Origin of the sequence: Solwaraspora sp. WMMA2065 (assembly GCF_030345075.1) — a bacterium.
GTDB lineage: Bacteria > Actinomycetota > Actinomycetes > Mycobacteriales > Micromonosporaceae > Micromonospora_E.
On record NZ_CP128361.1, the window covers coordinates 5,113,738 to 5,171,408 of the forward strand.

Here is a 57,671-nt window from a genome sequence, read left to right on the forward strand (position 1 = left end):
TACCAGCACCCCGCCGCGCGACCCGCCGGTGCCCGAACAGTGGATGCCACCCGGCACCGGCCTCATCGTCGAGCAGGAGGTGGCCACCCTCGCCTACCGGGACGGCTACTACCACTGCACGATCCGGCGGGCCCTCTACAACGCCGGCACCGAACCGGTCACCCGCTACCTGGTCCGGGTCGCCGTCGACCGGTACCCCGACGATCCGGACCGGTCCAACCGGCACCACCGGGAACACCCGCTCACCTTCGTCGAGCTGGACCTGCACGCCTTCTGCGGCACCCCCGGGCACCAGGAGCCGATGCAGTGGCGCAAGAAGCACGACCGGGACGCCTTCAAAGAGGTCTGGCTGCTCTTCGAGAACTCCGACGGCCGGTTCCCGCTGTACCCGGGGCAGCGCACCAGCATCGAGTACACCTACCGGGTCGGCCAGGAGAAGTGGGGACAGTGGTTCCAACGTGCCGTCCGGCTGCCCACCCGGCAGCTCACCGTACGACTGGATTTCCCGGAAGCGCTCGACCCCCAGGTCTGGGGGGTCGAGACGTCCCTGTCTGCGGAGGACGCCCCGCTGCGAACGCCGGTGCGCCGGCAGCGGGTGAACGGCCGGTCGGTGCTGGAGTGGTCGACCGACGCGCCGCTGCTCAACGCCCGGTACCGGCTGGAGTGGCGGTTCCGGTCCGTGCCGCCGACCCACACGGGCGGTCAGGCCGGGTCACCGGCCGGGACCGAGACGCGGCCGGAGCAGCGGGCCAGCGAACGGATGCGGGCCATCGGGATCGTGCAGCGCGGCGCCGAAATGCTCCGACAGCAGGTGCAGCCGTTCGAACTACCGGCCGACGAGGCGGTGGCGTTGGACACCGTCGCCCGGCTGCGGGCCATGCTGGCCCGACTCGACGAGCTGCACCCGTTCGGCAAGGGGGTGGGCCTGGCCGCGCCGCAGATCGGGTTGCCCTGGGCGGCGGCCCTGGTCCGGCCCCCGGAGCCGGGAGCCGAGCCGCTGACGCTGCTCAACCCGCGGGTTGTCGACGTTGCGGTGGAGACCGATGACCAGTACGAGGGCTGCCTGTCCTACTTCGACGTGCGTGGGCTGGTGCCGCGTCCGCTGCGGATCGACGTCGAACACTCCCGGTTCGACGGTGGCCGGGTGATCACGTCCTTCGACCGGGCGATGGCCCGGCTGGTCGCGCACGAGATCGACCACCTGGAGGGCCGGCTGTACGTCGATCGGATGGCACCGGGGACCAGCCTGGTGCCGGTCGAGGAGTACCGGGACAGCGGCCGGCCCTGGGTGTACTGACCGGGCAAAGCGATCACACCTCGCCGAAGCTGTCGTAGTGGATGTGCTCGGCCGGGACGTCGAGCTCGGCGAGCCGACGCAGACTGGACCGGACCATGCCGGCCGACCCGGCGACGAAGAAGTCGTGCTCGTACCACGGGCCGTAGCGGGCCAGCACGTCGGCGACCTCGCCGTGCTCCCCGGTCCAGCCCGGGTCGTCCGAGCAGCAGGGCACCACGTTCAGCCAGGGGTAGGCGGCGCAGAGCTGGCTCAGCTCGGCCAGGTCGTACAGGTCGTCGCGGGTCCGCCCGCCCAGGTAGACGTGCACCCAGCGGCTGCGGTTGTACCGGGTCAGCTCGTCGATCAGGGCCTTGACCGGGGCGAAACCGACCCCGCCGGCCAGGCAGACGATGTCGCGCGGCGAGTCCCGGTCCAGCACCATGGAGCCCATCGGGGCGGCCACCCGCAGCAGATCGCCGGGGCGGACCCGGCGGACCAGCGCGCTGGACACCCAGCCGGCAGCGGCCGCCCGGACATGGAACTCCAGAGTGTTGTCCGCCCGGGGCGCGTTCGCGATCGAGTAGCTGCGCCACAGCCTTGGCTGGTAGCGCGGCACCTCGACGCTGACGTACTGCCCCGGCTGGTACTCCAGTCGGTGCTGCAGCGGCCGGCAGGTCAGCACGGCGACGTCGGTGCCCCGGCGTTCGTGGTCGAGCACCTCGGCGTGCCAGAATGCCGGGTTCGGGTCGCTTTCGGCGCCGATGACCAGGTTGGTGATGAGCAGTTCCAGTGCGGCACCCCAGGCCTCGTCGTACTCGACGCTCCACCGGTCACCGGCGACGGTGCGCAGCGCCTCCAACAGCATGCCGCCGAACGCGGCGTAGTCCGCAGCTTGCACCTGGAACTTGCGGTGGGCCCGCCCGAGTGACTGCAGGTAGTCGGTGAACTGCTCCGGGTCGTCGATCGAGCCGACGGCAGAGACGATAGCCTCGATCAGGCAGCGCCGCTGGGTGTCCATCTGCACCGGGAAGAGCTGGCGAAGATCCGGCCGGTCCAGGAACAGTCGGGCGTAGAAGTAGCCCGCCACCTGGTCGCGCTCCTCCTCGACGAGCACCCAGCTCTCCTTCAACAGTTGCGCGAGATCGCTCATCGAGGCCTTCCCGTCACCGTGCCGCCACTGACTCCGTATCACTGAGTTCCAGGGTGAGCACTCTTCGTAGCGAGTCGACGTACCCGATGTGCGACATTGCCGTGCCGTACCCGCTCGGGCACAGTGGTCCGGTGACGGTCGACCTCGCCGGTACGCCACCACCGGCCAGCAGCAACCCGGACGCCCACCCGGCGGCCCCGCTGCCACCGCGCCTGCTGCGCGCCGAGGTGCTCCTGGTCCTGGGCGTGTCGCTCGGCCAGTCCGCCATCTACGCCCTGGTCACCATCACCGCGCGACTCACCGCCGACCGGCCGCTGGGGCAGCAGACCGCCACCATGAACGCCTCCCAGTCGGCCCGCCCCTGGCTGGACCTGACCTACCAACTGCTCGGGATCTTCTTCGCCCTCGTGCCGGTCCTGCTGGCGGTCCACCTGCTCAGCCGGGACCGGGCCGACGCCCGCGCCCGGCTCGGGCTCGACGCCCGGTCACCGCTGCGCGACCTGGCCTGGGGAGCCGCCCTGGCCGCCGCGATCGGGCTGCCCGGACTCGGGCTGTTCTGGATCGCCGCGCTGCTCGGGCTCAACGCCAGCCTGGTCCCGGCCGCGCTACCGCAACTGTGGTGGACGGTCCCGGTGCTGATCCTTGCCGCCGCGCAGAACGCCATCCTGGAAGAGGTGATCGTGGTCGGCTACCTGATGACCCGGCTACGGCAACTCGGCTGGCGGATCGGCGCGGTCATCGCCACCAGCTGCCTGCTGCGCGGCACCTACCACCTCTACCAGGGCTTCGGAGCGTTCCTCGGCAACGTGATCATGGGTGTGGTGCTGTCGCTGTTCTTCCTGCGTACCCGCCGGGTGATGCCGTTGATCATCGCGCACACCCTGCTGGACGTCTTCGCGTTCGTCGGCTACGCGCTGCTGCCCCGTGACTGGTTCAGCTGGCTGTGACCGGCGCAGCCGGCGTGACCGGCCGATAGCGCGCGCTGGCCCGCGCGGCCAGCCGCTCCAGCAGCAGCGTGTCACCCGACCAGGCGACCAGCGCCCGCCCACCGGGCAGCAACCGGGCCGGCAACCGCAGCAGCGCCCAACCGCCGCCGGTCAACCGGCTCACCGCCTCGGTGAACCGCTGCGCACCGCCGAGCAGCCGCAACGCCGGATCCTCGGCGTCGTCGGTCGTCGGCCGGCCCGCCGCGTCCAGCGCGGCGTGGGCCGCCGCGACGTCCGGCTGCATGCCGGTCAGGGCCAGCAGCTCCGCAGCCCGGTCCCGGTCGGTCGGATCATGCCGGTACGCGGCCGCCACGTGCAGCGTGACAGCAGCCTGCGTCCAGCCGAGGGTCACCAGCTCCAGGGCCGGGCCGAGCAGCCCGCCGGCGGTGGCGACCGCCGCGCCGGCCCCGGCGAGCCGGGTGAACCGGCGCGCCGCCAGCCGGGCCAGGGCATCGTCGCTGGCCGCCGGGTAGTCGTCGCGTAGCCGGGCCGCCCAGTCCCGCGCCGCCGGCCCGATCCGTTCCACCGCGGCCAGGGCGAGCAGTTCCGGCGCGTACGCCGGACGCGCCAACAGCTGTCGCAGCGTACCGCCGGGGACCGGACCTGGCGGGGGAGTGCCGGCCGGATCCGGCGCCGGCGCGGCTTTCTTCGCGGTGGTCTTCTTCGTCGGCGCGGTCTTCTTGGCGGCGGTCTTTCTTGGCGTGGTCTTCCTCGCCGCAGGCTTCTCCGCCGCCGTGGGCTCCGCTGCCGGAGTCGCCTTTTTCGCGGCGGCTTTCTTCGCGGCGGTCTTCTTCGCCGGCGTGGCCTTCTTGGCGGGGCTCTCGGCGCTGCCGGCTGCGCTCGACGGTGGCTGGAACAACACGGGAGCGATGGCGGCGGGCGGCGTGACGCCGGCCGTCGGTGTCCTGGCCCGTGGGGCGCGGGACCGCCTCGGCTCAGCGTCGGGCGATTGCTCCTCCATGCTCAGGCAGCCTAGCCCGAACCCGCCCGCAACACCCGCCTCGCCGGTTCCAGTGACCCCGGCTGACGGGGTTTGTGCCGGTAACGCCCGGGTACCCGGGCCCGGTGGCCAGATATGCCGCGGACATCACCGCGCTGGCGCGACCGCTGGTCGACGCCGACGACCTCGACCCGCTGATCGAACGGGCCGCCGACGCGCGGGTGGTGATGCTCGGCGAGGCGAGCCACGGTACACACGAGTTCTACGGCTGGCGGGCGGCCGTCACCCGCCGACTGGTCACCGAGCACGGCTTCTCCTTCATCGCCGTCGAAGGGGACTGGCCGGACTGCGACCGGGTCGACCGCAGCGTCCGGGGCCGGCTCGACGCCCCCCGCGACCCGCGCGACGCGCTGACCACCTTCGAACGTTGGCCCACCTGGATGTGGGCCAACGACGAGGTGGTCGACTTCTGCCGCTGGCTGCGCCGGCACAACGACTCGGTCAGCGAATCCGCCCGGGTCGGCTTCCACGGGCTCGACGTCTACTCGCTGTGGGAGTCGCTCCGCGAGATCCTCGTCTACCTGCGGGAACATCGACCGGACCAGGTGCCGGCGGCGCTCGACGCGTACCGCTGCTTCGAACCGTACGGCGAGGACCCGCAGGAGTACGCGACCGCCCTGCGGCTGGTGCCCGCCGGCTGCGAGGCGGAGGTGATCGACCTGCTGGTCCGGCTGCGGCGCGACGCCGCCGCCGACGGGGCAGGCAGCTTCGGTGCCTGGCAGAACGCCGAGGTGGTGGCCGGGGGCGAACGCTACTACCGGGCACTGGTGTCCGGTGGCCGGCTGGCCTGGAACGTCCGGGACCGGCACATGGACGACACCCTCGCCCGGCTGCTCGACCGGTACGGTCCGGACGCCCGCGCGGTGGTGTGGGCGCACAACACGCACGTCGGCGACGCCCGGGCCACCGACATGGCCGAGCTCGGCGAGGTCAACATCGGGCAGCTGGCACGTGAGCGGTACGGCCGGGACCGGGTGGTCCTGGTCGGCTTCGGCACCTACCGGGGAACGGTGGTGGCCGGTGACACCTGGGGCGCACCGATGCGGCTGATGCCCGTACCGCCGGCCCGGCCGGGGTCGCTGGAAGCGATCCTTTCCGTCGCGGCCCCGGCCGAGTCGCTGTTCGTCTTCCCCACCGACGGCAGACCGGATCTGCTCACCGACGAGCTGGACCACCGGGCGATCGGGGTGGTCTACCAGCCGAACATGGAACGGCGCGGCAACTACGTGCCGACCGTGCTCGGCGACCGCTACGACGCGTTCCTCTGGTTCGACCGCAGCCGAGGGGTGCGCCCGCTGCGGACCCCGCATGTCGAGCTGCGTGAACCGGAGACCTTCCCGTCCGGCGTCTGAGCGTCACCCGGCACGCAGCCCGTCCAGCATCACTCGGTCCGCAGCCCGTCGGCGCGCATCAGCCGCCACAGCGCCGGCAGGCCGGCGGCGGCGACCAGCAGCACGACACCGGCACCCGCCGCGCTGGCCCCGGCCACCGTCCACCAGCTGACCACGAGGTCGCGGCCGACCATGCCGAGCAGCACCGCACCGAGCCCGACCCCGGCGGCCACCGCCAGGACCAGCCCGAGCAGCACGGGCACCAGATGCTGCCAGACGACCGCCCAGCCGAGCGCCCGCCGGGGTGCGCCGAACGCGTCCAGCATGGCCAGCAGCCGGCGCCGTTCGCGCAGCTGTTCCAGCATGGTGACCAGCATGCTGGCGGCGATCAGCAGCAGCGTGACGACGATGCCGACGACGAGTCCACGACGGACGCTGGTGAACCGCCGCGCCTCGGTCGTCGCGGACAGGGTGGACAGCAGGTCCATCGGTCCGGCGGTGGCGAGCAGGTTGCGGACGTGCTCGACCGCGTCCGGCTGGCCGGGGTCGATCTGCAGGTACGCCGTTGTCGGCAGCCGGCCGACCGCGTCGACGTCGATCGCGGCCGGCGTGGCGAAGATCCCGAACCGACCGATCCCGTACGGATCGACGCGCGACTGCGCCGGTCGGGCGTCGACGGGAATCGTCCACTCGTACCCACCGGGCGCGACCTGCACCCGCTCGCCAGCCCGGATCTGCTCGACCGGTGTCTCCACCAGCCGACCCTGCTCGTCGACGGTCACGGATCGCAGGTGTTCGGGAGGCGGTGCGACCCGGAAGACGGCACCGTCGGCACAGTCGGTCGCGACGATCAGCTCGGCGAGCCCCCGGCAGTCGGCGATGACCAGCTCATCGGTGCGGTGTGCGACGCCGCCGGCACTCTCGCCGTCGCCGGAGCCGGCGAACACCGAGGTGGACCGGTATCCGGCGACCGAGTCGACCCCCGGCACCGCGCGCAGCCGGGTCAACAGCGCGTCGCCGGTCGACCGGTCCGGTACGCCGAGATGGGCGAGGTGGCTGGCCCGGTCCGGGTCGGCACCGGTCTGTCGGACGAAGTCGTCGTCGACGCCGGTGAACAGCGCCTGCAACGCGATCGTGCCGGCCACCGCGACCGCGACCCCGCACACCTGCCGGGCGTTGCCGCCGCCATCGACCTGCAGCCGGCGGATCGCCAACTGCCAGGCGACCGGCCCGCCGCGCATCCGCCGTACGGCGGCCTCGACCAGCCACGGCAGCAGCGTCACCACGCCGACCAGCAGCAGCACCGCGCCGACCGACCTGCACCGGGAGGTACGTCAATGAACAGTCCCTTGCTCTCCGGCCGAGGAGTCGTCCGCTCGTACGGCGCCACCCCGGCGCTACGTGGCGTCAGCCTCGACGTCGCCGAAGGCGAGATCGTCGCCGTCACCGGGCCCAGCGGGTGCGGCAAGTCCACCCTGCTGCACTGCCTCGCCGGCATCCTGCGCCCGGACGCCGGTGAGATCCACTACCGCGACCAGCGCATCGACCTGCTCTCCGAGTCGGCCCGCGCCGTGCTGCGGCGTACCGAACTCGGGGTGCTGTTCCAGTTCGGTCAGCTCGTCCCCGAGCTGACCGCAGCGGAGAACGCCGCGCTTCCGCTGCTGCTCGCCGGCACGGGGCGGCGAGCAGCACGGACCGCGGCGCTCACCTGGCTGGACCGGCTCGGCGTCGCTGACCAGGCCGACACCGTGCCCGGCGAGATGTCCGGCGGCCAGCAGCAGCGGTGCGCGCTGGCCCGCGCGATGATCACTGAACCTCGGGTGCTGTTCGCCGACGAACCCACCGGCGCGTTGGACAGCCTCACCGGCGAGCAGGTCCTCGGCCAGCTGGTCCGGCTCGCCCGCGAGCAACGGACCTCCGTCGTGCTCGTCACCCACGACCCCCGGGTCGCCGGGTACGCCGACCGGGAGATCATGCTGCGCGACGGCGAGATCGACCCGGCCGGGCTCGGCCCAGTCGTCGCCCGGACGGCCCGGTCGTGATCCGTCCGGCCACCCTGCTGCGGCTCGGCCTCGTCGGCACCCGCACCGACACGGTACGGATCGTCCTCACCGCCGCCGCGCTGCTCACCACCGTCACCTTCCTGGCCGCCGCCACGGTCATCGCCGTGCCGACCGTCCCGGACGGAAGATCCAACCGGTCCCCGCAGTACGGCCCGGCGCTGATCGCCGAGGCGGAGCTGCGGACCGGAGTCACCATCGCCCTGTTCCTCCTGGCGATCCCGGTCCTCGCCCTCGCCGGGCAGTGCGCCCGACTCGGTGCGCCCGCCCGTGACCAGCGGCTCGCCGCCATCCGGCTGGCCGGCGGCACCCCCGGCCAGGTCCGGGCGCTGGCCGCCACCGAAACCGGGCTGGCCGGTGCGCTCGGCTCCGTCACCGGGCTGGCCGTGTACCTGGCCGGCCGGCGACTGCTGCACCGCCCGGACGAGCACGGCCTGCTGCCACTGCCCACCGACGTACTGCCCCCGGTCTGGTCGCTGATCCTGATCGTGGCCGGCATCCCGCTGCTCGCAACCGCAGTCGCCGCCGCCCTGCTGCGTACGGTCGTCGTGTCCCCGCTCGGCGTACAGCGCCGGCGCAGGCAAGGGCGGCCCGGGTGGTGGCCCGGCCTGCTCATCCTCGGCGGCCTGGTGGTGACCTTCCTGTTCCGGCCGCTCGTCGACTGGGCTGCCGGCCGGGAAGCCCCACTGTGGGGCGTCGCGGCCATCGCGTTCACCGGGGCGCTGACCATCGCGATCGGCGTCGCCACCGGTACGGGCTGGATCTCGTACGCATGCGGGCGGATCCTGCGGCGAGTGGGCCCGCCGCCCCGCGACCCTGCTCGCCGCCCGACGGCTGACCGCCGACCCGTGGCACGGCGCACGGACCTTCGCCGGGCTGCTGGTCTGCGTCCTGTTCGGCGCCGGCACCGCCGGGTTCAGCGCCTACATGGCGGCCGAGTTCGGCAGCTGGGACCGGGTCCGCCGGATCCTCGCCGAACAGAGCGGCCAGCCGTACAGTCCGAGTGACAACAGTTTCTACTTCAACGCGGTCACCCTGGTGCACATCGCGGTCCTGGTAGGCCTGGCGATCGCAGCCGCCGGTCTGGCCGTCGCAGTCGTCGAAGGCATCGTGGAGCGCCGCCGTGCCAACGCGGCACTCGTCGCCACCGGCGTACCACGCGGGGTGCTGGCCCGCTCGGTCCTGGTCCAGACCCTCACCCCGCTGCTACCGGCGACCCTGGTGGCGCTGACCGCCGGCACGATGATGGCCAGGGCGCTCGGAACGGAGGTCTCCTCCGGCCCGCGTACGACCACGTTCTGCGATCCGGCGGATGCCTGTCGCACCCCCGAGGACTGGACGGAGTACGGCCGGACGATCGAACACCCGGGCATCACCGTGCCGGTGCAGGTACCCCTCGACGACTTGGCGCTGCTCGGCGTCGGTGCGATGGTGGCCGCCCTGGCCACGGTCGGCGTCGGACTGCTGTTCCTGCGCGGCGCCACCGACCTGACGGAACTCCGGCAGACCTGATCGGCTACCGGCAGATGACCTGGCCCGGTCAGGGCCGGCCGACCGGGCCGAGCAGTGCCGACTCCATCGACGTCGGATGCAGCATCACCCACTGCAGCCGGCCCTGACTGACCAGGCCGACCATCTCCGGATGGATCCGGGTCAACCAGCTCTGCGCCTCGGTGAACCCTAACGCCGACGCCACCAGTGCCGCTTCGGCGGCGGTCAACCGCTGCAGCACCACCAGGTCACTGCGGACCAGCGGATCGAGATCCCAACTGCCGACGTCGTTGCGGACCACCATCGTCGTTCGCCACGGCGCCCCCACCTCCGGCGTACCGCCCATCGCCGGGCCGACGTCCACCGCCAGCAGCTGGGGATGCGCCGGTGACGGCGGTGGTGGCGGCTGGGCACCGGGCGGCAGAAACGACGCCGACTCCCGACCCAGACCGCACTGGTGCAGAATCCCCTGCCAGTCCGGCTCGCGGGCGGTCTGGATGAACAGGTGCGCGCCGAGCGCCATCGCCCGCAGCGTGAGCAGCTGCGCGCAGCGCAGCCCGCCGACCAGCAGCAACCGGGTCGGTTCCGGGCGGAACAGCCGCACCGCGACCGGCCCGCCCTGCCGGTTGCGCCCGACGACCATGCCGTCGCCGCCGGCCCGCAACCGTACGTCGCCGAGTGCCTCCGGACCGGTGGTGTGCAGGCCGGTCGGCGGGATGATCGACAACGGACCCGTCACGGCAGGAACCCCCCGAGCGGCAGGGTGGCGGCCAGCCCACGGACATGCTCACCGTCGATCCGCTCGGTCAGCCCGCCGCGTTCGCGTACCGCCTCGGTCAGGGCCTGGTCGCCGACGGCCAGCGTCGTCACATCGGCGGCGGTGAGCCGGACCGCGGCCGACACCGTCACGTCCCCGGCGGCCGCCTCGGTCGGATGCCCCGGCTCCCGGGCGACGGCGACCGACACCACCGTGTCGACCATCGGCAGCTGCCGCAACACGTCGTCCAGCTGCCACGGCAGCTCCGGCCAGCGCAGCAGCCGGCGGCAGACCTGCGGGACCTCACCGCTCCACCACGCCTGCCAGGTCTCCTCGCCGGCGACCCGGTTGCTGGCGGTGCCATAGACGTTGCCGCTGTCCAGCCGGCTGGGCAGCTGCGCCAGGTAGCCGACAGCGGTCAGCAGATCGTCGCCGCCCAGCAGCCGGGCCGGCACCCGGTCCTGCTTCAGCTGGCGCTGGACCCGCCGGACCGACGACACCAGCGCCGGTGCCAGCTCCCGATCGGTGTAGCTGTCCGGCGTACGCATCACCTGGAGCACCAGCCAGGCCCGCCGACGGGCCGGCACGTCACCGCCGGTCAGTTCGCGGTAGGAGCGCTCCACCAGCCCTCGGCCGGTGTGCGCGCGCGGTGCCGCCGCGACCTGAACGAGCAACTGCACCGAGATCGGCGGGGCAGCCGGATCCGCCGCCGGCAGCAGCGCCGCCGGGGACGGCAGACTCAGCGCGGAGCCGACGAACAGCGAGCCGTCGGCAGGGTCGAGCTCTACGACGGCGCAGACGCCACCCCGGTGACTGATCGTCGCCATCGTCCGGCCGCTGACCGTGACATCGTCCACTATCGCGGTCGGCTCCACGAACCGCAGCAGGCCCGCCGCCCGGTTGCCGCCACCGGCCGGCAACCGCCGGGGCCGCAGCCGGTACCGCAACCACACCGCCAGCCACTGGTAGAGCCACCGCCCGCGCAGTCGGACCACCGTCGGTGCCAGCAGCACGGCCAGCGCCGCCGCCGTCACCAGCGCCACGACCGGCCCCCGCTGGTACGCGGCGAGCAAAACCGTCGCCGCCAGCTGCCAGTAGATCAGCTGCCCGATGGCGAACGGGCCGGTGCCGGGGCGGACCCGCCGGGGCCGGATCCGGCTGCCCGACGTCGCTGCCGGGGTCGACGCCGCAGCTGCCGACCCGGCGATGCCGGGGATCATGTCCGAGGTCGGCTGGCCCGATCCTGATCCGGCCGGCGGCACCGGCACGGCGGCCCGCGCCGCCGCCGCCGAGCGGCCCGCGACCTGCCCGGTCGACAGTCCGGCAGCGTGGACCATCGGCAGCTCCGAGGTGGGGGCCGAGCCGGCCACACCCAGCGTCGGTGGTGCGGCTGCAGGTGGCGGTGCCGCTGCGGGCATCGGCGCGGCGTCGCGCTGTCGGGGCGGTGCCCACTGCTGCCAGCCGGCCGGTGCGCCCGACGACTGGTCGGCGGGAGGGCCGGGGTCGGTCGTCATCGCTCAGCGTCCGGTCGCCGTACGGACGTCGGCCTCGGTCACCGAACGCAGCTCGTCCAGGCTGGGCCGCTGGCCGGACTGGCGCAGCCGCTGCGCCTGCGCCTTGCGTACCCCCTCGAAGAGCTTGCGCGCCTCGCGGGCGTTGCCGAAGCTCTCGTCCCGCCGCACCGCCGAGAAGTGTCCGAGCAGGACCTCCGGCACCGCGGCGGCGAGCAGGTACTCGTCGTTCGCCGCCATCCGCTCGACGATCACCACCAACTGCTCCGGGGTGTAGTTGCCGAACTCGATCGTCCTGGCGAACCGGGACGCCAGGCCGGGGTTGGCGTCGAGGAACTGCCGCATCTCCCCGGTGTAGCCGGCGGCGATCACCGCGATCTCGTCGCGGTGATCCTCCATCAGCTTGACCAGGGTGTCGATCGCCTCCTGACCGAAGTCCCCACCACTGCCGAACGACCGGGACAGGGTGTACGCCTCGTCGACGAAGAGCACACCGCCCAGAGCCTGCTCGAAGACGGCGGCCGTCTTCTCCGCCGTGTGGCCCAGGTACTGCCCGACCAGGTCGCGCCGGGACACCTCGCGGAACGGCCCGCCGGACAGCACCCCCAGGGCGGCCAGCAGCTCACCGTAGATCCGGGCCACCGTCGTCTTACCGGTGCCCGGCGCGCCCGCGAAGATCAGATGGTGGCTGACCGCGCTGACCGGCAGCCCGGCGCCACGCCGCCACTCGTTCACCTGGATCTCGTCGATCAGCCCGCGTACCTCGTCCTTGACCGACTCCAGGCCGACCATCGCGTCGAGCTCGGCCAGCAACTCCTCGGTACGTGCGGTGTCCGGCCCGCCGGCCGACGCGGCGGCGGCCGCGCCGAACACCGCACGTCGGCTCGCCGTACCGGTGACGATGGTCGGCTCGGCCCCCTCGGCGATGTCGAACGCCGGCATCGCCGTGTTCTCGGTGCTGCACTCCTCGACACTGCCCGCACAGCCCCGACCGAAAGAGACCGCCGGCCCACGGGTGTCGCGGATCCGGCAGCGCCGCAGCGTCGGCGCGCTCTGGTGGGCGACCGCCACCCCGGCACCGCCGGTCCGAAAGATCTCGCACGTCTCCAGCACCGGACGGCCGTGCTGGTAGATGTAGACGCCCCGGTTGCCGCAGCCGCTGATCGTCGACGCCCGGATGGTCGGCGCGGCCCCGATCCGCACGATCACGCCGTCCTCGGCGAGGTCGGTGAACTCGCAACCGTCGACGGTGCCGTCCGAGTCCTCGACCACCAGGCCGTGCCGCGCCCCGGTGACCGTGCACCGGGTCAGCGTGAAACTCGACCGGTTGCCGATCACGACGCCGGCGCCGAACCCGGCCCGCAGTTGGCAGCCGGTCATCGTCAGCCGTGCCCGGTCGACCGCCACCGTCGGCGCGTCGCCGGCCAGCAGCACCAGGTCACGCAGTTCGAGGGTGCCGCCGTTGGCGGACACGGTCGGATAGTTGCCGGCGGAGGCGTCGACGGTCACCGAACCGGCACCCTGCGCGGCGACCACAGTGATCTGTCGATCGTTGACGAACACCGCCTCGTAGTAGGTGCCGGGGTCGACGGCCACCACCGACCCGTCGGACGCCGCCGCGAGCGCGTCACCGATCGACGGATAGGCGCCTGGCTGGTCCGGACTGACCAAGAGGGTGCGCGTCATCGCTCCGGGCTTCGTACACGGTGGGACAAGGGATTCAGACGATATCGCAGCGCCACCAGACCTGGTGTCCGGTGAACGACCGCGTCTGAACGACCGCGTCGCCGCCGGGCCGCAGCAGGCAGCAACGACCGGCACCGGTTGTCTACGCTCTACGGCGGGATCCCGGGGCCTCCGGCCGGACCCGGAAGACCGGCGGAAAGGAGAGCGTGATGGCGGTACGCACGCTGCCGTTGACGGCAGCCGCTCTGCTGGTCGACGGCGAGGTCCACACCCACACCTCGGTGCGCGGCGACCATCTCCCACAGCTGCACCCGCTGGTCCGGCGGATCCTGGACGAACTTCCGGTCAGCCAGCGGGAACGCTCCGTCGGCCGGTGCGCCGAGCCGGTGCTGATCTCCGACCGGCTGTACGCCGTACAGCAGCGCCAGCCCGGCCCCGAACTGTCCCCAGCTGCGGCCCGCGCGGCGCTGTGGGCGGCCAGGATCCGGGTCACCCTGATCCGCGAGCCCGACGATCCGGCCCACGGCACGGCGGTCGCCCCGTGCCGGTCCTGCCGCCAACTGCTCGACTGGTTCGGGATGGAGACGCTTTGATGCCCGGCGACGACCGGTTCCCGACGGAGGTGCTGGCCGCCCTGACCTTAGCCGGCTGGCAGCCCTGCCGGCGCGACGAGCAGCGGGGCCGCGACTGGGCCCTGCGGGTCGCCGCGCACGTCGGCCCCGACGGGCGGCAGCACACCGTGGTCGGTCCCGCGATCGAGGCGTACGCCGAGTTCGGCGGCCTGTACGTCGAACCGGACGGCCCCGGCGAGGCGGTCGCGCCGAGCACCGTCCACCTCGATCCGCTGCGCGCCGTGCACACCGTCGCCACCCTCGCCGTACTCGCCGACACGCTGGGCGTACCGGTCAGCCCGCTCGGCGTCGAAGCGGACGGCACCGGCATCCTGGCCATCGACGCCCGACAGCGGGTGTTCGTGCTGGACCACGGCGGCGACTGGTTTCTCGGCCGGTCGGTGGAGCAGGCCGTCACCGCACTGATCCTCGGTCAACGGCCGCACCGGCTCGCCGAGGACGGCAGCTGGTGACCGCCGACCCGGAGCCAGGGCCGCAGCCACTGTCCGAGTCGGCCTCCGCAGGGTGGCGGCCGGCCACCGCTGCCGAGGCGGGCATGGCCGCCGCCGCCGACCTGGCGGGCTACCTGGCGGCGCTCGGCACCGGGCCGCTGCTGCTGCCGGTGTCGGCCGAGACCGCCGCCGGTCAGGCACCGTTCGCCTGGCCCACCGTCGAGCACGACGGCGCTCCACACGTACTGGCCTTCACCTCGCCGCAGGCCATCGCCGCCGGACTACCGGGCGAGTCGGTACGGTACGTGACGGTCACCCTGGCCGAGGTGGTCGCCACGATCCCCGACGACAGCTGGTGGCTGGCGGTCGACCCGGGACTGCCGATCGCCCACCGGATCACCGCCGGGCAGCTGCGGGAGCTGGCACCGTCACCCGATGCCGGCGACATCGCTCGGGCGCTGCGCGCCGCCGTCGCGGCCGAGGACCCGGACGCGGTGATGGCCGCCCTGCTACGGGTCGAGTTCACCGTACCGATGCCGCCGGACGCCGACCCCGACGCCGCCGCGACCGACCTGGCCGACCCCCGGTTCCCCTGGTGGTGTCTGCCCGACGAGGCGGGACAACCGTCGGTGCCGGTCTTCACCTCCCCGGCGATGCTGGCTGAGGTGTTCGACGTGCCGCCGCCGTCGGTCGTCGCCTCCAGCGTGCGACTCTTCGCGAACTGGCCGGACCCGCGCTGGCAGCTCGCCGTCAACCCGGGCACCGCGTCGGCGGTGAGCCTGCCCGGAGAGGCGGTCCGGCAGGTCAGCCGGTGGCTCGACGAACTGCGCCGGACCGTGACCGAGGGTGCCGACGCGGACCGTGCCGACGCGGATCGGGCCGGGGCGGACCCGGACGTTCCGGTCCGGATGCAGCTGGTCGTCCCGCACCGCCACCTGCACGCGTTCGTGGCGGACGGCTACGACCGGATGGCCGGCCCGGTGCACCGCTGGCACGGCCCCGGCCGGGACACCCCCGATCGGCTGTACGCCCGGTTGGGCCTGCTCGGGCCGGAATCGCCGTTCACCGCCGCCGACGAGTGGGTGCCGGTCGTACGGTGGGAACCCGGCCCGGACACCCCGGTGACCTGGCTCGACGAGCGGCCGCAGCAGCGGGCACTGGCCGTGCCGGACGGAGCCGAGCTGCACGTGCTGCACCAGGACGGCAGGGACGAGCTGCTGGCCCGGTTCGACCGGGGCGGCCGACGTTGGCTGCCGGTGGAGCCGCCGCCGGCCGCGAGCATCGGCTGAGCGGCGACTACTGCTTAGCCAGCCAGCGCCGCGCGGGCGGGGTGGCGAGCAGGATCACCGCCAGTCCGGCCAGCGCTCCGACGACCATCGGCAGCAGCATCGTCGGGTGGTATTCGATCTTGCCGAACAGCAGCAGGCCGCCCAGCACGACGAGGAGCAGCCCGGCGGTGAACCCGGCCGGGGCCCGCAGCATGTTCGGCCCGCCGACCCAGACGATCCGCATACCGGCCAAGGTCATGAAGACCAGCAGCAGGCAGAGGCCGAGGATCGCGAACGCGATGATCCACAGTAGGAACTTCGCGTCACCCTCGGCGCGGTAGGTGACGACCAGGAACGCGATACCCGCGACCAGCCAGAGGACAGCGGTGGGGATGGTCAGCAGTACGGCGGCGACGACGACAGGTGGCCGCCGGCCGGTGGCGGGGGTGGCGTCCGGCCCGGGTACGTTCACCGGCTCGGTGGACGCCATACCGAATCGTCCTCGGCGGTCGGTGGCTCGCCCCCGGTCGGCTGATCGGGCCCGGCCTGGGCCGCCGGCGCTGGTACCGGTGCACCGACGTCGGCCATCGGCGGTGGACCATCCCGGGAGCCGGCCGGACGTCTCGCCCGGCGCCGCAGCCACCGGATCAGCAGTACGATGCCGGTGACCACCGTGCCGAGGATGGTGAAGAAGATCAGCATGCCGATCAGTTCGTCGAGCCCGAATTCGTAGCCCGGCTCGGGCGGCAGGTAGGCGACGGGGTCGCTGGCGGTCGGCGACGGCCGTGGGCTGGCCCGGTCGTCCGGCTCGGTGGTGAGCGCCGCGTGGATGTCCAGGATGCCCCAGCCGAAGTCGAGGTCCTTGCCGGGCGGCCCGGCGTCGTACGCCGTACCGACCAGCCGTTGGAACAGCTTGCCCTGGTCCTCGTCCGGATACCGCGCCTTGAGCAGCGCGAACGCCCCCGACACCAACGCGGTGGCGCCGCTTGAGCCACTACCAATAAAGTACTGCCCGTCTGGGCCGGCCTGCATGAGGTCGACACCCGGTGCTGCCAGGTGCGTCTGCTCTGCTTGGATGGAAAAGTCGCTCGTCGAGTTGTTCGGCCCACTTCCGGTGACCGCGATGGTCCACTCGCTCCGGGCCGGCTGGCCGATCAGCACGTCACTGCGGTTACCGATGCCGGCGACGACGATGACTCCGCGCCTGTACGCGTTCTCGACGGCCTGTTCCAGCGTCGGGTCGGACGATCCGGCGAGCGAGACGTTGATGATGTCGGCACCGCTGTTGACCGCCCAGTTGATCCCGGTCGCGAGATTCCGGGGCGGGATGATGTCGGTGGTCGGGCTGCTGATCGCGACCGGCAGGATCTTGGCCTTCGGCGCCACCCCGAGCACTCCGTCGCGGCTGCCGGGCCCGTGCCCGTGCCCGGCGATCAGCGACGCTACCCCGGTGCCGTGGTTGCGCCGGTCGACGTGGCCCTTGCTGTCGCGGTCGTACATGTCCGCGCCGGCGAGGACGTTGTCCCGCAGGTCGGGGTGGGAGGCGTCGACGCCGGTGTCGACCACCGCGACGGTCACCCCCTCGCCCTGGGTGATCCGGTGCGCCTCGGGCAGCCGCATCGCCTCGACGTGCCAGGACTGGTCCCGAATCTCGTCGGCCTGCGCTGGCCCGGCGGGCAGCGGGACCGTGCCGAGCAGCCCGAGCAGCCCGGCTGCCACCAGGCCGAGAAACCGCCGGGAAGCACGCATGGGCGGAGCACACCTCTCCGTCGGGTAGTCGCCGGGCGACCCGGCGCTGTGTCCGGATGATACTGCTTCGGGTGCTTCGTCCGGCTCAGCTCGGCCGTGTGCCGGCCTCATCGCCGGCCCAAGCTCCGGCCCTGCTGCTGCGGCGGCTTCTCGTCGGGGGTGTCGATGGTGCCGGGAGCCGGCGGGTCGGTCTGCCACAGCTCGTCGTCACCGTCGCCGTACCCCCAGGTCTGCTGCCGGTCGTCGGCCTTGCGGCTGGTGCGGCTGGTGCCACCGGCTGGGCCGGCACCCCGCTGCCCGCCCAGCACCGGGCCCGGGCCCTTGGCACCGCCGGGCTTCGTCGGTCCGGACCGGCCGGACAGCCGGGGAGCAGCCGGGGCCGGCCGACCGGCGGAGCCGGGTGCGGCCGGCTGCGGTAGCCGGGGACCACCGGCATTCGGGGCGGCGGGGCGGCTGCGTGGGCCGCCCAGGCTGGGGGGTGGGGCGGCGGGCCGGCCAGTGCCGCCGCCGGCCGGGCGGCCACCGGTGCTGCCGGGCAACTGTGGAGTCGTCGGTGGGGTGGGTCGGACCGGGGGGCGGCCGGTCGGCCCCGGCGGCCGGGAGCCACCCGGCGTCGGTCCGGTGCTGCCGGGCAGCGACGGGCGCTGCGGTGCCGGACCTCGGCTGGCCGGGTTGTTCGGCGGCGGACCACCGGCCCCGGGCAGCGCCGGCCGGGGCGGACCGGGCGGCCGGAGCGGAGGATTCGGGCGATTCGTACCCGGCAGCGGTTGCCCGGGTCGGCTGACCCCCGGTGCCCCCGGTCGTGGCCCGGGGGTGACGCCGGGTGGCACCACCGCCGGTGGCGGGCTCGGCGCCGGGCCGGCACCGGTCTGCGGCAGGTTGGGCACCGGGGGAGGCGCGGTCGGCGGGGCGACGGTGCCCCCGGCCAGGTGCAGCCCGTCCGGCACCGGCGGCGGTGGCGTGGGTGACGGTGCGCCCCGGCCCAGCCCGGGGTCGGTGGGTGACTCCCCGCGCCCCACGAACTCCGGCCGGGGTGGTGCGCCCGGCCCGCCGTCAGGCGGGCCAGCAATAGGGGTAGACGGCATGCCGGTAGGCGTGACGGTCTGGTAGACCACCGCCGCGTCGGTCGGGCCCCGGAAGGTGCTGCCCCGGGTGATGTGGCTCAGGTACACGTCGATGTACATGTCGGCCAACGGCTTGATGATGTCCCGGGCACGCTCGAAGTAGTCGTCCATCACGTCTTTGCGGGTCCGGCCGGTGGTGCCCGGGATCCAGTCGTACGCGTCGGACCACTGCAGGCCGTTGTCCGGGTCGGCCGCCTCCACGGTGTACTGCTCCCAGAGGCTGCGGAACTCCTGCTGGGTCGACTCGATCTTGCCGGCCAGCTGCTCCAGGCCACGGCGGTTACTGTCGGCGGCCTCCTTCCACTCGTCGAGCGAGTAGAGGGTGGCGCCCACCCGTTGCATGAAGTACTCACCGGCCGGTGACTGCCATTTGGCGGCCAGCGCCGTCGCGTACCGCTGCAGGTTGGTGCGGGTGCTGTCGAGCAGCACGCCGATCCGGTGCCACATGTCGGCGACGGCGATCACCCGCTCGTCGCTCTCGTTCTGGATCCAACTCCACATCGTCTCGATGCTGGTCGTCTCCTTGGCCCAGACGGTGGGTTCGTAGCGCTGGTTCGGATCCGAGTAGTCGTGGACGACGTAGTCGTTCACGGCGTTCACGTACGGGATCGACACCGGCTGCCAGCCGAAGTACTCGTCGGACATCCCCGCTCCTCGACGTCGCTATGCGCGCTGTTCAGTGATCGGCCGACGGACTGTCGAGCTCGTCGTCGTGCATGTCCTCGTCGTCGGCGCGGATGTCGTAGGCGCCGTCGCCCTCACCGATCGTCTCGGCCTCGTACAGCGACAGGTCCCGGTCGGCCGCCTCGGGGGCGTAGGAGGAGGTTTCCTCGTCCGGATCGACCACCAGACTCGGATCCTCGATGCCGCTCTCCGGGTCCTGCCAGTGGCCTTCCAGGGTCTCCTGCCCGTCGAGCGCGGCGAAGGCGTTAAAGATCGTCATCTGGTCGGCCGCGACCAGGGCGTCGCCGTCGAGGTACTCGGCGGAGATCGACTTGGCGGCGGTCGCCAGCGAGGCGAGGCCCTTCGCCACCTCGCCGAGCAGCAGGGTGGCCGCCTCGCGGTTCTCGTCGTGCCGGCCCTGGAAGAACCGGCCCTCGGACATCCCCGACCCGCCGAACGGCACCGGGATGGTGAGCATGTGGTTGATGCCGCTCGCCAGGCTCGGCTGGAAGTTGAGCCGCAGCTCGTCCATCACACACTGGGCGAAGTCGTCGAGCTGCTCGATGTCGACGTCGATCGTCTCGTTGACCAGCCAGCTGTCGTCCGCCATGATCCCTCCCCCAGGCCCCACGCGCGTATCGGCATCCACAAAACTATCGCGTCACCGCAATTGTCGTGGACCGAGAGTCACGATGTGGACGGTAAATGGAGCAACTGGACCAGCCGGGTGCCTCCCCGCCTGGTGACCAGCCAGCCCCGCCCCGGCGGCAGCGGGCCGGGCCGGACGTTGCCGAGCAGCACCCCCTCGTCACGGCTGCCGGACATCACCAGGCCCGGCGAGCTGAGTTCCCGCAGTCGCATCAGGATCGGTTCGTACAGCGCCCGGCTGGCGCCGCCGCTACGCCGGGCGATCACCAGGTGCAGCCCGATGTCGCGGGCCTGCGGCAGGAACTCCAGCAGCGGCAGCAGCGGGTTGCCGCCGCCACCGGCGACGAGGTCGTAGTCGTCAACCAGGATGTACAGGTCGGGGCCACGCCACCAACTGCGGGTACGCAGCTGCTCCGGGGTCACGTCCGCCGGGGGCAGCCGGTCACGCATCACGTTGACCACCTCGGTCAGCATGCCGGCGGTGACGTCCGCCGAGGTGCCGTACCCGATCTGGTGTTTCTCGCTGATGTCGCCGAGCAGGCTGCGCCGGTAGTCGACGACGATGAGCCGGGCCTGGGTCAGGTCGTTGCGGTCGGTGACGCCCCGGGCCAGCGCCCGCAGGAAGCTGCTCTTGCCGGACTCGCCGTCGCCGAACACGATGAAGTGCGGATCGGTGCTCAGGTCCAGGTGCACCGGCTGCAGGTCGACCTCGGCGATGCCGATCGGCACGCCGGGGCGTCCGGTGTCCGGCACCGAGTCGTACGGCACCACGGCCGGCAGCAGCCGCACCGGTGGCGCACCCGGGCCCTGCCAGGCGGCGGCGACGTCGGTGACGAACCGCCGGGCACCGTCGGTGAGGGTGCCGGCGTCGGCGTCGCCGTCGGTGCGTGGCAGGGCGGCGAGGAACTGCATGCCGTCCGGGGTGATGCCCCGGCCGGGCGACTTGTCCGGCACGTTCATCGCCGCCCGCCGGTCCAGGTTGGAGTCGCTGGCGCCGGCGAGGCGCAGCTCCAGCCGGGTGCCGAAGACGTCGCGTACCGCCGGCCGCAGGTCCATCCACCGGCCGGCGCTGACCACCAGGTGTACGCCGAACGACAGCCCCCGGTTGGCGATGTCGTTGATCGCCGGCTCCAGGTCCTCGAACTCGGCGCGTACCGCCGCCCAGCCGTCGATCACCAGGAACACGTCGCCGAACGGGTCGTCGGTGTGCCCGCCGTGCCGGCGTTCCCGCCGGTAGGTGGCCATCGAGTCGATCCGGTTCTCGGCGAACCGGCGTTCCCGCTGGGCCATCAGCAGCCGCAGCTCGGCGATGGTCCGGCGGACCTGGCCGGCGTCCAGCCGGGTGGCGACCCCGCCGACCTGCGGCAGGTCACGCAGCGTGGTGAGCGCCCCGCTGCCCAGGTCGAGGCAGTAGACCTGCACCTCACGCGGGGTGTGGGTGAGGGCGAGCGACGACACGACCGTACGCAGCAGGGTGCTCTTGCCGCTCTGCGGCCCGCCGACGATGACGGTGTGCCCGGCGGAGCCGCCGAGCTCCAGCCAGAGCACGTCGCGGCGCTGCTCGAACGGCTTGTCGATGAGGCCGACGGCGGCCCGCAGCTCGCCCTGCAGCGTCGGGCTGGCGGCGGTGATGCCACGTTCCGGGTCGGCGACCAGCGGCGAGAGCAGCTGGTCGAGGGTCAGCGGGTCGCCGAGCGGCGGCAGCCACACCTGGTGGGCCGGTCTACCTCGGCCGGTGAGCCGGCTGACCAGGATGTCGAGCAGGCTTTCGCCGGTGGGGTCGGCCGGTTCGGGTGCCGGCTGCCGGGCGTCGGCCGGTAGCCGGGGTGCGACGTACTGGGTGGTGTACTCCTGGACCCGGTCGTCGCCGTCGCCGGCGGCGACCGCCTCGGCGGTCTTGCTGCGGTACGTGCCGGAGACGTACGCGGCCCGGAACCGTACCAGCGGTTCGGTGCCGAACCGCAGGTAGCCGTGGCCGGGGGAGCGGGGCAGTTCGTACGCGTCGGTGGCGCCGAGCACCACCCGGCTCTCCATCGCGGAGAAGGTCCGCAGGCCGATCCGGTACGACAGGTGGGTGTCCAGCCCACGGAGCCGGCCCTCCTCCAGCCGTTGCGAGGCGAGCAGCAGATGCACGCTCAACGACCGGCCGACCCGTCCGATCTGCACGAACATGTCGATGAAGTCCGGCTTGGCGGTCAGCAGTTCGGAGAACTCGTCACAGATGATCAGCAGCGCCGGCATGGGTTCCAGCGGCGCCCCGGCCGCCCTGGCCTTCTCGTAGTCGCGCTGCGATGCGTAGTTGCCGGCCGAGCGGAGCAGCTCCTGCCGGCGGACCAGCTCGCCGTTGATCGCGTCGGTCATCCGGTCGACCAGCGGCAGCTCGTCGGAGAGGTTGGTGATCACCGCGCTGGTGTGCGGCAGCTTGTCCAGCCGGGTGAACGTCGCCCCGCCCTTGAAGTCGATCAGTACGAAGTTCAGCGTCTCCGACGAGTGGGTGGCGGCGAGCGCCAGCACCAGGGTGCGCAGCAGCTCCGACTTGCCGGAGCCGGTGGCGCCGATCAGCAGGCCGTGCGGGCCCATGCCGTCCTGCGCGGACTCCTTGAGGTCCAGCTCGACCGGGGTGCCGTCCGGGGTCAGCCCGAGCGGCACCCGCAGCCGGTCCCGGTTCGGCCGGGGCGTCCACGCCCGGTCCACGTCGAACTCGTACGGATCCCCCAGGTCGAGCAGGTCGGCCAGGTCCTGCTCCAGGTGCAGCGGCTGCTCGCCACGGGACGCGGCGGACAGCCGCAGCGGCGCCAGCTCCATCGCCAACGCCTCCGCCTCCGCGATCGTGCAGGTGTCGGCGGTGCCGATCGGCGCCCGGCCGTCCAGGGTGACGCTGGTCATCGACCCGTCGGCGGCGACCTCCAGCACCAGCCGGGCCCGGTCGAGCACCCGGGGCGGTGGCTCGGATAGGTCGACGATGGTCACCCCTTCCACACCGCCGTCGGTCATCAGATGATCGGAGCCGGCCGGGTCCCCACCGTCGAGCACCACCAGCAGGTGCGGTCCGGAGGTGGTGGCGGAGCCGCCGCCGGTGAGGTTGAACCGGGGCCGGTTGGTGAGCACGTCGTCGAGCATCGCCTCCAGGCCGGTCACGGTCGGCGACACCAGTCGCAGCGCGCCGGTCGCGTCGGTGCGGGTCGGGTGCAGGGCGTGCGGCAGCCACTTGACCCACTCCCAGTGCTCCCGCCGGGCCGGGGCCGGACAGACCGCCACCAGTATGTCGTCCGGCGCGTGGAACGCGGTGGCCTGGGCGATCACCGCCCGGACCAGGGCCCGGGCGGCGTCGGGGTCGCCGCGCAGATGCACCCGGGCGAAGCCGCGCAGCGCCATGTCCACGGGCAGCTGCGGCACGGTCGCGTAGCTGGTCAGGAACCGTCGCAGCGCCAACGCGCACATCGGCTCCAGTTTCTCCAGCGCGGTCGGCGGCGGTGGGACCAGCGGCGTCGCCAGCTCCTGCGGCCCGAGACCGACCCGTACGGTGGCGAAGTCGGGGTCGCCGCGTCGGCGCTCCCACAGCCGGGGGCCGACCGGCACCGACCACAGCGTCTGCGGGTCGGGGTGCCGGTAGAACGCGGCCTCCCGCTGCTGGCGTACGGTCCGTAGGACCCGGCGTCGCTGCCGCGACAGATGCGCCAGGTACTCGCGTCGCCGCTGCGCCATCTCCTGCCGGCTCGGCCCACCAGCCTGATTGGACAGTTGGGTGGCGAGCATGCCGAGCGCGGAGAGGCCGAACAGGCCACCGGCGACGTAGCTGAGTGTCGAACCGCCCCGGCCGGCGTACATCAACGCCATTGCGACAGAGCCGGCCAGCATCGGCAGCAGCATCATCAGCTGCCCCCAGGACCGTCCGGTCGGCGCCGGCACCTCGGGCGGCGCGTCGAGCAGGACCTCGCCGGACGGGTACTCCGGCTCGGGCCGGCGGGCCGGACGCCGTATCACCACCGTACCCACGGATCGATCCTCCCCGTCGTCGTCACACCCGGAAGCCGGGTCGCTACCGGCACCGATGGCACCGGCACATGGTAGGTAGCCTTCTCGAGTCAGGACAGCCCGCGCGGCTTGATGAGGAGTCAGCAGTGGTCACCCAGGCCGGAACCGGACTCGCCCGGATCGCCGTCGTGGCGCCGACCCGACGCATCGACCTCGCCCTGCCCGAACACCTGCCGCTGGTCGGGCTGCTCCCGGCGGTGCTGCGGCAGGCCGACGAGAACCCCTCCGACGGTACGGCCGACGGCGGCTGGGCGCTGCGCCGTACCAACGGATCCACCCTGGACCTCAACCGTACGCTCGCCGCGCAGCAGGTCCGCGACGGCGAGATGCTGCATCTGCTGCCCCGCCGCACCGAGTGGCCGGAGCTGGCCTACGACGACCTGATGGAGGCGATCGCCGCCGGTGCCCGCCGGCGCGGGCTGCCCTGGACGCCGGCCGCCACCCGGCTTACCGGCCTGCTTGCCGGGGCCGTTCTGCTGCTGCTCGCCCTGGTCGCGGTGGTGACCGCCGACGGCACCGGGGTGGCCGCCGGGGCGGCCCTGCTCGGCACCGCAGCCGTCCTCGTCGCGGTCGGCGTGCTGCTGTCCCGGGCGATGGCCGACTCGCTGGCCGGCGCGGCGCTCGCCGCCCTGGCCCTGCCGTACGCCTTCGCCGGCGGCGCGGTGTCGCTGGCCGGCGGCGAACCGGTCACCGGGCTGGGGGCACCGCACCTGCTGGTCGGTTCGGCGGCGCTGACCTTGACCGGGGTGCTCGGCATGCTCGGCGTCGGCGACGCCGGCCGGGTCTTCGTGGCGGCGCTCTTCACCGGAGTCAGCGGGACGACCGGGGCGCTGCTGGCCGTCGGGCCGCTGGACGGGCCGCGCGCCGCAGCGGTCCTGGTGGCCGCGGTGACCCTGCTGCTGCCGGCGCTGCCGCTGATCTCGGTCCGGGCGGGCAAGCTGCCGATGCCGGCGCTGCCGCGTACCGCTGAGGACCTGGTCCGCGACGATCCGCAGCCGGACCGGGCGGAGATCTACCGGGCGACGGCCCGCGCCGACGAGGTGCTGACCGGCCTGATGTTCGGTACCGCCGTGGTGGTCGCCGCCGGGTCTGCGGTGCTGACCTTCTCGGCGACGGCCGGCGCGGTGCTGCTGGTCGCGGTGGTGACGGCCGGTCAGCTGCTGCGGGCCCGGCTGGTCTCGACCGTCCGGCACCGGGTGCCGCTGCTGGCCGGCGGCCTGGTCGGTGTCGGCCTGCTGACCCTGATCGGTACGGGTGGGATGGCGGCGGGTACCCGGCTGGCCCTGCTGCCGGTGGTGCTGCTGGTGGTGGCGCTGGTGCTGGCGGCCGGGATGGTCTACAGCCGGCGCCCGCCGACGCCCCGGCTGGCCCGGCTCGGCGACGGGCTGGACGTGGTGCTGCAGTTGGCGGTGGTGCCGGTGGCCTGCGCCGTGCTCGGCCTGTACGGCTTCATGCGGGCGATCAACGGCTGACGGTTCCGGCTGGTCAGCCGGCTGTCAGTCGGCCGGCCCGGCGATCTGCTCCGGGCGCAGCGGCGGGAACGGGCCGCCCCGGACCAGCCGGATCAGGGCCGTGTCGACGTCGTCGGCGACGTACTGGTAGCCGGCCCAGTGCAGCAGCAGGACCCGACCGGCGGCGTCGACGACCAGCTCGGCGGGGCCGTCCGAGTTTCCGCCGAGCGGGAACACCGGATGGTCGTACTCGCCGGCGAAGACCCGGGCCTCCTCGGTGACCAGGCCGCTGCGTACCGGGTGGACGAAGGTCGGGAAGCCGGCGTCGGCGGTGCCGTCGGCGCCGAACTGGGCGATGGTCAGCCCGCCGAACTCGGTCAGCGCCGCGCGGGCGACCGGTGTCATGACCAGCCCGTCGAGCTCACCAGCCCATCGGCCGACCCACTGGTCGACCATCGCGGAGACGTCCCGGCCGGGGAACCAGCCGGCGGCTTCCAGCACCGGCCGGACGTCCGGCGGGAACCGGCGGTCGGCGGCCCGCGCGGCGGTGTACCGCTCGGCGACAACCGTCACCGGGACCGGCGGCCACTGGCTGACCTCGCCGGACTCCCGGTCGATCACGATCCGCGGCGACCCGGAGCCGGCCGGCGGCCCGGCCGTGCGACTACCCGCGTCGTCGGTGGGGATCAGCCAGGCGACGTATCCGTGCTCGAACTCGTGCAGGCCGATCCGTTCGTCGGTGCCGGCGCCGTGCTCGGTCGCCCATTGGCGGGCCAGGTCCAGCGCCTCGTCGCGACCGAGCATCGATGTTTCCTTCCGGGCTACGGGCGAGACCCCAAAGTACGCCGTCGTCACCGGACCCTATGGTAGGCAGCACGCCGCGTGGTGGTGCAGCCGCGCGGCGCTGACGGGTGGAAGGAAGCCAGGCATGCCGTCGCGGCGCGACCAGGTCCAGTCGTACCAGTTCTTCGTGCAGCGGATGACGTCCGCGCTGGTGGCCAGGGACCCGGATCCGGCGGTCGCCCCGTTCCAGCGGCTCGGCGGCGCGGGCCTCGGTGGGATCATGTTGGCGGTGCTGTGCCTCGGCGCGGTCGGGGTGTTCGGCTTCATCATCCCCGGTGGAGCGACCAGCTGGCAGGACGGCGCCTCGGTGATCCTGGAGAAGGAAACCGGCACCAGGTACCTCTACCGCGAGGGTCACCTGCACCCGGTGGTCAACTACGCCTCGGCGCTGCTGGCGCTGGAGTCCTTCGCCCCGGTGACCGACGTGTCACGCAACTCCCTGGCCGGTACGCCGCGTGGCGCTCGGATCGGCATCCCGGATGCACCGGACGCGCTGCCCGACGCGAAGCGGATCCTGACCGGCGGGTGGACACTGTGCTCCCAGGCCGTCCGGGACGAGTCCGGTGAGCTGGTGACCACCACGGTGCTGACCGTCGGCCGGCCGCCGGTCGGTGGCCGGCCCACCGGCGACGGGGCGCTGCTGGTCCGCGACGCCGACACCGGGCACCTGCAGTTGATCTGGCGGGACCAGCGACACGAAGTGGTCGACGAGGACATCGTCCTGGAAGGTCTGGCGCTGCGGTCCGAGCCCGTTGTGCTGGTCGGCGGGGCCTGGCTGAACGCGTTGCCGGCCGGGGAGCCGATCGGCAGCCGGCCGGTGCCCGGCCGCGGCGAGCCGTCGACCGCACTGCCGGACGCGGTCACCGGCTCGATCTACGTGGTCGAGAACCAGACCGGCGACCGGCAGTACTACCTTGCCGAACGGGACCGGCTGGCACCGCTGACCGAGTTGCAGGCCGAGGTGCTGCTCGCCGATCCGGGCACCCGGGACGCGTACGGTGGCGAGCCGCCGACCGCGCGGCCGGTCGCCGCCGCCACCGTGGTCGGCGCGCCCCGGGCGGCCGGGTCCGGGGAGACCGGCGCCCGGTCGCCGCAGCGCCGGCCGGACATCCTGCGGCTGACCGATGGCCGGCAGAGCGTCTGCGCCGGCTATCCGCCGGGCAGTCACCAGCCGCAGGTGCTGGTCGACGCGCAGGTCGAGCCGCCGACGCAGGCGATCGTCACCCCGGCACGCACCGCCGACGGCGTACCGCTGGCGGACCGGGTGGTGATCGAGCCCGGCCACGGCGCGTTGGTCGAGTCGATGCCCGCCCCGGCCGCCCCGGCCGGCACCCTGACCCTGGTGACCGACCTCGGTATCCGCTATCCGCTGCCGGGCCGGGCGGTCGCCGCGATGCTCGGCTACCCCGAGGTGGAGCCGGTGCGGCTACCCGCCAGCCTGGTGGTACGCCTGCCGGCCGGTCCGGCGCTGGATCCGGGGGCGGCCAGAGAACCGGCCTGAGGACTATTGTGGATCAGCGGTTGCCGGTCGATCGGTATCGGTCTGGCGCCACTGGACACAAGGAACTACCGTTTCCGATGACAGATGGTGCGTCGGCGCACCATGCGGCACCGCCCCTCGGATTGCGGGGCATCCCACCAGAGGACGGGGTGAAGATCACCATGACCGGGATGAACACCAATACCGGGCTGATGGTTCAGACTGAGAAGGACGTCGATGACGTCGCGAACCGGCTGACCGGCAACCTGAACCAGTTGATGGACCAGCTCATGCCGCTCTATGACCAGTGGAAGGGTATCGGTGCCGGCTCGTTCCAGCAGGTGCGTCAGGCGTTCGACGAGGACATGGCGCGGCTGAACCTGGCGTTGCGGTCGATCGCCGAAGCGGTCGGTTCGGCCGGTAAGGACTACGAAGTCAGCGACGAAGAGATCAAATCCGAGATGGATTCGGCGGGCGCGACCGCCGGCCAGATCACCGCGGCGCTGAAGCTCTGACCGGAGGGATCGAGATGGACATCCGCTACGATTTCGCCGCGCTGAACAACGCCGCCGACAATTGCGGTACCGCGGCCAAGAACATGATCCAAGAGCTCGACGGCCTCAAGACCGGCATCCAGCCGCTGGTGGCGACCTGGGAGGGCGACGCACAGACCGCGTACCTGACCCGGCAGGCCGAGTGGGAATCGGCCGCCACCGACCTCAAGGACCTGCTCAACCGGATCGAGAAGGCGCTGCGCGAAGCGGCCATACGGATGCAGGCACGCGAGGCAGCCAACCGGGCCAAGTTCGAGTAGACCGACTCGGTCACCGACCGGCCGGTCCGGACACCACGAAGTACGCCTCCTGCGGATCGGTGCGCGTACCGGCTTGCGATGCCGCGCCGCTGCGGCCGACCATCCGCCGGGTCGGCTGCCAGCGGCGGCGTCGGCCACCCGGCAGCGCCGCCACGGCCACCGCGACCAGCAGGATCAGCAACGCCGTACCGGCGGCCACCGCCACGGCAATCTCGGTCAGCCGCTGCCAGCGAGCCGCCCGCTGCGCCGCGACGGCATCCGGCACGACCGTCGGCAGCGCCGGCGCGGCGACCGGCTCGCCCGCCGTCAACCGCTCGGTCACCGCCCGGTACGGGTTCACCACCCCGTGGCCGTAGCCCGCCGACCGGCCGCCGGGTGCCGGATCCGCCGTCGCCGTCAGCCGCCGGGCCACGTCGGCCGCCGACAGCTCCGGCTCGGCGGCCCGCAGCAGCGCCGCCGCCGCGCTCACCACCGGGGCGGCGTAGCTGGTGCCGGCGACCACCGCGTGTCCGGACACCCGGCTCGCCGCCACCACCGCCCCACCCGGCGCCACCAGGTCCACGTAGTCACCGACCTGGGAGTCCGCCAGCCGTACGCCGTTCTCGTCGATGGCCCCGACGCCGATCACCCCGTCGAACGCCGCCGGGTACGGCGTCGGATCCGGCGACGCGCCCTGCTGGTGGCTGTTGCCGGCTGCGGCCACCAGCACCACGTCGGCCTGCACGGCGCGTTCGACCGCGGCCCGTACCGCCGGGTCCGCGCGGTACATGATCAGCGACATGTTGATCACCTTCGCGCTGCTGGCCACCGCGAGGTCGATCGCCTCGGCCAACCGGTCCGCCGGTGAGGCAGAGCCGTCCTGCCGCGCCTGGATCCGCTCGGTGACCCGGATCGGCATGATCGTCACCCCTGGGGCGATGCCATGGAAGCCGACGCCGTCCACCCTGGTGGCGGCGATCAGGCTGGCCACGGCGGTGCCGTGCGAGGCGCAGTCCACCGTGCCGTCGGCCTCGACACCGGTCAGGTCGGCGCCGGCAGTCACCTGACCGGACAGTTGCGGATGGTCGGCGTCGACACCGGAGTCGATCACCGCGACCCGTACCCCCGACCCGTCGGTCACCGGCCAGCTGCGCTCGGGCGCCAACCAGCGCTGATGCCAGGAGATCTGACGGATCACCGGGCCGGGGTCGGCCGGGCTGCGGCAACTGCCCGGAGCGGCAGACGCCGGTGCCGCCGCGACAACCGGCAGCACGCTCGGCGCGACGGTCAGCAGTACGCCCAGCGCGACGGCCGGCAGCAGGGTCGGTGACCGCATCAGCTGACCTCCAGACCTCCCGTACCGCCCGGCATCCTATCCAGCGGCGGCGACCAGCGGGCTCGTGCGGCTGGCACACATTCAGTATCGTCGTCATGACGGCTCACCGTCGGTGCCCGGCAGCGCCCGGTGTGACGCGGCGACGGGGAGGGACACGATGGACGTGCACGGCCTGCGTGCCCGTGCCGACGAGTTGATGGCACAGTTCGACCGGATGCGGTCCGGCGTCGGTGACCTGCAACAGCAACTGCGGGCGGTGTCGGCCACCGTCACCTCCGACGACGGGCTCGTCACCGTGACGGTCGGGCCGAGAGGGCAGGTGACCAAGGTGGAGCTCGACCCGCGGATCTACCGCCGGCCGAACGCCGCGCAGCTGTCCACCACGCTCACCGAGACCATCCGGGCCGCCACCGCCCAGGCGATGGCCGAAGTGGAGCGGATCTGCCGCCCGCTGGTGCCCGACGCGCAGTTCCAGGCACACATGGACTTCGACCTCGAAGGCATCTTCCGCCAGCTCGACACCGACCTGCCCGGGGGTGACCGGAAATGACCGAGCCGCAGCAGACCTTCCTCAACCCGGATCTGGCCCGCCCGGCCGGCAACGCGCTGGGCGCGGCGGCCGAGACACTGGCCGCCGAGTGGTCCCGTGTCACCGGCACCATCCGGGCGCTCAACGAGGCCAGGCCGTGGGGCGACGACGAGGCCGGCCGGACGTTCAACGAGCACTATCTGGACGGTGGTGACGAGGCCCCGGCGAAGGTGACCCTGGACGCCGGGGACGACCTCGTCGCAGCCTTCGAGGACACCGGCCTCCGGATCGTCACCTCGGTCGACGGCACGGTCGACGACGATGGCGCGGTCGGCGACAGCTTCGGCGGCGGCAGGTAGCCCGGTCGCACTCGGAGGGCCCACGACGTGGCGATCATCAATCCGCGGGAGTGGTTCGGCGAGTACGGGTGGGTCTGGGACGCCGTCACCTGGGTGAGCGCCGGTGAGGCGTGGCCGACCGGTGACGAGGACCAGATGCGCGAGCTCGCCGCCGCCTGGCGCGAGCTCGCTGAGGTGGTACGGGTCGCACTGGCCGACGCTGACCCGGCCGCGCTGCGGGTCATCGAGAGCTGGGGCGGCGACGCGGGTGCCAAGTTCGCCAACTTCTGGCAGCAGGTCGGGGTCGGCCCCAACACCGGGCTGCCGGTCCTGCAGAACGCCGCCGCCGCCTTCGCGAACGGCTGTGACACCGCGGCCACCGAGATCGAGTACGCCAAGCTGACCATCCTCATCGCGGTGGCCATCACGGTGATCGCGGTGTTCGTGGCGTTGCTGATGGCCTGGCTGGGCGGCGTCTCCGCGGGTGCCATCCCCGGCATCCTCGCCGCCGGCCGGCAGGCGGTCACCGTCGCGTTCCGTCGATTGCTGGCCCAGCTCGGCCGGCAGATGCTCACCCAGGCCGGGATGCGGGCCGCGTTGCAGAGCTCGGCCCGGATCGCCACCACGCACGTCACCCGCGCCGGTGCCCAGCGGCTCGGCACCCAGTTGGGCATCGAGCTGGCTCAGGAGATCGGCGAAGAGCTGATCATCGACATCGGTGCCCAGGCGTTCCAGGTCGCCCAGGGCAACCGCGACAACTGGGACGGCCGGCGGACCCTCACCGCCGGGGTCGGCGGCGCGTTCGGTGGCATGCTCGGCTTCGGCGGCAACCGGCTGCTGCGTAACACGGTCGCACCCCGGGTGCCGGTGTCGTTCCGGCCGCCGGCAATGGACTTCCGAGGCGCTGGCGTCGTCCGCTGGGGCGGCCGGTCGGTCACCGCCGGCATGCAGAACGCGGTGATCTCCCCGGCGGCCAGCGTTGCCGCGAACCTCGCCGTCAACCAGCAGTGGACCAGCCCCGGCTGGCAGGGGGCGCTCGGTGGATTCACCAGCGGTGCCGGTCGGGGCGGTGCAACCATGGCGGCGGCGTCAGCCGGCAGCACGGCTGCCGGCTGGGCCAACCGGTTGGGCGGTGTCGCGCCGCCGACCGGCGTGCCCGGCACCGTCGACCTGGCCGGCATTGCTCAGTTGACGAGCGTGGACGCCGCCGGGATCGACCTTGGCGCGCTCGGGTCCGACCCGGCCAGCGGTACGGGTACCGCCGTCCCGGCTCCGGTCACGGCTGACCCGACGTCGCAGACCGTACCGGATTCCGGGGCCGGCTCCATCTCGCTGGCCCCGACCACGCAGGACGCCCCGACGACCCAGGCGGCCCCGACGGTCGTCGACCAACCCGGCATCCAGCCGACTGTTGGTGCCGAGCCTCCACCGGTGGTCACCTCGGGTCAGCCGTCGGTGGTCGGCGTGGGCGACACCGCCAGCCCGGCGAACGCGCCGTCGACCGACGCGCCGTCGACCAGCACCGCCTCGCCGGACATCACGTCGCCGGACATCACGGCGTCGGACGGCGTAGGGCCGACTCGGGCGGACGACGGGCCGCCGGTACAGGTCGCCGCCGGTGCTCCGGCCGGGGTCGGTACGTCGGCGCAGGCGGCGGCTCCGGCCGTGACCGCCGCCGGCCCGCAGAGCTCCCCGTCCACACCGGGTTCGACGTCCACACCGGCTGCGTCGTCCACACCGGCTGCGACGTCGACACCCGGGCCGGTCCAGACCGGAGCCCAGACGACTGCCCAGGCAACAGCGGCGTCGACGGCCGGTGGCAACACCACGGCTGCTCCCCAGAGCTCGTTGACCGGCACCACCTCGGCACCGGTCCGGCCACCGGCACCGGTTGCCGGACCTGCCGCCGGACCCTCCGCCGGGTCGGTCAGCTTCGGGCCGGCTGTCGCCGCACCGGCCGCACCGGCCGTACCGGCTCAGCCCGGCCAGTCGGTCGGCATCCCGCCCGGGACCACCACCACGGCGCCGCCGCCGGCCGCGACCACCGGCGGGCCGGACCAGCCGTCCGGCCCGGCGCCCCGGCAACCATCCTCCGGCACCACCGTCGACCCGCAGACCCTGCAGCGGTCGGCCGGCCCTACCGGCACCGGTACGCACAGTTGGCAGCTGGACCCGGTCCAGGTCGACGGCGATCCGAACAGCGCGGACGCTGACCAGGCGCTCATCGACGCGTCCCGGGCCCTGGCCGACGCCGTTACGGGTGCGGTGACCCGGCACCAGCAGCAGGCCACTCCCGGCGAACAGATCTCGATGGGTAAACGGCCGGGCGTGGTCGGCGCGTTGATGACCCGCAGCGGGCAGCTCAACACACACAGCAGCATGACCGCCGACCAGAGCACCGACCCGGCCACCCAGCCGACGCCGCACCCGCTGGTCGAGACAGTGCTCGCCGAGGTCGCTCAGCAGGTCAGCCGGGTCGGCAGCGGGCACGGGCGGTGCGCCGAGGTCGCCCTGGTGTCCGATGTGGTCTACCAGTTGGAACGGCAGTGGCAGGATGCCGGCCGGATCGGCGATTTCGACGCGTACGCCCGATCGGAGCTGGCCGGGGCGCGGATCGTCACCCACCAGTTCCGCCGCGCCCAGGACGTCGACGTGGTGTACGAACGCGGCGACTACCGACCACCCTGCCGGTCGTGCGGGCCGATGTTGGAAATACTCGGCGTCACCCCGGTGGTGGACACCGAACGGATGCCCGGCCCGGCCGTACCGCCGGATTCCGGCGCGTTGGGCGACGGCCGGGCGCTGCCGGAAACCAGACCAACCGGCGACGGGCAGGGTCTCGTACCACCGGATCCCGCCGACCAGCAGGCGTTGACCGACGAGGTGCCGGTCGGGCCGGACGGCCACCCGGCCCGGCACCCCGACCCGCGCGGCGGCCGCTGGCCGGAGCTGGTCAACGATGGCGGCCCGGCCAACCCCGGTCGCGGCACCAACTGCGCCGACGTCGGCCTGTCCGTCCTCGCCACCTGGTACGGCGACCCACAGGTCGCGGCGGCGACCGGTGCGTCGGTGACCGCCGAGCCGGACAGCACCCGACGTCAGGAACAGTGGCTGGGTGCGTCCTTCGCGCCTGCCGGCCGTGGGCCGGCCGGCTTGGACGCGGTCGCCGACCAGCTGCGGCGTGCCGGCCCCGGATCCGCCGCGCTGATCATCACCAGCTGGACCGCCGCGGCCGGCGGCGGAGCGCACACCTGGAACGCCGTCAACCACGACGGGCAGATCATCTGGATCGATGCGCAGAGCCGGCAGGTTTCCGACACCGCGCCGATCTACGGCAGCGAGGTCGACGGGGTCTGGTCGATCGTCCTCGACGCCGACGGCAATCCGGTGCCGGCCGACGGCCCGCAGACGACTGCGGTGTCGACGACCGGGGCGACCAGTGAAGCGGAGTACCTGGATGCGTTGACCGAGCCCGACCGGGCCACGCTGCTCGCCGAGCTGGCCGCCGCCCAGGTCGACGCCGACACGATCCTTGCCGAACTGGGGGCGATCGGCGACCGGCTCAACACCGATCTTGGCCTGGCTGGCACCGACGCGCTGACCCCGCTGGGCAGCGAGTACCGGGTCAAAGGGGCCGAGTCGCTGGCCCGCAAGTTCAGCACCGACTTCGAGCCGAAGGGCTATTCCCTCCCGGAGGCGCTCGCCGAGATCAACGACGTGGTGCGGTTCTCCGTACGGGCACCGGAGACCGACGCGTACGGGCCGGCGGTCGCGGGAGTGCTCGACGCGTTGACCGCCAGCGGCCACCAGGTGACCGACGTCAAAAGCTTCTGGCACACCGGTAACCGGTTCTTCGGGCTGAACTGCACCCTCGTCACGCCCACCGGCCGAACATTCGAGGTGCAGTTCCCCACCGCCACCAGCTGGGCGATCGGCAAGGAGACACACGGCCCGTACGAAGTGATGCGCGACCCGGCGTGGACCCCGGCCGACCGGATGCACGCCTTCCTCGACATCCTCGCCGTCAACAAGGCGCACGACATCGCCGGCCGGATGCCGGGTGGCATGCCGGTGCTGACCGAGCGGTACGGCCCCCCGAAGGACACCAGCTTCGCCAAGTGGATCGGCAAACAGGACCAGGCCGGCCTGCGGCAGGACTACGTCGACTGGCTGGCCGCCGACCCGAGTCGCAGCTTCCGGCAGGAGTTGGCTGCGCGAGGATTGGACCCATCCGACCTGCCCGGATTCGATCCCGATGCGATAGGAAGCACAGATGCCGACCCTGACCTTTCGCTACCACCTGCTGTATCGGACGGACGACCAGACCCAGCCGCCGGTCAACCTGATAGCGGTGGCGGCCGGCACCGGGCCGACGCAGGCGGTGATCTGGGACCGTCCGACGTCGAGGTGGGGCTTCCGACCGGACGTGGCGGCGTCGATCCTGTACGCCGACCCGGAGCGCCACAGCGTCCGGGCAGTGGACCGGGCGACGGCGGAGTCGGCGACCCATCACTTCACGACGGTCCCGTTGCCGAGCGAGCCGGAGCTGACCCGGATTTGCCAGGAGGCCAGCCGATAACTAGCGGCCCTGCTGCGGATACGACGAGCTATCTCGATCGGCTGTCCGAAGCCGAGCGGCAGGAGCTGGAGCATGGCGTGGCGGCTGCGGGGGAGAGCGCGCAGGCGATCCAGGCAACGCTGGACGACGTCCTCGTCGGGCTACAAATGATGGGTGACCTGACCGGTGTGCAGGAACTCAGGCTGCTCGGGACCGAGTATCGGGTCAAGGATCCGGAGTCGCTGGCCAGAAAATTCGTGACAGAGCACCGCCCTGTTGGCGATGACATACCAGCCGCGCTCGCCGTGATCAACGACGTCGTCCGCTTCTCCGTGCAGAGCCCCGCTGGGCCCGCCTACGGTACCGCGGTCGACCGTGTCCTCAGCGGCCTTGAGTCGGCTCATCATCAAGTGGTGACCGGCAAGGTCTTCTGGCATCTCGGCAACAGATTCTACGGCCTCAACGTCACTCTTCGATCGTCTGAGGGTCAGCTGTACGAGATTCAGTTTCCGACCGAGGCGAGCTGGCGAGTCGGAAAAGCGACTCACGGATTGTATGAGGTGCTGCGGGACAGGGACTCTCATTCGGCTGATCGCGTCAACGCTTTCCTCGACATTCTCGCGCTGAACAAGGCTGCCGGACTGGCCGACAGGCTACCCGGTGGCCTCGATGTTCTGGCAGACCGGTTCGGGCCGGCGCAGTTCAATGGACTTGCGGCGTGGCTAGGCAAGCTCGACTCAGGTACGGCTCCGGACAACACTGTTCGGCAGGGCTATGGCGAGTGGCTCACTACAACTCAACAGACTCTCGTCGACGTGCTTACGGCTCGGGGACTTGATTACACTGACGTGCCCGGATTCGGGCTGGACCGGAGAGGTGATGTGGGTGGCGGACTTGGAGTTCCAGTACTTCCTGCTGTACCACCCGACACGTCCGTCGGACCACCCGGCGAACGTGATCGCCCTAGCGAACCATCCGGGCCCGACGATGGCGGTGACCTGGGATCGACAGACCGCCAAGTGGAGTTGCCAGCCGGACGTCGCGATAGCAGTGCTGTTCGTGAACCAGGAGCGCAACAACTTTCGAGGAGTGGACCGGGCGACGGCGGAGTCGGTGACGCATCACTTCACGACGGTCCCGTTGCCGAGCGAAACGGAGTTGACCCGGATCTGCCAGGAGGCCAGCGGGACCTGACGGCTTCTCTCGTCGCAAGCGACCCTTCGTCCGATTCAGCCGGGAGTTTAGAGCCGATCCCCTACCTGGACAGCCTTTCGACTAGCGACCGGGAGCTCCTGGCCACGGCTCTGCTTGCTGCTCGCCAAGACGCCGATATTGTACTTGCAGACCTGGTTGAGGCGGCTGCCGAGGCCGGCGCGGAGATTGGACTCGTCGGGCCGGAGATGCTTACGCCAGTAGGTCTCGAGCATCGGGTGAAGCATGCTGAGTCATTGGCGCGGAAGTTCAAGGTGGAATTTGAGCCTATCGGGCTTGATCTGCAAGGGGCGCTCGGCAAGGTCGGTGATCTAGTTCGATTTTCGCTCCTGGCGCCAGAGCGACATTATGGCTCGGCGGTCAATGAGACGTTGGATGGCCTGGTTGGCCGGGGATACGAGGTTCAACAGGTCAAGTCCTACTGGAATCCGGGGAACAGGTTCTATGGGCTGAACAGCGTTCTTGTATCTCCCAGTGGTCGCGTATTCGAGATCCAGTTTCCGACAAAGCGAAGCTGGCTAGTTGGTAAGCAGACCCACGGTTGGTACGAGGTCGTCCGAGATCCTGTTCGGTCGTCCGAGAGTAGGGTTGAAGCGTTTCTGAGTATTTTAATAATGAACAAATCGACTGGGCTGTCGTCGCAACTTCCGGTCGGCCTGAAACTGATTTCTGAAACTTACGAAAATTCGATCCAAGATGGATTTGCAAAATGGATAAGTGATTCTAGGCGGCGCAACGTTGCCAGTGATTTCGCGATATGGTTGAATGAGCAAGGAATCACCTTTTCGGAGTTTGCTGGCCGTCTCGGTCTCGATCAGGTGGACTTCGTGGGACTTGCCGATCAGATAGCGCAAGGGAGGGTTTCGGCTGACTATGACATTCATCTACTATCTGATGTACCCGCCAGGGGAGCTGGATGGGACTCCGGCGAACGTGCTCGCGCTGGCTCAGGAGCGCGGACCGGTGCAGGCCGTGATCTGGGATCGCCCGACGCAGAGGTGGAACTTCCGTCCGGACGTAGCAGCGGCGTTTCTCTATTCGACGCCGGACCTGGAGCAGACCAGGCTCGTCGATCGGGTGATGGCGGAGTCGGTGACGCATCACTTCACGGCGGTGCCGTTGCCGAGCGAGGCGGAGTTGACCCGGATCTGCCGGGAGGCCAGCCCGACCTGACCGGCACCCGGCCGGTGTCCGGTGAGGGCCGCGATACCGCGTCAACAAGCCTGGCGTCGGCGAATGCCGCAGGTGAGTCGTCGACATTGCCGGAGCAGGGAGGGGTAGTCGATGACCGAGGACGAGGCCAGAGCACTGATCAGCAGACTGCTGGGCAGCAGGAACCCGATCGAGATGTATCCGTTCGAGTTCGGCTGGCTGGTCCGGGAGGAGTTGTCGACCCAGGAACGGCAAGCCGGGATGCACATCGGTCAGGGGAGCTTCATCGTGGACCTGACGGGCGTGGTGACCGCCCAGCCGAGCCTGCCGGCGACGGTGGTGGTCGAGGAGTACGCGGCAGAGCGTCGGCAGGGCCCGATCTCGGGTCGGCAGGTGTGGCCGGAGCCGGGCCCGCCACCGGAGTAGCCGACCGGGCCGTACCCGTGGCGGGCGGCGATGCGCCGCTGGCCGGCTCGCGGCCGGTTGGTCCGTTGAATTTGGCGCCGTTGGAGGATGTGGTTTTTCAGGCTGATCTTGAGGCGGTGTTGTGGTCGGGTGGTGGGTTTGTGGTGGGTGCGGATCCGTCGTCGCATCCGTTTGGTGGGTTGGTGAATGATGGTGGTCCGGGGCGGTCGGGTCGTGGCAACAATTGTATGGATTGTTCGTTGGCGGGGTTGTCGACGTTTCTGGGTCGGCCGATGGTGTCGCTACCACGCTGGCCGGACATCCTGCCGGACGGCGCCGTCGACCGGCAGACCGGCGAGGCGGCCGGTGTCGACCGCGCCGAGGCGTGGCTGGGCGGGGAATGGGTCGGTCCGCCGGCTGACCTGCCCGGTGTGCCGCAGAAGCGGGCGGTGGCGGTCGCCCGTCAGTACGCGCAGTTGCAGGATCGGGTGGCGGCGGCCGGGCCGGGCAGCGCCGCCCTGGTTGTCGCCGACTGGCTCAGTGTGGACGAGCGTACCGGGCAGGTGCAGGTCGACGCTGACGGCAACGCCCTGGCTGACGGCTCGCACGCGTTCCTGATCGTCTACCCGCATGGGGCCGATCGCCCGGTGTGGTGGGATCCGCAGGACGGCCAGACGTGGCCGGTGCCGCCGACGCACGTCGTCGCCGCCACTCACACGTTGTGGTCGATGGACGCGCCGGCAGCAGGTGGAGGGACCAACAGTGACTCGGGACGAAGCGCAGGAGCTGATCCAACGGCTGGTCGGGACGCCGAACCGGATGGCGCTGCACGAGTTCGAGTTCGGCTGGCTGGCGCAGGAGATCCTGAGTCCACAGGAACGCGGCACGGGGATGCGGGTCGGCCTGGGGAGCTACATCATCGACCGGGACGGGACGGTGACGGTGCACGGGAGTCTGCCCGTACCGGTGACGATCAGCCGGTACGCGGCGGAGCGTCGGCAGGGGCGGATCTCGGGTCGGCAGGTGTGGCCGGAGACGGAGGCGTCGGCGACGGAGTAGCTGGCGGAGCCGCCGGAGTAACTGACGGAACCTCCGGTGTAGTCGCCGACACCGATGAATTGTCGGGTCCGCGTCCGGTTGGTCCGTTGAATTTGGCGCCGTTGGAGGATGTGGTTTTTCAGGCTGATCTTGAGGCGGTGTTGTGGTCGGGTGGTGGGTTTGTGGTGGGTGCGGATCCGTCGTCGCATCCGTTTGGTGGGTTGGTGAATGATGGTGGTCCGGGGCGGTCGGGTCGTGGCAACAATTGTATGGATTGTTCGTTGGCGGGGTTGTCGACGTTTCTGGGTCGGCCGATGGTGTCGCTACCGCGCTGGCCGGACCGGGCAGGCGACGGGACGATCGACCGGGTCACGGGTGAGGCCGACGGGATCAGCCGGGCCGAGGAGTGGTTGGGCGGGGAGTGGGTCGGTCCGCCGGCGGACCTGCCGGGGGCACCGGCGGACCGGGTGGCGGCGGTCGCCGAGCAGTACGCGCAGCTGCAGCAGCGGGTAGCGGCGGCCGGCCCAGGTAGTGCAGCCCTGGTCGTCGCCGACTGGCTGAGCTTCGACCAGGACACCGGACGGCTGCACCTGGACGCCGACGGAAACGCGCAGGCAGCCGGCTCGCACGCGTTCCTGATCGTCTACCCGTACGGGGCCGACGGGCCGGTGTGGTGGGATCCGCAGTACGGCGGAACCGCGACGCAGCCGCCCGCCGAGTACCTGGCGGCGACGCACACCTTGTGGTCGATGGACGCGCCGACGACACGGGGAAGGACCAACAGTGACTCGGGACGACGCGCAGGAGCTGATCCAGCGGCTGGTCGGGACGCCGAACCGGATGGCTCTCCACGAGTTCGAGTTCGGCTGGGTGGCGAGGGAGATCCTCTCGGAAACGGAACGCACCCAGGGGCTGGGTCTGGGCCAGGGGAACTGGGTGATCGACCACGACGGGACGGTGACGGCCCACCGGAGCATGCCGCCTTCGATCATCATGCAGGAGTACGCGGCGGCCCGCCGGGCGGGCCGGACGACCGGCCGCCAGGTGTGGCCGCTGACGGACGAGCCGGAGCCGAACCACTAGCCGCCGCCGGGCCGGACGGGTCGCTCAGCGCCGCGCCGGACGGACTGGTCAGCGCCGCCGCCGGGACGACCTTCGGGGGCGCGCTGCACGACGCCGACCCGGTCGCGGTCACCGCGGCGGTACGCGACGCGCTCGACACCGGACTGCTGCCGGCCGGTGCGGTCGCCGACCCGGACGCCGGCACGGTCACCCTCGACACCTCAGCCGGGCCGGTGACCGTCACGCTCGCCGTGACCTCGCTGCCGCCCGACACGACGGTGGCCCCCGTCGCCACCATCGCGACGCACGCCGACGGGGCGACCGTACGGGTGTCCGACCGGGCCTCCACCGACCATGTCCGGCGGGCCGTCGCCGCCGCACTGGCCGAAGTAGACGCCATCGCCCAGGAGCGGGCCGACGGGTTGCGTACCGATGCGACGACGGCGCTCGCCGAAGGGTCCCGGCCCGAGGGTGACGGGCAGCGGCACCTGACCGCGCGGGACATCGGGCGGCTGGCCGAGCTGCGTACCGTCGCCGACCAGTTGGCGCAGGCCGGCACCGGCCGGCACGCCGACCCGGCCCAGGTAGCCCAGCTGCACGCCGAAGCGGTCGGCCTGCTGATCAGCAGTGGGCTGTTGGAGCCGTACCCGGGGCACCGGGTGCACAGCCTGGTGCCGAACGTACCGGTGGTCGGGACGGCCGCCACGGACGCCCGGTTCGCTGCCGTCCGTACCCAGTTGGGGCCGGCCTTCGCGGACCTCGCCGGGCTGCTCACGGCCGCCCGCGACCGACCCGGCCTGGCCGACGAGATCCGGGTCGTCCAGGCCGACGTACGGGCGGCGGCCCGCCAGTGGGCCGCGCAGGCGACCGCCGCCCGCGACCGGGCGGACCTGGCGTTGACCGACCGGGTCGACGCCGCGCTCGACGCCGACCCGCAGCACGTCTTCGACCGGCTGGTCATCGGCGGCGGCTGGGCGGCCACGGCCGACTTCGCCACCCTCGACGCGCCGCCGGACACCGGGGACGGCCTGCCGCCGGTGCTGGCGGTGTCGCAGGGCCACGACCCGTGGGCGGATCGGCAGCAGCTGCTGATGGGGCAGGTCCCCACCGAGTTGGAGATCCCCGGCCTGCCGTTCCAGCCGGCGGACTTCGCCGACGAAGGCACCCAGTTTGCCCTCTCCAGTGACTTCGCTGCGGCGGTCGGCGCGGCCCGCGCGTACACCGGGATGCCCAGCTACCAGGGCACCGCGACCGCGATTACCCCCCGCCCGACCAGCGCCGACGCTGCGGCCGGTTGGCCGGATGGCGCGAACTACCGGGTGACGATCGGCGAGCGCGGTTTCTACGCCGCCACCGTGGACATCGCCGCCGGTCCGGGCCCGGCGCGGGTGCCGGCCGCGCCGGCGTCGACAACCGGCCGGTACGTCGACCCGGCGACCGGCTACCAGGTCGACCTCTCCGGTCCGGTGCCGGTGTTCCGGGACCCGACCGGCGTGGCCGTCGACCCGGCGACGCTGCCCGCCCCGGTCCGTACGGTCCTCGGCGGCACCGACACCGACATCCTGACCGGCACGGGTACCAGCCAGGATGACCCGCCGCTGCTGGCTGACACCGCCGGCCGGCTCACCGATCTGCTGGTGGTCGATCCGGACAGCGGGTACGCCGTCGACCGGACGTCCGGCACGCCGTACGGGCCGGACGGCTCCCCGGTCGACCCGGCGGCGCTGCCGGCCGGTGCCGCCCAGCGGCTCGGCTTCGACGCCGATGGCCGGTTTACCGACCCTCGGCCAGCGCGCCCCCGGGTCGACTTCGGTGGGCAGAACCTGGCCGACGCGTACCAGCCAGGTGACCGGGTGCTGGTGTTCGGCGCGGGTGCCTCCGGGGCCTGGGACATCGAGCAGGCCGCCGCGTCACCGGCGGCCACCATCGACTGGTCGGCCCGCGCGGTCGGGCTGCCGCCGGCCGACCGCACCGGTGACCCGGCCCGGGACGCCGAGTTGCGGTTCCAGCGCAGCTTCTCCGGCGGCTACAACCGCCGCAACACGTTGCCCGAGGTCGGCGCGTACGACGTGGCCGCCACCGATAGCCGGATCAGCCAGTCGCTGCGCGAGATCGTCTCCGCCCGGCACACTGTGGACGGTACGTTCCTGGTCGACTTCACTGACGGCACCCGCCACGAGTACGACCGGATGGTCCTCTCCATCGGCCAGGCCCCCGAATACCCGGGCGGGGTCGCCGCCCTCGCCAGCACACTGGAGTTGCGCCCGCTGCACGGGCCGGCGACCACCCGTGGCGGCAGCCACGACATTCTCGGCCTGTCCGACGCCTCCGGCCAGCTGCGGATCCTTGGTGCCGCCGCGGTGGCCCGCCCGCTCATTCTGTCGCTCGGCGAGTTCCGGCAATCGGTGGAGTCCGAGCTGGGCAAACTGGCCGCAGCGCTGCCCGACGACTCACGCAACATCCCGCCAAGTATCCGGTTCCACGCCCAGCGGATCGCCGAGGCGAACCGGAGCTCGCCACCACCCCGGTCACACCTGGCCGAAGTCGACGTACCCACCCCGCCAGGCGATGTCGGGGTCGAGCCAGGGCAGCGGCCCGTGCTCGGCGGTGATCCGCTCGGCGATCTCCGGAACGTAGACGTCGATCGGGTCCTGCCCACCGACGGCGTCGAAGCCGGCACCGTAGGGGACGAGTTTGGCGCGGTTGCGCGCGAAGTAGACGAACCGCAGGTCGGGCAGGACCCGGGGGGCGAGTTCGGCGAACAGTTCGGCACCCACCGGGGTGATGCCGCAGTTGACCAGGCCCAACCAGCGGAGTTGGCGCAGGTACGGGGAGGCCAGCAGGGTGCGCAGTCCGTCGTCGCCGATCGGGTTGTTGTTCAGTCCGAGGCTGGTGAGTCGGGCCAGCAGCGGGCTCGCGGCGATCGGGCCGATCAGGTCCGGATCGACGTGGGTGAGCCAGACGTGGCGGACCGGAACCCGGCGGTAGATCTCCGCGCCCCGGTCGAGGAAATCGGCCCCCGGCAGCTTGACGAACTCGGCGAATCCGCGCCGGACGAGCCAGTTGGTGACCAGACCGGCGACGGGCGCGCCGAGTCGGGGAGTCAGCCGGTGGCTGAGCGCGGCGGCCCGATCGGACAATTCAGGATCGACCGGGGTGCCGGCGACGACGGCCAGGTCGCAGGCGATCTCGGCGCGGATCAGCTCGGCGTGGTCGGGGTCGGTGGGTTCGATGGCGTCGGCGTAGCGCAGCCGCAGGTCCATGTCGTCGGGGTTGGCGAGGATGGCGGCGTACAGGGTGTCGCTGACGGTGGGCCGGGCGTCGCTGGCGTCGGACATGACCGCAGCGTATCGACGCCACCCACGACGACCAGTGAGGTGCCGGGCGATGACGGAGGACGACGCGCAGCAACTGATCGAACGGCTGGTCGGGACGGCGAATCCGATCGAGCTGCATCCGTTCGAGTTCGGCTGGCTGGCGAAGGAGACACCGTCGACCGAACAGCGGGCGACGGGGGCGCACGTCGGGATGGGCTGCTACATCATCGACCAGTCGGGGACGGTGACGGTGCACGGCAGCCTGCCGATACCGGTGGTCATGAAGCAGTACGCGGCGGCGAGGCGGCAGGGCCGGATCAGCGGGCACCAGATCTGGCCGCGAGTCGCGACGGTGGACCAGCCGATCCCCGGCTGACCCGGATCCGGGCGCTGACGGCCCGCTACACCGCCGCCGACCCGCCGACCCGGGTGGCGCTGCGCGCCGAGATCGGCGTACTCGTCGACCAGCTCGGCCTGACCGGCGGCACCCCGCAGGCGTACGCGCGGTGGGCGCAGCTGCCGCCGGACCTGGCGAACCTGCTGCTGCGGCTCACCTCGCCGGCGCTCGCCCCGGAGACCGTCCTGGCTGTGCTCGGCGCGGACCCGGCGACGCTGACCGAGCCGCAACGCGCCCAGCAGCGCGACTACCGGGCCCGGCTGGTCCACAACGGGTACGTTCCGTACGCGCCGCAGCTCACCGAGCAGCTGCACCGGCTCGCCGTCGACGCCGAGCAGGGCCAACGGAGCCTGCCGACGCTGCCGGCCTCCGCCGGTCAGGTGATCGGGCTGCGCGCCGATCAGCTCGCCCAACTGCAGGCCGTCGATCCGGAGCTGGCTGCGCGGATCGCCCGCGACGGGGTGTACGTCGACCTGACCGGCCAGGTCGACATCGGCCCGTACGTGTTGGCGAACGCGCCGCATGTCGACGTTGGCGGCGTACACCCGGGTTTCGACCTGGCGACCGACGCCGGCCGGCGGGCGCTGCTGGCCGAGGACGTCCGCCGGGCATACGCGACGATCACCGCGACGTACGGGTCGAGCCCGGCGATCACCCAGCTGCTCGGCAGCCACAGCTTCCACTACCTGGCGCAGACCCGCACCATGGTGCTGGTCTCGGACGCTCTGACCCGGGCGATCCTCAACCTGGCGCCGAGCGCGCCGGTCGAGCAAGCGCCGGAAGCAGCACCGCTCGCCGTCGACCCGACCGAGATCCACGTGTACGCCGACCACCCCACCCTGCCGGAGCCGGATCCCGGGGAGGTGGCACCGGAGTACGGCCGTCCGGTGGATCCGAACTCGGGTGCCGCAGCGCCCCTGTGGAATGGGCTGCCCAGGCGGGAGCAGGTCGCGCAGGGAGCTCTCGGTGACTGCGGCATGCTCGCCTCGATCGGCGCGATCGCCGGGCACAGCCCGCAGACGATCGGTAATTTGTTCCGTCCCAACCCGGACGGCACGGTCGACGTCCTGCTGCACGAAAGCAGCCTCCCTGGCGACCGGACCACTCCGACCGGCCGACGACTGCGGATCACGGTGACTCCGGACGTCCCGGTGCACGCCATCATGCCGGGGCAGGCCGCCTACGCCGACCAGGCGCAGGTCGGATCGGCATGGGCGAGCATGCTCGAGAAGGCGCTGGCGGCGGTCGACCGGACCTGGACCGAGTCCCGGCAGGTCGCCTGGCAGCAGCAGTGGCAGAGCTGGCAGGGCTGGTCAGACCAAAACCAGGCCGCGCCGCGCGGTTACGCCCGGATGAACCCGGGCAGCACTTCCGATCTGTGGGCGGAGGTGCTGACCCAGCTCACCGGCGAGCCGGCCCGCGCCGACCGGTTTCCCACGCACCCGGGCAGCGAGCCTACGGTCGAGGCGACGCTGGCCCAGTTGTTGGCGCGGCGGATTCCGGTGATCGTCAGCACCATGCCAACGGACCGCTATCAGCATCTGCCGAATGGAGCGCCGCCGTACGGACTGCACGCGGGACACGCGTACGAGGTGGTGGCGGCACGGGACGGGCACATCTGGCTGCGCAATCCCTGGAATCATGGCCATCCGCAGCCGATCCCGGTGCAGGCATTTCTCGACCTGATGAGTAGGGACTACGCCCACCTGGATCGCGCGCCGGTGGTGCCGCCGCTCCCGCCGGTGCCGCCCGTCGCGAAGCAGGCCAGCTCGGCAGGCGGGTCGACGGCGGAAGCCGGCGTCGGCGCGTCGGCGGGCGTGGCGACCAATGCGCTGACCGCTGCCGGGCCGGGCCGGACGGTGACTGAGCGGAGCGGCGCCTACTTTGTCTACTACGCGGACCGGGGCACGGCCGGTGAGCTGGCTCAGTTGCTGGCCGTCGAGGTGGGACCGGACGGTTCGCGCTCGATAGCCTGGGACAACGGTTCTGCAACGCCCGGCGCCGGTACGGTTTCGGCACCGGCCCACGCAGGGGGTCGGTGGCCGGTGAACCGGGCGGAGGCGGAGCAGGTGGCCCGCAGCGAGTTGGGCTTCGAGTTGCCGGACGAGCCGACGCTGCATGGAATGCTCGGTGGCTGAGTTCTCGACGGGAAGGACAGGATTGTGCCGTCGCACCCTGATGTGCTGGTAGTTCGGAACAACACACAGGTGAACATGGGTACGTTCAGCCTCGGTGCGGCCGGGGCGAATCCGCGTCGGCCGGTGACCGCGCAGGTGGTGGTGGCCTTTCCCGGGTCTGCCGATTCAACGACGTACCTGTTGCGGCTGGGGGAGACGTTCCCGATCGGTGCCGAGACCTGGTACTTCGCTGGGGCGCATTTCGAGAACGCTGGTCGGTGGCGGGTCACGGTGCGGCGGCTGGCACCGGGTGAGGCGCCGCCGGTGGTGGACGAGTCGACGGCGGTGACCGGCTGGCGGCCGGCGCAGCGGCAGCCGTTCGGCCCGCTCGATGAGGGTCAGTTGCAGGCACTGGAGCAGGCGTTGGGGCGCCCGCTGCCCTGGGCTTACCGGGATTGGCTGTCTCAGACGAACGGAATGCAGCCGGTGGAGCCGCAGTGGGTGCCGGGTGCGCCGTTCACGCTGTTCCCGGGGCGTCCGCTGCTGGGTGTGCACCCGGAGTATCCGTCGTTCGACCTGTTGACCGCCGAGCGGGAGTGGCGGGTCGGGAAGTTGTCGACGGACTTCGTTGTCATCGCGGTCCCGATGGAGGGTCTGCTGCTGCTTCGGCTGAAGGAACCCCGCCCGGGCAGCGTCGGCTTCCTGCCGAAGGACCTGCTGGCCGGCCCGGGTACGGCGGATGCAATCGCCTGGCGGGAGCGACAGGTGATCACTACCAGCATGGGCTGGTCGTTCGGCGACTTCCTTGGCCGGCTCACCCCGCTCGACGCGCCGGGCGTAGCGTGAAGATCACTTGACGAGGATTCGGGCTGGCGTCGGCGTGTCGTCCGAATTTTCGTCAAGTGATCTTGAGGACTCCCGTCCTAGGTGGCGGTGATTGGTCGGTTTTGGGTGACTACCAGCTTTTATCCGGCATTCACTAGTTTGGTGCTGATCGATTCCCTATCCCTGGCTGGCGATTGAGATCTGTGCATTGACTGCGTGTGGCGAGATCCGTACGATCAGCTGAATACGCCACCACTTTTCCTAGCAAGGGGATGAAGTGAAGAATTCCACTAGCGTCAGGAAAGACACGGCTGTCGCGCCCACGCTGCTCACTCCGAGCCGGGTCGAGAAGATGCTCGCGCGTCGCCAGGCGGTCCAGGTGGTCAAGTTCCGCACGACCTGCACGGACTGCCTGCCCAACTACTAGCGCACCGCCGTCGGGCGCTCGGCGTCGCCGTGCGGTGCGAACGCCGGCGTCGCCGAGCCCGCGAGGAGCACCGTGCCGTGACCTTCCAATTGTCGGCGGACGATGTCCTTAGTGCGTTGAGCGTCTGTTGCGGTGAGCCGCTCGAGGATCCGGCCGAGGCGGTCGCGGCACTGCGCCAAGGACAGCCGTCCCTGACCGCCACCCTGTACTCCGCGTGGGCTGCGGACGGCGTCACCCTCGACCCGGGGATTGCCAACGATCTCGAGTTGGCCACCTCGCGGGTCACGTTTTATCGCACCGTGGCGGCCGAGCTCGCCGCACGCGTCAGCGACCTCACCCCGATCAAAGGGCTGGAGGTAGCCGACCGCTACCCGGCCGGTCTTGGTCGCACCATGAACGATCTCGACTACGTCGCCGGCACCGAGGCCGCTCTGTGGCGAGCGGCAGGTCTACTCATCGACGATGGCTGGGACCTGCACACCGGCACGTTCGCCTGTTTCAACGACCGTCTGCACATGATGGTGAGTCTGCGGCGCCCGCACGAATCCCGCTTCGTCCTGCCGTACGGGGTGGAGATCGCCACCTGGTGGTCGCTGGGTGACCTGGCCGGTGTGCCACCGCTGACCGCCATGCCGCAACCGTGGCGGGCACCGGCGGTGAAGAACACCCTGATGCTCCTGTTCGAGCGCTTCGAGCAACGCTTCCGGGCCCGGGACCTGATCGACGCCAGCCTGCTGGTGGCCTCGGCCTCCGAGGAAGAGCTGATCACACTCACCCGCGCGCTGACCGCACTCGGGTTGTGGCCGGAGTACGCCGAACTCGCCGCGCTCGTTGCGCGGACGAGCCTGCCACCACTGCGACCGCCGCCCCGGCGCAACCAACTGGACACCCGCGCCCGCCGGGCGATCCGCAGTGCAGCCGTGCTGCGCCGTCCCCTCACTGGCATGGCCCGCCACCTGCAGCGTCGCAACATCAAAGGTGCCTCCGCCCGGATCGAGCAGCGGTCCTGGGCGGCGGCCGCCGAGCGGCTCTCCGCCGGTGCGTCCGTCCGGGCCGGGGTGCTGGCCTTCGGCCTGCCACTGGACGACGCCCCGCGAGGTGACGCCCCCACCGCCACACTGCACGAGCGCGGTCGGCTGGCCTGGGTGGACAGCCCGGTCGGCAGGTTCCTGTTGACGATCGGCGACGAGGTCGACGAAGACACCGTGGCGGAACTGTCCGGCCCGGTGCCCAGTCCGGCGACCACCGGAGCGAACCCGTGACCGCCGCCGCCGAGATCGTCGGGCGGGCGTTGGACGACGACATCCGGGTGCTGACCCGTCACCGGCCGGGTGCCGAGATCACCACCGTGTCGGTGTGGATCCTCGCCGGATCCCGCGACGAAACCTCACCTGGCACCGCCCACCTGTTCGAACACCTGGTCATGCAGGCGGTGCCGCCCGGCCGGAAGATGCGGGTCATCGACGAGATCGAGTCGTACGGTGGCGAGGGCAACGCGACCACCGCCCGCGACTACGTCGTCCTGTACGCGCGGGTACCGACAGTGGACGCGCTGGCCGTACTGGACCTGCTCGCCGAGGCCGCGACGGCCACCGAATTCGACCCGGTCCTCGTCGAGGCCGAACGTCGGGTGGTCATCGAGGAGCTGCGCCTGGCTGAAGCCGACCCCACCGACATCGTCCACGACGTGTTCTTCGCCGCCGTGTACGGCGACCACCCGATGGGCCGGCCGGTCGGCGGCAGCCCCGCCGACGCGCTCCGGCTCACCGCCGCCGAGGTCACCGCCTGGTCCCGCCGCCACGTGCGGGCCGGACGAGTCGCCGTCGTGGTCACCGGCGGTGTCACCCCCGCCGCCGTGACCGCTGCGACGGCGCGAAGCGCCCTCGCCGGCCTGTCCGTTACACACCAGAGCGCCCGCGCCGACCGGCCCGCGCTCCCCATCCCGTTGCCGGCAATGGCTCCCGGCGTACGGTCCCGGCGGCTGGATCATCCGCTGCCCGGCGACACCGCGGCCGTGGTGCTCGGCGGACCCGCGTTCTCCTTGGCTGACCCGCGGCTCGCCGCCGCCGAGGTGGTGATGGAACTGTTCGCCGGGGGCAACACATCCGTCCTCGTCGAGCAGTTGCGTACCAGTCTGGGGCTGTCCTACGACATCTGGGGCGACCTCAGCGGTTACCACGACACCGGCGTCTGGCGGATCGCGATCACCACCGCTGTCGAGCACCGTGACGAGGTGGCCCGGCTCGCCGTCGACCTCGCACGGTCGGCGGTGGCGGACGGCTGGAGCGACGCCCGCGTGGCGGTGGCCCGCCGACGTGCTGCCGGTCTGGTCCGGCTCGATGCCGAGACTTCCCTCGACGAGACTCTCCTGTTGGGCCGGCACGCTCTGCTGGGCGGCAGCGTCGACTGGTCGGTGGCCGAATACGCCGACCGGATCGCGGCGGCCTCCCCACAGCAGGTCCACGACGCCGCCGTGTCCATGGCGGACCAACTGGTGGTGGCCACCACCGGCGGGTGACAGCCCGCAGCGGCCCACCCGGCAGACCAACTACCAATGGAGGGAGGTAAAGGTGAACCGGAACATGAAGTTCGGCCGCAGGCCGCGGGTGAAGAAGAAGACGACAACGACCCGCAAGTGACCATTCCTTGCCGGCCGCGCAACCGCTCGCTGATCCGCCGACCGACGGATTGTCCGCGCTCGACCCGGGAAGGAGGCCAGGATGAACCGCCAAGCTGTCCACACACGGCGCCCGGTCGTGAAAAAGAAGAAGCGGTGACCTGAAACAGACGACGGGTGCGGCAGCCGGCGGGTCCGGGGCCGCACCCGGCACCATGCCCGGAGCACATCCGGACCAGGCCAGGACCACACCCGACGCCATACCGCCGCGAAGGAGCCTCCGCGTGAGTGAAGCAGTCGACTGGGAACATACGGTCTTCATGCTGCTCGCCCCCGATGCCCTCGCCCGCCACCTCGGCGGGCAGATCGTGGACCGGGTGGTCGACCAGGGATTCCAGCCAATGGCGTGGCGGGTGCTGTGGCACCGGCCGGCCAACCTGGACGCGTTCCACGAACGCAACATCACCCAGGTGTGGAAGGCGTACCTCTACCGTCTCGTCGACCAGCTCTTCGACTTCGGCCCGACGGTGGCGCTTCTGGTCCGCGACGTCCGGCCCGATCCGCGACACCCCAGCCACGCCCGGCTGCGCCTGGCCAAAGGGGCGAGCGATCCTGCTGACGCGAGCCCTGGCACGATCCGTGCCGACCTCGGCTCCATAAACGTCATGCTGGCCCTGATGCACAGCTCCGACACCCCTGCCGACTCCCAACGGGAGAGCGCGGTCTTCACCGACAGCCAGTTCGGCGTCGGGTCCGGCGTCGGCGGGCGCGGCGGGTACGACGGCGGCGACCCGGCCGACCTGCGTACCCTGCTCGATCTGCTCAGCCGGAGCGCTCCCGCCGAGCGCCGGGGATATCCGCAGGTCCTGGCCGGTCTGCGCGCCCGGGTCCTTGCCCTGGCCTGGCCAGGGCTGTCCGACTCCGCCCGCCGCAGCGCGGCCGACCTGCTGGCCGGTGACCTCAGCGGTCTCGCCGCCGCCGGGGCCGGCGAGAAGGCCGCCGGGCTGCTGGCCAGCGGGCATCCCCTCGCGCCGATACTGACCGCCGAGTTCACCCCCGACCAGCCCGGCCCCGACCCGGCCCGGGTGCAGGACCTCCTCGCTGTCCACGGCGCCCGGCTCGACCCGTGGGAACGCCTCGTGCTTGCCACCTCACGCCGGTTTGCGCCGCGCCGGTGACGCCGACGCCGGGATCAGGACGTTCGCTGTCCAGGGATGAGGACGGTCGTCGACGCGGCGGCCCGCGCCGTGGCCATCAGCTCAGGATCGGTCGAGTGCAGCCAGGCCGTCAGCGGCGTACCGACGCATCCCCGGTCCTGTTTGGCCCGCGCCGCGCCCTGTCCGTAGCCGATCCGGCGGACACCCTGCGCCGAGGCGATCGGGACCGCCCCGTAGAACGCCGTGCCGAAGTACGCGAACCTCGACCGGCGATCGGTGTAGTCGTAGCCGAGGGCCAGGCACTGCCACTCGTCACCGAACGGTGCGAACAGCGCGAACCCGACGACGGCGTCCCCGGCATCGGCGAGGACCACCTGGGCGCGGCCGCCGGCGACATCCTGCAACAGCGATTCCAGCCGGCCGCGCTCGGCCGCCTCGTCGCAGCGGCCCCGGTACTTGCTGACCAACTGGCCGCGCAGTCGGGCCAGCACCGGTACGACCGGGGGGATGGCATCGCCGTGCAGATGACGCAGCCGTACGCCGTTGGCGGTGAGCCGGGCCAGCTCGCGCCCTGCTTCCGCTGCCCGTTTGCGGGGCAGCGACGCCAGGTAGGCGTCGAAACCGCCGTCGCGCACCGGAAGCTCCCAGGTCAGTGACAGTGGCATCGCCACGAACCCGGCTGCGGACAGAGCACCGGTCAGCGCCGTCGCCTCCGGTCTGGTGTAGAGGAACGCCACCGTCGCGATGCCGGCGTCCGCGGCCCAGTCCAGGATGCCGTCGACGGCTGCAGCGAGCGCGGCCGGGCTGTTCGCCGCCGGTCCGACGGGGAGGCATTCGTAGCCGGGCAGCATCACCAGCAGGTTCGGCGTCCAGCGGGACGGCTCGGGCGCGGCCCGCCTCGACAACTCGGCTCGCGCGGCACGTGACGCGTCGGTCAGCGGCAGCGCGGGAGCCGCACTGACCAGTACATGGTGCAGGTCGAACACTTCACCGGGCCGGGGGACGGGCTGCACGGTGGCGTGCAGGGCCAGGCACGCCGCGTCGCCCTGTTCGACAACGAAGGTGAGCGTACGCCCGCCGAGCCGGCCCGCCATCGCACGCAGCCAGCCCGGTGTGGTCAGCATCGGCCCGTCGGCGGCCAACCGCTCCCACTGCGGGGCGATGCCCGAATGGACGCGTAGCCGGTAGCTCACAGCCGCATCACGTAGGCGTCGAGCCGGCGGGCGGTCAGCCCGTGCCGACGTTTGAAGACGTCGTTGCTGCGCCCGCCCTCCAGGATCGGGCGGCCCAGCCGCAGCGCCAGCCGGACCGACTCGGCGAACAGCGCCGCGTACGGGCTGGCGTTGCCGTCGACACGGTATTCGACACCGCAGGTCCAGGTGTGGAAACGGCGCTGGTCGGTCAGGCACACCCCGGCCGCGACCAGCGTGCCCCGTTGACGGATGCGGAGCACGTGCGCGGCCGGGCCGAGGGCGGTGACGAACCGGGTGAACGTCTCGGTTGGGTAGAAACCGGCGTTGCCGAAGCGGGCGGCGGTCCGGTCGCACAGCTCGGCGATCTCGACCAGGTCCGCGCCGTCCGGTGTGGTCACATCGCAGACGAAACCGGCGTCGGCCGCCCGGCGCTCGTTGCGGCGCAGGTTGGCCCGGGGCCGGGGAGCCAGTCGGGCAAGGTAGTCCTCGTACGAGGTGAGGCCGGTCAGGTCGGTGGAGTAGCGGTCCACCAGGTGCCGACCGGTCAGCCCGGCGGCGGTGAGTGCGGTCGCCGTCGGGCCTGACGAGTCCACATTGACCAGCCCGTACCAGCGGGCCCCCCAGTTGCCGGCGAGCCGGCGCAGGGTGTCCAGCAGTTCGGTGACCACGTCGGTCCGGGCGACCGCGCCGAGCAGTTGGGTGTCGTAGCAGTGCCAGACGTGGCTGAGCAGCGCGCTGTCCCGTTCGATGCCGGGATGCAGGCGCCGGAGCCCGCCGATCGGGTCGGCGAGGCGGTGCAGCGCGACCGGCAGGACGGCCACCGGTCGCCCGGCCGGTTCCCGGGCCATCAGGTAGCCGAGCCGATCCAGTGGCGCGAGCGGCGCGTCGTGGTACGCCGACAGGTAACCGTCCTGATAGAAGATCGGCGTGTCACCGCTGCCAGCGACCGCTTCCCACCCGGCCCGCGCCGCCGCCCGGGGGTCGTCGTAGTGGTCGACGACTATGGAACGGCCCATGATCGCACTGTACCGGACACCGGCGGGCATCTATGGTTGCACAATGGCGTCAGTCTATTACCACACGAAGGTCGGCACGACCGAGGAATTGGCTGCGACGGCGGGGCAGCCTCTGGTCGACGTGTTACGCCGCAACGGCATCCCGGTCAACTCCGTGTTGAGCTGGCGCGATGGGCAGGTGGTGTCGGAGGACACCACGGTTGTCGGCGCCGACGACATCATCGAAGTCCGGCAGGTCCGGCATTACGATCTGAATGTGATGCGCCGCCCGAAACGGCAGGTCTACGGTGTACCCAACCCGGTCTACACCAAGAGCATCGTTTTCGACGACAAGGGCGCCATCGAGGTCCGGGGCGAGCAGTTCGACGCTCCCGCCTTCATCCAGTACGTCGAGGAAGCCTTCGTCGACAGTGTCCTGTCCCGGGAGGTGATGCGCGACGGTGACCACGTGATCGTCGGGCTGTCCGGCGGGCGGGACAGCGTCGCCTACCTGACCCTGCTGGAGCGGACCAGGGACCGGCTGCCGCCACTGAACATGACGGCCGTGACCATCACCGGCCTGCCCGACTGGGAGGAGCCGGCGACCTTCGCCGCCGCCCGTGCCTCCGGCGAACGGCTCGGGATCGAGCAGGTCATCGTCACCGCGGCGGACGTGGAGCGGGTGTTCCGGCTACGCGGCACGTTCGTCGACTCGATGAACGAGATCGTCAGCGACGAGGGCAGCCACCTGACGATGGTCATCGGCCACCAGGTGCTGCGGCGGATGCTGGAGGAGGAGGCACACGCGCGCGGCGCCGGGGTGGTGGCGTTCGGCTTCAACGCCGACGACCTGCTGGCCAGCATGGTGACCTGGATGACCAGCGGATTCCGGATGGGTGGCATCCCGACCCGGCAGATCGGCGGCCTGCGGTACATCTTCCCGCTGTACCGGATCACCAAGAAGGAACTGACGCTCTACCTGGAGTTGGTCGCGCCGGAACTGAACCGGCAGGGCACCCCGGGGCGGTTCACCACCGGGCCCGACGAGCGGTCCCTGGCGTACGGAATGACCGACCATCTGCTCGATTTGTGGCCGGGCATCGACTACTACATGTTCTCCGCGTTCGAGAACATGCAGCGCTACATGTTCCCCTTCATGGAGGCGGCCTGCCGCGTCTGCGGCGGGGTCTACCTGCAGCAGGAAGGTGTCGCCAACGCACCGGACCTCTGCGACGTCTGCGACTTCTTCGCCCGTCGCGAGCTCACCACCGTGTCCTGACCGGCATGCCGCCGACCCCGTGGTACGAGCGCTACTTCACGGCCGACTACTGGACGTTCGCCGACGACGAGTACACGGCCGAACGCACCGCCGCCGAGGTCGCCTACCTGGCGGACGTCCTGGCCACCCACGCACCCGGCCGGCGGGTGGTCGACCTGGGCTGCGGGGTCGGCCGGCACGCCGTCGGTCTGGCGCGTAGGGGCTTCGACGTCATCGGGGTGGACGTGTCCGGGTACGCGCTGCAGCGGGCCGCGAGCGCCGCCGCCGCCGCCGATGTCACCCTCGACCTGCGCCGGGTGGACCTGCTCGGCGCGCAGCCACCCGGGTGGGGGCTGCCCGACGTCGATGCGGCCATCTGCGTACAGGCGTTCGGCTGGGGGTCCGACGCCGACCAGCTCCGGCTGCTGCGCACGGTTCGCCGCCTGCTGCCCGCCGACGGTCTGCTGATCCTCGACCACTCCAATGTGCTCGCTATTGCCCGGCACTACCGGGACGAGGCACACGCGGACATCGGCGGCACCGCGTTCCACTTCCAGCGCCGCTACGACCCGGCCACCGGACGCAGCAGCGGCCGGGTCATCGTCCGCCGGCCGGACGGCACCACCGCCGTCCTCCCCGACGACGTCCGCCTCTACCACCCGACCGAGGTGGGCACCCTGCTGACCCGTGCCGGGTTCGCCGTGGCCCGGACCGACGCGGACTTCACCGCAGGTGCCACGCTGACCATGGACACCCGCTACGTCCAGTACGTCGCCCGACCGGCACCGGTGGTGGCCTCGGCACTCGACGGACACCGCGCGCCAACGCCACCAGACCCGTCATCGGACCCGCCGCCGACCCCGTCACCTGCCGACGGCCACACCCGATCTGCCGACGGCCCCGCCCCGGGTCCGCTCGACCTGCGCGCAGCCCCCGACGAGGCCGGGCCGGTCGAACCCGCGCTGGCCGCCGCGTGGGCGGCGCTGCCCGGCGGGCCGGCCGCGATCCAGCGGGCACGCCGCTACGACCTCGCCGACCCGTACGCCGGGCAGCGGCTCGCGCCCCTCGTCGCCGGGTATCTGCGCTGGCCGCCGGGCCGGCAGCTGCCGGCCGAACGGGTGACCGCCGGCGCCGGTGCCACCGGCCTGCTGCACGCGCTGGCCCGGCTGGGCGACGGCGGCACCGTCCTGGTCGACGTGGCCGGCCATCCGGAGTTGCCCGGCGCCACCGGTGGCCAGGTCCGGGCCACGTCGCTGCGCGACCCGGCGGACGCGGTGGCCGCCGTGACCCAGCACCGACCGGTGCTGACCGTCGTCGACCGGCCCGGCCTGCTCGGCCCGATCTGGACCGGGGACCAGCTCCGCCGGGTCGCGCAGGCCTGCGCCACGGTCGGCAGTGTGCTGGTCGTCGACGAGACGCTCGGTGCCTACCTGCCGCCCGACCAGAGCGCCGCCCCGCTCACCGAGGAGCTGCCCGGCACCGTCGTCATCCGCAGCATGTCGAAGGGGTTCTGCGCCGGCGGGCTGCGGGTCGGGTACGCCGTCGCCGCACCGGACCTGGCCGACATCGTCCGGCAGGTGGCGCCACCGCTGGCGGTCGGCGCACTCGCCCTGGACCTGGCCGCCGCGCTGCTCACCCAGCAAGATCCGCTGGCCGCACTGCGGGACCGGATCGCACAGGTGAAGCCGTACGTCGAGGAGCAGCTGATCGCCGCCGGTCTCACCCTGCTGCCGACCGACCCCCGGCTGCCGTGGTTGGTCCTGCGCGGTGACGATGAGGTACGCCGGATCCTGGCCGCCCGAGGAGTGCTCGCCAAGCAGGTGCCGTCGTTGGAGCCGGGCGGCCCACCGGGAGCGCTGCTGCGGCTGTCGGTCCCGCTGTCCGAGGCCCGCCTGGCCGCCTTCACCGCCGCGTTCGCAGCCCCGACAGCCGCCGTTGCCGGCTCCGCCGCCGGCGGACCTGCCCCGACGGGCCTTCGATGAGGTTGTCACAGCTGGTCGCGGCGGTGCACGACGGCATCGACGTCGACGCTGCCATGGCCGACGTCGCCGAGGTCGCCCGGCACGACCGCTACCAGGCCTCGGCCGGAATACACGCAGCGGCTGGCTACGTCGCACAGCGGGCGGCGGACGCCGGCCTGCGCGACGTCACCGTGCACACGTTCCCGGCAGACGGGGCCCGGCGGTGGTGGACCTACCAGGCCCCGATGTCGTGGACACCGGTGCGGGCCAGCCTCCGGCACGGCGGCGAGACGCTGATCGACTACCCGGCACAGCCGTACACCCTCGCGGCGTACTCGGCACCGATCCCCGCCGGCGGCGTCGCCGTACCACTGCTTCGCTGGTCAGCGATGTGCGCCGGCGCCGACGCGACCGGCGCGCTCGTGCTGCTGGACGACGTCCGCGTACCGTTTCCGGAATGCGCCCGGCGGGCGGCGGCCGGCGGTGCCGTCGCGGTCGCCGCAGACCCGCTCGGCGCCCGGATCGACCGGCTCGCCGACCAGGTCGGCCGGCTGGAACTGCTGCCCGGCACGGCGTTGGCCGGCTTCAGTCTCACCGCCGCGCAGCTCGCCAGGCTCAGCGCGGCCGCCGACCGGGGCGAGGCGGTCACCGTCGAGGTGGCGGTGGCCGGGTCGACGGCCACCATGCCGGTGGTGACCGGCGTGCTGCCGGGCGACGGCAGTGGCGACGAGTTCCTGCTCTCGGCGCACCTGTGCCATCCCCGGCCCAGCGCCAACGACAATGCCTCCGGCGTCGCCGCGCTGCTCGCGACCGCCCGGCTGCTCGGTGCCCGGCCAGTCGGCGGACCGGATCTGCGTTTCCTGTGGGCACCGGAGTTCGTCGGTGTCGCCGCGTACCTGCACGATCTTGTGGGCGGCGGTGCCGTGGCGCGGCCCAGCCTGGCGGTCAACGTGGACATGGCCGGGCAGGACCCGTACCGCTGCGGTAGCTCGCTGGTGATCGAGCGGGGGCCGGATGACGTACCGTCGTTTCTGCCGGCCCTGGCCGGACGCTGCGCCGACCTGACGCCGGCGCGGGCCCGGTCCTACAGCGGCGCGGTGCCGTGCGATCCGGGGCAGGCGGTCACCGCGCCGTTCTCCGGGGGTTCCGACCATGCGCTCGTCTCGGATGCGCCGACCCGGTGCCCGACGGTGTCCTTCGGGCACTGGCCGGACCGGGCCAACCACACCTCGGCCGACACGCTCGACATGGTCGACCCGGCCGAGCTGCGTCGCACCGTCACGGTGGCGGCGTCGACCGTGGCGGCGGTACGCGGGCGCGCGGACCCGGCGTTGGCCGCCGACGTCGCCGACGCGTGTGCCGGCTGGGCCGCCGGGCACATCCTGGCGGCGCTGCCCGGCCGGCAGCGTCCG

At 72.0% G+C, this 57,671-nt stretch carries 39 protein-coding genes and 1 pseudogene (2 of these 40 only partly in view); 24 read left to right on the top strand and 16 right to left on the bottom strand.

The features are described 5' to 3' along the window. Positions 1 to 1,297, top strand: partial view of a peptide deformylase gene (locus tag O7610_RS23340; RefSeq protein WP_281552597.1) — the 3' portion only. It extends 251 nt beyond the left edge of the window; 1,297 of the gene's 1,548 nt are visible here — the last part of the coding sequence; its start codon lies beyond the left edge, outside the window; it ends in the stop codon at positions 1,295 to 1,297. Positions 1,298 to 1,310: 13 nt separating this feature from the next. On the opposite strand, the gene O7610_RS23345 is transcribed toward O7610_RS23340, so the two are convergent. Continuing rightward, complete coding sequence (locus O7610_RS23345) at positions 1,311 to 2,426, bottom strand: FAD-binding oxidoreductase (RefSeq protein ID WP_281552598.1); 1,116 nt, start codon at positions 2,424 to 2,426, stop codon at positions 1,311 to 1,313. Positions 2,427 to 2,479: 53 nt separating this feature from the next. Here O7610_RS23345 and O7610_RS23350 point away from each other — a divergent pair, with 53 nt between their 5' ends. Beyond that, positions 2,480 to 3,373, top strand: a complete 894-nt coding sequence (locus O7610_RS23350) for a CPBP family intramembrane glutamic endopeptidase (protein WP_281552599.1) — start codon at positions 2,480 to 2,482, stop codon at positions 3,371 to 3,373. On the opposite strand, the gene O7610_RS23355 is transcribed toward O7610_RS23350, so the two are convergent. Then, positions 3,360 to 4,373: a hypothetical protein gene (locus O7610_RS23355; protein WP_289211852.1), complete on the bottom strand. Its 1,014-nt coding sequence runs from the start codon at positions 4,371 to 4,373 to the stop codon at positions 3,360 to 3,362. The two genes, O7610_RS23350 and O7610_RS23355, sit on opposite strands and share 14 nt — an antisense overlap. A 104-nt stretch (positions 4,374 to 4,477) precedes the next feature. On the opposite strand from O7610_RS23355, the gene O7610_RS23360 reads away from it, so the two are divergent. Then, positions 4,478 to 5,764 (top strand): erythromycin esterase family protein, encoded by a 1,287-nt coding sequence (locus O7610_RS23360; RefSeq protein ID WP_502959044.1) that lies wholly within the window; start codon positions 4,478 to 4,480, stop codon positions 5,762 to 5,764. A gap of 29 nt (positions 5,765 to 5,793) precedes the next feature. On the opposite strand, the gene O7610_RS23365 is transcribed toward O7610_RS23360, so the two are convergent. Beyond that, positions 5,794 to 7,047, bottom strand: a complete 1,254-nt coding sequence (locus O7610_RS23365) for an ABC transporter permease (protein WP_289211853.1) — start codon at positions 7,045 to 7,047, stop codon at positions 5,794 to 5,796. A gap of 33 nt (positions 7,048 to 7,080) precedes the next feature. Here O7610_RS23365 and O7610_RS23370 point away from each other — a divergent pair, with 33 nt between their 5' ends. From O7610_RS23370 to O7610_RS23380, 3 genes are read left to right on the top strand one after another with little or no spacing between them, the layout of a single operon-like run. Further along, on the top strand, positions 7,081 to 7,785 hold the full coding sequence (locus O7610_RS23370) for an ABC transporter ATP-binding protein (protein ID WP_289211854.1): 705 nt from the start codon (positions 7,081 to 7,083) through the stop codon (positions 7,783 to 7,785). Next, positions 7,782 to 8,810 carry an FtsX-like permease family protein gene (locus tag O7610_RS23375; RefSeq protein WP_289211855.1) on the top strand — a complete coding sequence of 343 codons (1,029 nt, stop codon included), beginning with the start codon at positions 7,782 to 7,784 and terminating at the stop codon, positions 8,808 to 8,810. Before O7610_RS23370 ends, O7610_RS23375 begins: the two co-directional genes overlap by 4 nt. Next, complete coding sequence (locus tag O7610_RS23380) at positions 8,731 to 9,315, top strand: FtsX-like permease family protein (RefSeq protein ID WP_281552604.1); 585 nt, start codon at positions 8,731 to 8,733, stop codon at positions 9,313 to 9,315. The genes O7610_RS23375 and O7610_RS23380 overlap by 80 nt, the downstream gene beginning before the upstream one ends. Positions 9,316 to 9,343: 28 nt before the next feature. On the opposite strand, the gene O7610_RS23385 is transcribed toward O7610_RS23380, so the two are convergent. Genes O7610_RS23385 through O7610_RS23395 form a run of 3 tightly spaced genes read right to left on the bottom strand, consistent with a single transcriptional unit; the run spans position 9,344 to position 13,248 of the window. Then, the gene (locus O7610_RS23385; RefSeq protein ID WP_281552605.1) at positions 9,344 to 10,033 is read right to left on the bottom strand and encodes a hypothetical protein; all 690 of its coding nucleotides are present in this window, start codon (positions 10,031 to 10,033) and stop codon (positions 9,344 to 9,346) included. Next, a complete protein-coding gene (eccE, locus tag O7610_RS23390) occupies positions 10,030 to 11,565 on the bottom strand; it encodes a type VII secretion protein EccE (protein ID WP_281552606.1) in 1,536 nt (511 codons plus the stop codon). Before eccE ends, O7610_RS23385 begins: the two co-directional genes overlap by 4 nt. Before the next feature lie 3 nt (positions 11,566 to 11,568). Further along, positions 11,569 to 13,248, bottom strand: coding sequence for a right-handed parallel beta-helix repeat-containing protein (locus O7610_RS23395; protein ID WP_281567174.1), 1,680 nt, complete (start codon positions 13,246 to 13,248; stop codon positions 11,569 to 11,571). A 209-nt stretch (positions 13,249 to 13,457) separates the two neighbouring features. On the opposite strand from O7610_RS23395, the gene O7610_RS23400 reads away from it, so the two are divergent. The 3 genes from O7610_RS23400 to O7610_RS23410 are packed head-to-tail and all read left to right on the top strand — an operon-like array spanning position 13,458 to position 15,600. Continuing rightward, the gene (locus O7610_RS23400; protein ID WP_289211856.1) at positions 13,458 to 13,841 is read left to right on the top strand and encodes a YwqJ-related putative deaminase; all 384 of its coding nucleotides are present in this window, start codon (positions 13,458 to 13,460) and stop codon (positions 13,839 to 13,841) included. Then, a complete protein-coding gene (locus O7610_RS23405; RefSeq protein ID WP_289211857.1) occupies positions 13,841 to 14,332 on the top strand; it encodes an SUKH-3 domain-containing protein in 492 nt (163 codons plus the stop codon). Before O7610_RS23400 ends, O7610_RS23405 begins: the two co-directional genes overlap by 1 nt. After that, the gene (locus tag O7610_RS23410; RefSeq protein ID WP_281552609.1) at positions 14,329 to 15,600 is read left to right on the top strand and encodes an SseB family protein; all 1,272 of its coding nucleotides are present in this window, start codon (positions 14,329 to 14,331) and stop codon (positions 15,598 to 15,600) included. The genes O7610_RS23405 and O7610_RS23410 overlap by 4 nt, the downstream gene beginning before the upstream one ends. 7 nt (positions 15,601 to 15,607) lie before the next feature. On the opposite strand, the gene O7610_RS23415 is transcribed toward O7610_RS23410, so the two are convergent. The 5 genes from O7610_RS23415 to eccCa form a co-directional block, all read right to left on the bottom strand. Beyond that, complete coding sequence (locus O7610_RS23415; RefSeq protein WP_289211858.1) at positions 15,608 to 16,069, bottom strand: hypothetical protein; 462 nt, start codon at positions 16,067 to 16,069, stop codon at positions 15,608 to 15,610. Further along, complete coding sequence (locus O7610_RS23420; RefSeq protein WP_289211859.1) at positions 16,048 to 17,328, bottom strand: S8 family serine peptidase; 1,281 nt, start codon at positions 17,326 to 17,328, stop codon at positions 16,048 to 16,050. Before O7610_RS23420 ends, O7610_RS23415 begins: the two co-directional genes overlap by 22 nt. Positions 17,329 to 17,435: 107 nt before the next feature. Then, complete coding sequence (locus O7610_RS23425; protein ID WP_289211860.1) at positions 17,436 to 19,097, bottom strand: hypothetical protein; 1,662 nt, start codon at positions 19,095 to 19,097, stop codon at positions 17,436 to 17,438. Positions 19,098 to 19,128: 31 nt separating this feature from the next. After that, positions 19,129 to 19,725: a hypothetical protein gene (locus tag O7610_RS23430; protein ID WP_289211861.1), complete on the bottom strand. Its 597-nt coding sequence runs from the start codon at positions 19,723 to 19,725 to the stop codon at positions 19,129 to 19,131. Between the two features lie 77 nt (positions 19,726 to 19,802). Next, a complete protein-coding gene (gene eccCa, locus O7610_RS23435) occupies positions 19,803 to 23,759 on the bottom strand; it encodes a type VII secretion protein EccCa (RefSeq protein WP_289211862.1) in 3,957 nt (1,318 codons plus the stop codon). A 125-nt stretch (positions 23,760 to 23,884) separates the two neighbouring features. Here eccCa and eccD point away from each other — a divergent pair, with 125 nt between their 5' ends. Beyond that, a complete protein-coding gene (eccD, locus tag O7610_RS23440; RefSeq protein WP_281552615.1) occupies positions 23,885 to 25,270 on the top strand; it encodes a type VII secretion integral membrane protein EccD in 1,386 nt (461 codons plus the stop codon). A 24-nt stretch (positions 25,271 to 25,294) separates the two neighbouring features. Here eccD and O7610_RS23445 read toward each other — a convergent pair whose 3' ends face one another. Continuing rightward, positions 25,295 to 26,053 (bottom strand): SUKH-3 domain-containing protein, encoded by a 759-nt coding sequence (locus O7610_RS23445; protein ID WP_281552616.1) that lies wholly within the window; start codon positions 26,051 to 26,053, stop codon positions 25,295 to 25,297. Positions 26,054 to 26,177: 124 nt separating this feature from the next. Between O7610_RS23445 and eccB the strand changes: the two genes are divergently transcribed. The 3 genes from eccB to O7610_RS23460 all read left to right on the top strand — a co-directional run bounded on the left by eccB (position 26,178) and on the right by O7610_RS23460 (position 28,386). Beyond that, complete coding sequence (gene eccB, locus O7610_RS23450; RefSeq protein ID WP_289211863.1) at positions 26,178 to 27,593, top strand: type VII secretion protein EccB; 1,416 nt, start codon at positions 26,178 to 26,180, stop codon at positions 27,591 to 27,593. 170 nt (positions 27,594 to 27,763) lie between these two features. After that, positions 27,764 to 28,087: a WXG100 family type VII secretion target gene (locus tag O7610_RS23455; RefSeq protein ID WP_416597939.1), complete on the top strand. Its 324-nt coding sequence runs from the start codon at positions 27,764 to 27,766 to the stop codon at positions 28,085 to 28,087. A gap of 14 nt (positions 28,088 to 28,101) precedes the next feature. Next, the gene (locus tag O7610_RS23460; protein ID WP_281552618.1) at positions 28,102 to 28,386 is read left to right on the top strand and encodes a WXG100 family type VII secretion target; all 285 of its coding nucleotides are present in this window, start codon (positions 28,102 to 28,104) and stop codon (positions 28,384 to 28,386) included. A 10-nt stretch (positions 28,387 to 28,396) separates the two neighbouring features. On the opposite strand, the gene mycP is transcribed toward O7610_RS23460, so the two are convergent. After that, a complete protein-coding gene (gene mycP, locus O7610_RS23465) occupies positions 28,397 to 29,701 on the bottom strand; it encodes a type VII secretion-associated serine protease mycosin (protein ID WP_281552619.1) in 1,305 nt (434 codons plus the stop codon). A 157-nt stretch (positions 29,702 to 29,858) separates the two neighbouring features. On the opposite strand from mycP, the gene O7610_RS23470 reads away from it, so the two are divergent. From O7610_RS23470 to O7610_RS30755, 3 genes and pseudogenes are all read left to right on the top strand, one after another. Next, positions 29,859 to 30,251: a YbaB/EbfC family nucleoid-associated protein gene (locus O7610_RS23470; RefSeq protein WP_289211864.1), complete on the top strand. Its 393-nt coding sequence runs from the start codon at positions 29,859 to 29,861 to the stop codon at positions 30,249 to 30,251. After that, positions 30,248 to 30,589: a hypothetical protein gene (locus O7610_RS23475; protein ID WP_289211865.1), complete on the top strand. Its 342-nt coding sequence runs from the start codon at positions 30,248 to 30,250 to the stop codon at positions 30,587 to 30,589. The genes O7610_RS23470 and O7610_RS23475 overlap by 4 nt, the downstream gene beginning before the upstream one ends. A 27-nt stretch (positions 30,590 to 30,616) precedes the next feature. Next, a pseudogene (locus O7610_RS30755) lies at positions 30,617 to 39,613 on the top strand (toxin glutamine deamidase domain-containing protein); the annotation flags it as partial. A 2,910-nt stretch (positions 39,614 to 42,523) separates the two neighbouring features. On the opposite strand, the gene O7610_RS30760 reads toward O7610_RS30755, so the two are convergent. Beyond that, complete coding sequence (locus tag O7610_RS30760) at positions 42,524 to 43,333, bottom strand: TIGR02996 domain-containing protein (RefSeq protein ID WP_353850392.1); 810 nt, start codon at positions 43,331 to 43,333, stop codon at positions 42,524 to 42,526. Positions 43,334 to 45,889: 2,556 nt separating this feature from the next. Between O7610_RS30760 and O7610_RS23485 the strand changes: the two genes are divergently transcribed. From O7610_RS23485 to O7610_RS23505, 5 genes are all read left to right on the top strand, one after another. Further along, a complete protein-coding gene (locus O7610_RS23485; protein ID WP_281555785.1) occupies positions 45,890 to 46,672 on the top strand; it encodes a DUF6406 domain-containing protein in 783 nt (260 codons plus the stop codon). 256 nt (positions 46,673 to 46,928) lie between these two features. After that, positions 46,929 to 47,078 carry a hypothetical protein gene (locus O7610_RS23490; RefSeq protein ID WP_289211867.1) on the top strand — a complete coding sequence of 50 codons (150 nt, stop codon included), beginning with the start codon at positions 46,929 to 46,931 and terminating at the stop codon, positions 47,076 to 47,078. Positions 47,079 to 47,155: 77 nt separating this feature from the next. Beyond that, the gene (locus tag O7610_RS23495; RefSeq protein ID WP_281552623.1) at positions 47,156 to 48,340 is read left to right on the top strand and encodes a hypothetical protein; all 1,185 of its coding nucleotides are present in this window, start codon (positions 47,156 to 47,158) and stop codon (positions 48,338 to 48,340) included. Further along, positions 48,337 to 49,596, top strand: coding sequence for a M16 family metallopeptidase (locus O7610_RS23500; RefSeq protein WP_281552624.1), 1,260 nt, complete (start codon positions 48,337 to 48,339; stop codon positions 49,594 to 49,596). The genes O7610_RS23495 and O7610_RS23500 overlap by 4 nt, the downstream gene beginning before the upstream one ends. A 383-nt stretch (positions 49,597 to 49,979) precedes the next feature. Continuing rightward, positions 49,980 to 50,873: a nucleoside-diphosphate kinase gene (locus tag O7610_RS23505; RefSeq protein ID WP_281552625.1), complete on the top strand. Its 894-nt coding sequence runs from the start codon at positions 49,980 to 49,982 to the stop codon at positions 50,871 to 50,873. A 14-nt stretch (positions 50,874 to 50,887) separates the two neighbouring features. On the opposite strand, the gene O7610_RS23510 is transcribed toward O7610_RS23505, so the two are convergent. Both O7610_RS23510 and O7610_RS23515 read right to left on the bottom strand, forming a co-directional pair. Then, positions 50,888 to 52,045 (bottom strand): GNAT family protein, encoded by a 1,158-nt coding sequence (locus tag O7610_RS23510; protein WP_281552626.1) that lies wholly within the window; start codon positions 52,043 to 52,045, stop codon positions 50,888 to 50,890. Beyond that, positions 52,042 to 53,061 (bottom strand): GNAT family N-acetyltransferase, encoded by a 1,020-nt coding sequence (locus tag O7610_RS23515; RefSeq protein ID WP_281552627.1) that lies wholly within the window; start codon positions 53,059 to 53,061, stop codon positions 52,042 to 52,044. The genes O7610_RS23510 and O7610_RS23515 overlap by 4 nt, the downstream gene beginning before the upstream one ends. 43 nt (positions 53,062 to 53,104) lie before the next feature. Between O7610_RS23515 and O7610_RS23520 the strand changes: the two genes are divergently transcribed. The 3 genes in view from O7610_RS23520 to O7610_RS23530 are tightly spaced (at most 5 nt apart) and all read left to right on the top strand, a layout consistent with a single transcriptional unit that may run on beyond the window. Continuing rightward, positions 53,105 to 54,319, top strand: coding sequence for a tRNA lysidine(34) synthetase (locus tag O7610_RS23520; RefSeq protein ID WP_281552628.1), 1,215 nt, complete (start codon positions 53,105 to 53,107; stop codon positions 54,317 to 54,319). Between the two features lie 5 nt (positions 54,320 to 54,324). Further along, positions 54,325 to 56,280, top strand: a complete 1,956-nt coding sequence (locus tag O7610_RS23525; protein WP_289211868.1) for an aminotransferase class I/II-fold pyridoxal phosphate-dependent enzyme — start codon at positions 54,325 to 54,327, stop codon at positions 56,278 to 56,280. Then, a protein-coding gene (locus tag O7610_RS23530; protein WP_289211869.1) for a DUF4910 domain-containing protein crosses the window boundary here: on the top strand, positions 56,277 to 57,671 show its 5' portion. The gene runs 573 nt beyond the window's last position; the window shows 1,395 of its 1,968 coding nt (coding positions 1–1,395); its start codon is at positions 56,277 to 56,279; its stop codon lies off the right edge, out of view. The genes O7610_RS23525 and O7610_RS23530 overlap by 4 nt, the downstream gene beginning before the upstream one ends.

What these genes read in the sequence shown, in the direction of transcription:
- O7610_RS23345 (WP_281552598.1), bottom strand. Translation starts at nt 2,426, where the DNA reads ATGAGCGATCTCGCGCAACTGTTGAAGGAGAGCTGGGTGCTCGTCGAG.
- O7610_RS23355 (WP_289211852.1), bottom strand. Translation starts at nt 4,373, where the DNA reads ATGGAGGAGCAATCGCCCGACGCTGAGCCGAGGCGGTCCCGCGCCCCA.
- O7610_RS23370 (WP_289211854.1), top strand. Translation starts at nt 7,081, where the DNA reads ATGAACAGTCCCTTGCTCTCCGGCCGAGGAGTCGTCCGCTCGTACGGC.
- O7610_RS23380 (WP_281552604.1), top strand. Translation starts at nt 8,731, where the DNA reads ATGGCGGCCGAGTTCGGCAGCTGGGACCGGGTCCGCCGGATCCTCGCC.
- eccE (WP_281552606.1), bottom strand. Translation starts at nt 11,565, where the DNA reads ATGACGACCGACCCCGGCCCTCCCGCCGACCAGTCGTCGGGCGCACCG.
- O7610_RS23395 (WP_281567174.1), bottom strand. Translation starts at nt 13,248, where the DNA reads ATGACGCGCACCCTCTTGGTCAGTCCGGACCAGCCAGGCGCCTATCCG.
- O7610_RS23400 (WP_289211856.1), top strand. Translation starts at nt 13,458, where the DNA reads ATGGCGGTACGCACGCTGCCGTTGACGGCAGCCGCTCTGCTGGTCGAC.
- O7610_RS23405 (WP_289211857.1), top strand. Translation starts at nt 13,841, where the DNA reads ATGCCCGGCGACGACCGGTTCCCGACGGAGGTGCTGGCCGCCCTGACC.
- O7610_RS23415 (WP_289211858.1), bottom strand. Translation starts at nt 16,069, where the DNA reads ATGGCGTCCACCGAGCCGGTGAACGTACCCGGGCCGGACGCCACCCCC.
- O7610_RS23420 (WP_289211859.1), bottom strand. Translation starts at nt 17,328, where the DNA reads ATGCGTGCTTCCCGGCGGTTTCTCGGCCTGGTGGCAGCCGGGCTGCTC.
- O7610_RS23425 (WP_289211860.1), bottom strand. Translation starts at nt 19,097, where the DNA reads ATGTCCGACGAGTACTTCGGCTGGCAGCCGGTGTCGATCCCGTACGTG.
- O7610_RS23430 (WP_289211861.1), bottom strand. Translation starts at nt 19,725, where the DNA reads ATGGCGGACGACAGCTGGCTGGTCAACGAGACGATCGACGTCGACATC.
- O7610_RS23445 (WP_281552616.1), bottom strand. Translation starts at nt 26,053, where the DNA reads ATGCTCGGTCGCGACGAGGCGCTGGACCTGGCCCGCCAATGGGCGACC.
- eccB (WP_289211863.1), top strand. Translation starts at nt 26,178, where the DNA reads ATGCCGTCGCGGCGCGACCAGGTCCAGTCGTACCAGTTCTTCGTGCAG.
- O7610_RS23455 (WP_416597939.1), top strand. Translation starts at nt 27,764, where the DNA reads ATGAACACCAATACCGGGCTGATGGTTCAGACTGAGAAGGACGTCGAT.
- O7610_RS23460 (WP_281552618.1), top strand. Translation starts at nt 28,102, where the DNA reads ATGGACATCCGCTACGATTTCGCCGCGCTGAACAACGCCGCCGACAAT.
- mycP (WP_281552619.1), bottom strand. Translation starts at nt 29,701, where the DNA reads ATGCGGTCACCGACCCTGCTGCCGGCCGTCGCGCTGGGCGTACTGCTG.
- O7610_RS23470 (WP_289211864.1), top strand. Translation starts at nt 29,859, where the DNA reads ATGGACGTGCACGGCCTGCGTGCCCGTGCCGACGAGTTGATGGCACAG.
- O7610_RS23475 (WP_289211865.1), top strand. Translation starts at nt 30,248, where the DNA reads ATGACCGAGCCGCAGCAGACCTTCCTCAACCCGGATCTGGCCCGCCCG.
- O7610_RS30760 (WP_353850392.1), bottom strand. Translation starts at nt 43,333, where the DNA reads ATGTCCGACGCCAGCGACGCCCGGCCCACCGTCAGCGACACCCTGTAC.
- O7610_RS23515 (WP_281552627.1), bottom strand. Translation starts at nt 53,061, where the DNA reads ATGGGCCGTTCCATAGTCGTCGACCACTACGACGACCCCCGGGCGGCG.
- O7610_RS23520 (WP_281552628.1), top strand. Translation starts at nt 53,105, where the DNA reads ATGGCGTCAGTCTATTACCACACGAAGGTCGGCACGACCGAGGAATTG.
- O7610_RS23525 (WP_289211868.1), top strand. Translation starts at nt 54,325, where the DNA reads ATGCCGCCGACCCCGTGGTACGAGCGCTACTTCACGGCCGACTACTGG.